45 protein-coding genes (1 of these 45 running past the window's edge) are annotated in these 57671 nt (G+C 58.4%); 18 read left to right on the top strand and 27 right to left on the bottom strand.

All coding sequences use genetic code 11. The features are described 5' to 3' along the window. Together EJA70_RS19880 and EJA70_RS19875 are read right to left on the bottom strand one after the other, a co-directional pair. Positions 1 to 697: the 5' portion of a hypothetical protein gene (locus EJA70_RS19880; protein WP_158832946.1), read on the bottom strand. Its footprint begins 140 nt before the window's first position; 697 of the gene's 837 nt are visible here — the first part of the coding sequence; its start codon is at positions 695 to 697; its stop codon lies off the left edge, out of view. 183 nt (positions 698 to 880) lie between these two features. Then, a complete protein-coding gene (locus tag EJA70_RS19875; protein WP_008079530.1) occupies positions 881 to 2878 on the bottom strand; it encodes a type VI secretion system tip protein VgrG in 1998 nt (665 codons plus the stop codon). A gap of 374 nt (positions 2879 to 3252) precedes the next feature. On the opposite strand from EJA70_RS19875, the gene EJA70_RS19870 reads away from it, so the two are divergent. Beyond that, complete coding sequence (locus tag EJA70_RS19870) at positions 3253 to 4554, top strand: OprD family porin (RefSeq protein ID WP_158832944.1); 1302 nt, start codon at positions 3253 to 3255, stop codon at positions 4552 to 4554. Positions 4555 to 4707: 153 nt separating this feature from the next. Here EJA70_RS19870 and EJA70_RS19865 read toward each other — a convergent pair whose 3' ends face one another. From EJA70_RS19865 to EJA70_RS19805, 13 genes are all read right to left on the bottom strand, one after another. Next, positions 4708 to 5328 (bottom strand): hypothetical protein, encoded by a 621-nt coding sequence (locus EJA70_RS19865; protein WP_008079528.1) that lies wholly within the window; start codon positions 5326 to 5328, stop codon positions 4708 to 4710. Positions 5329 to 5373: 45 nt separating this feature from the next. Next, a complete protein-coding gene (locus EJA70_RS19860) occupies positions 5374 to 6312 on the bottom strand; it encodes a carbohydrate kinase (protein WP_158832942.1) in 939 nt (312 codons plus the stop codon). A 13-nt stretch (positions 6313 to 6325) separates the two neighbouring features. Continuing rightward, positions 6326 to 7822, bottom strand: coding sequence for a xylulokinase (gene xylB / locus EJA70_RS19855; RefSeq protein WP_158832940.1), 1497 nt, complete (start codon positions 7820 to 7822; stop codon positions 6326 to 6328). A 495-nt stretch (positions 7823 to 8317) separates the two neighbouring features. Beyond that, positions 8318 to 9790, bottom strand: coding sequence for a mannitol dehydrogenase family protein (locus EJA70_RS19850; RefSeq protein ID WP_158832938.1), 1473 nt, complete (start codon positions 9788 to 9790; stop codon positions 8318 to 8320). 19 nt (positions 9791 to 9809) lie between these two features. Next, positions 9810 to 10913 (bottom strand): ABC transporter ATP-binding protein, encoded by a 1104-nt coding sequence (locus EJA70_RS19845; protein WP_008079512.1) that lies wholly within the window; start codon positions 10911 to 10913, stop codon positions 9810 to 9812. A gap of 92 nt (positions 10914 to 11005) precedes the next feature. After that, positions 11006 to 11836, bottom strand: coding sequence for a carbohydrate ABC transporter permease (locus EJA70_RS19840; RefSeq protein WP_003225143.1), 831 nt, complete (start codon positions 11834 to 11836; stop codon positions 11006 to 11008). Between the two features lie 8 nt (positions 11837 to 11844). Beyond that, a complete protein-coding gene (locus EJA70_RS19835) occupies positions 11845 to 12771 on the bottom strand; it encodes a carbohydrate ABC transporter permease (RefSeq protein WP_053119886.1) in 927 nt (308 codons plus the stop codon). Positions 12772 to 12944: 173 nt separating this feature from the next. Beyond that, complete coding sequence (locus EJA70_RS19830; protein WP_008079510.1) at positions 12945 to 14255, bottom strand: sugar ABC transporter substrate-binding protein; 1311 nt, start codon at positions 14253 to 14255, stop codon at positions 12945 to 12947. Between the two features lie 330 nt (positions 14256 to 14585). Beyond that, the gene (locus tag EJA70_RS19825) at positions 14586 to 15491 is read right to left on the bottom strand and encodes an AraC family transcriptional regulator (RefSeq protein ID WP_008079509.1); all 906 of its coding nucleotides are present in this window, start codon (positions 15489 to 15491) and stop codon (positions 14586 to 14588) included. A 76-nt stretch (positions 15492 to 15567) separates the two neighbouring features. Then, positions 15568 to 16449 carry a phospholipase gene (locus EJA70_RS19820; protein ID WP_158832936.1) on the bottom strand — a complete coding sequence of 294 codons (882 nt, stop codon included), beginning with the start codon at positions 16447 to 16449 and terminating at the stop codon, positions 15568 to 15570. A 196-nt stretch (positions 16450 to 16645) separates the two neighbouring features. Further along, complete coding sequence (locus EJA70_RS19815) at positions 16646 to 17509, bottom strand: phospholipase (protein WP_158832934.1); 864 nt, start codon at positions 17507 to 17509, stop codon at positions 16646 to 16648. Positions 17510 to 17642: 133 nt separating this feature from the next. Next, complete coding sequence (locus tag EJA70_RS19810) at positions 17643 to 18935, bottom strand: glycosyltransferase (RefSeq protein WP_158832932.1); 1293 nt, start codon at positions 18933 to 18935, stop codon at positions 17643 to 17645. 69 nt (positions 18936 to 19004) lie between these two features. Further along, a complete protein-coding gene (locus EJA70_RS19805) occupies positions 19005 to 19373 on the bottom strand; it encodes a response regulator (RefSeq protein ID WP_008079505.1) in 369 nt (122 codons plus the stop codon). Positions 19374 to 19626: 253 nt separating this feature from the next. Here EJA70_RS19805 and EJA70_RS19800 point away from each other — a divergent pair, with 253 nt between their 5' ends. The 5 genes from EJA70_RS19800 to EJA70_RS19780 are packed head-to-tail and all read left to right on the top strand — an operon-like array spanning position 19627 to position 26171. Then, positions 19627 to 23118, top strand: coding sequence for a response regulator (locus EJA70_RS19800; protein ID WP_158832930.1), 3492 nt, complete (start codon positions 19627 to 19629; stop codon positions 23116 to 23118). Next, on the top strand, positions 23118 to 23951 hold the full coding sequence (locus EJA70_RS19795; RefSeq protein ID WP_008079503.1) for a protein-glutamate O-methyltransferase CheR: 834 nt from the start codon (positions 23118 to 23120) through the stop codon (positions 23949 to 23951). Before EJA70_RS19800 ends, EJA70_RS19795 begins: the two co-directional genes overlap by 1 nt. Further along, positions 23948 to 24541, top strand: coding sequence for a chemotaxis protein CheB (locus tag EJA70_RS19790; protein WP_008079502.1), 594 nt, complete (start codon positions 23948 to 23950; stop codon positions 24539 to 24541). The genes EJA70_RS19795 and EJA70_RS19790 overlap by 4 nt, the downstream gene beginning before the upstream one ends. Continuing rightward, positions 24535 to 25749, top strand: a complete 1215-nt coding sequence (locus EJA70_RS19785) for a hybrid sensor histidine kinase/response regulator (protein WP_008079501.1) — start codon at positions 24535 to 24537, stop codon at positions 25747 to 25749. The genes EJA70_RS19790 and EJA70_RS19785 overlap by 7 nt, the downstream gene beginning before the upstream one ends. A gap of 44 nt (positions 25750 to 25793) precedes the next feature. Beyond that, on the top strand, positions 25794 to 26171 hold the full coding sequence (locus EJA70_RS19780) for a response regulator (RefSeq protein WP_008079490.1): 378 nt from the start codon (positions 25794 to 25796) through the stop codon (positions 26169 to 26171). A gap of 103 nt (positions 26172 to 26274) precedes the next feature. Here the strand turns inward: EJA70_RS19780 and EJA70_RS19775 are convergent, their stop codons facing one another. The 3 genes from EJA70_RS19775 to EJA70_RS19765 form a co-directional block, all read right to left on the bottom strand. Next, a complete protein-coding gene (locus tag EJA70_RS19775) occupies positions 26275 to 27945 on the bottom strand; it encodes a response regulator (protein ID WP_158832928.1) in 1671 nt (556 codons plus the stop codon). Further along, positions 27942 to 29444 carry an ATPase domain-containing protein gene (locus EJA70_RS19770; protein ID WP_158832926.1) on the bottom strand — a complete coding sequence of 501 codons (1503 nt, stop codon included), beginning with the start codon at positions 29442 to 29444 and terminating at the stop codon, positions 27942 to 27944. Before EJA70_RS19770 ends, EJA70_RS19775 begins: the two co-directional genes overlap by 4 nt. Positions 29445 to 29576: 132 nt before the next feature. Further along, the gene (locus EJA70_RS19765; protein WP_158832924.1) at positions 29577 to 30632 is read right to left on the bottom strand and encodes a tetratricopeptide repeat protein; all 1056 of its coding nucleotides are present in this window, start codon (positions 30630 to 30632) and stop codon (positions 29577 to 29579) included. Positions 30633 to 30804: 172 nt separating this feature from the next. Between EJA70_RS19765 and EJA70_RS19760 the strand changes: the two genes are divergently transcribed. The 3 genes from EJA70_RS19760 to EJA70_RS19750 are packed head-to-tail and all read left to right on the top strand — an operon-like array spanning position 30805 to position 34088. Further along, complete coding sequence (locus EJA70_RS19760) at positions 30805 to 32940, top strand: FUSC family protein (protein WP_158832922.1); 2136 nt, start codon at positions 30805 to 30807, stop codon at positions 32938 to 32940. Next, positions 32930 to 33130, top strand: coding sequence for a DUF1656 domain-containing protein (locus tag EJA70_RS19755; protein ID WP_158832920.1), 201 nt, complete (start codon positions 32930 to 32932; stop codon positions 33128 to 33130). The genes EJA70_RS19760 and EJA70_RS19755 overlap by 11 nt, the downstream gene beginning before the upstream one ends. A 4-nt stretch (positions 33131 to 33134) precedes the next feature. Next, a complete protein-coding gene (locus EJA70_RS19750) occupies positions 33135 to 34088 on the top strand; it encodes an HlyD family secretion protein (RefSeq protein WP_158832918.1) in 954 nt (317 codons plus the stop codon). A 193-nt stretch (positions 34089 to 34281) separates the two neighbouring features. On the opposite strand, the gene EJA70_RS19745 is transcribed toward EJA70_RS19750, so the two are convergent. The 7 genes from EJA70_RS19745 to EJA70_RS19715 all read right to left on the bottom strand — a co-directional run bounded on the left by EJA70_RS19745 (position 34282) and on the right by EJA70_RS19715 (position 43112). Next, on the bottom strand, positions 34282 to 35703 hold the full coding sequence (locus EJA70_RS19745; protein ID WP_158832916.1) for an efflux transporter outer membrane subunit: 1422 nt from the start codon (positions 35701 to 35703) through the stop codon (positions 34282 to 34284). After that, positions 35700 to 38891 carry an efflux RND transporter permease subunit gene (locus EJA70_RS19740; RefSeq protein ID WP_008086476.1) on the bottom strand — a complete coding sequence of 1064 codons (3192 nt, stop codon included), beginning with the start codon at positions 38889 to 38891 and terminating at the stop codon, positions 35700 to 35702. Before EJA70_RS19740 ends, EJA70_RS19745 begins: the two co-directional genes overlap by 4 nt. 15 nt (positions 38892 to 38906) lie before the next feature. Continuing rightward, entirely contained in the window at positions 38907 to 40160 is a 1254-nt protein-coding gene (mexE, locus tag EJA70_RS19735; RefSeq protein WP_158832914.1) for a multidrug efflux RND transporter periplasmic adaptor subunit MexE, read from the bottom strand. 267 nt (positions 40161 to 40427) lie between these two features. After that, on the bottom strand, positions 40428 to 40880 hold the full coding sequence (locus tag EJA70_RS19730) for a DUF805 domain-containing protein (protein WP_008086478.1): 453 nt from the start codon (positions 40878 to 40880) through the stop codon (positions 40428 to 40430). 15 nt (positions 40881 to 40895) lie between these two features. Beyond that, on the bottom strand, positions 40896 to 41243 hold the full coding sequence (locus EJA70_RS19725) for a DUF4190 domain-containing protein (protein WP_008086479.1): 348 nt from the start codon (positions 41241 to 41243) through the stop codon (positions 40896 to 40898). A gap of 159 nt (positions 41244 to 41402) precedes the next feature. Further along, positions 41403 to 42056 carry a hypothetical protein gene (locus tag EJA70_RS19720; protein ID WP_158832912.1) on the bottom strand — a complete coding sequence of 218 codons (654 nt, stop codon included), beginning with the start codon at positions 42054 to 42056 and terminating at the stop codon, positions 41403 to 41405. 141 nt (positions 42057 to 42197) lie between these two features. Further along, positions 42198 to 43112 carry a LysR family transcriptional regulator gene (locus tag EJA70_RS19715; RefSeq protein WP_008086482.1) on the bottom strand — a complete coding sequence of 305 codons (915 nt, stop codon included), beginning with the start codon at positions 43110 to 43112 and terminating at the stop codon, positions 42198 to 42200. 269 nt (positions 43113 to 43381) lie between these two features. Here EJA70_RS19715 and EJA70_RS19710 point away from each other — a divergent pair, with 269 nt between their 5' ends. From EJA70_RS19710 to pgm, 4 genes are all read left to right on the top strand, one after another. Continuing rightward, positions 43382 to 44404 (top strand): zinc-dependent alcohol dehydrogenase family protein, encoded by a 1023-nt coding sequence (locus EJA70_RS19710; RefSeq protein ID WP_158832910.1) that lies wholly within the window; start codon positions 43382 to 43384, stop codon positions 44402 to 44404. Positions 44405 to 44952: 548 nt separating this feature from the next. Next, a complete protein-coding gene (locus EJA70_RS19705; RefSeq protein ID WP_158832908.1) occupies positions 44953 to 46419 on the top strand; it encodes a hypothetical protein in 1467 nt (488 codons plus the stop codon). A gap of 49 nt (positions 46420 to 46468) precedes the next feature. Then, complete coding sequence (locus tag EJA70_RS19700; protein ID WP_158832906.1) at positions 46469 to 47869, top strand: PLP-dependent aminotransferase family protein; 1401 nt, start codon at positions 46469 to 46471, stop codon at positions 47867 to 47869. A 106-nt stretch (positions 47870 to 47975) separates the two neighbouring features. Continuing rightward, on the top strand, positions 47976 to 49622 hold the full coding sequence (gene pgm / locus EJA70_RS19695) for a phosphoglucomutase (alpha-D-glucose-1,6-bisphosphate-dependent) (RefSeq protein WP_158832904.1): 1647 nt from the start codon (positions 47976 to 47978) through the stop codon (positions 49620 to 49622). Between the two features lie 143 nt (positions 49623 to 49765). Here the strand turns inward: pgm and EJA70_RS19690 are convergent, their stop codons facing one another. After that, entirely contained in the window at positions 49766 to 50461 is a 696-nt protein-coding gene (locus EJA70_RS19690; RefSeq protein WP_158832902.1) for a pirin family protein, read from the bottom strand. 238 nt (positions 50462 to 50699) lie between these two features. On the opposite strand from EJA70_RS19690, the gene EJA70_RS19685 reads away from it, so the two are divergent. Further along, positions 50700 to 53174, top strand: a complete 2475-nt coding sequence (locus tag EJA70_RS19685) for a UvrD-helicase domain-containing protein (RefSeq protein ID WP_158832900.1) — start codon at positions 50700 to 50702, stop codon at positions 53172 to 53174. A 48-nt stretch (positions 53175 to 53222) separates the two neighbouring features. Here the strand turns inward: EJA70_RS19685 and EJA70_RS19680 are convergent, their stop codons facing one another. Continuing rightward, complete coding sequence (locus EJA70_RS19680; protein WP_158832898.1) at positions 53223 to 53495, bottom strand: DUF1652 domain-containing protein; 273 nt, start codon at positions 53493 to 53495, stop codon at positions 53223 to 53225. A 263-nt stretch (positions 53496 to 53758) separates the two neighbouring features. On the opposite strand from EJA70_RS19680, the gene EJA70_RS19675 reads away from it, so the two are divergent. Genes EJA70_RS19675 through EJA70_RS19660 form a run of 4 tightly spaced genes read left to right on the top strand, consistent with a single transcriptional unit; the run spans position 53759 to position 57548 of the window. Further along, positions 53759 to 54574 carry an AraC family transcriptional regulator gene (locus EJA70_RS19675; protein ID WP_158832896.1) on the top strand — a complete coding sequence of 272 codons (816 nt, stop codon included), beginning with the start codon at positions 53759 to 53761 and terminating at the stop codon, positions 54572 to 54574. 52 nt (positions 54575 to 54626) lie between these two features. Further along, positions 54627 to 56033, top strand: coding sequence for an FAD-binding oxidoreductase (locus EJA70_RS19670; RefSeq protein ID WP_008086501.1), 1407 nt, complete (start codon positions 54627 to 54629; stop codon positions 56031 to 56033). 30 nt (positions 56034 to 56063) lie between these two features. Further along, entirely contained in the window at positions 56064 to 56408 is a 345-nt protein-coding gene (locus tag EJA70_RS19665) for a cupin domain-containing protein (protein ID WP_008086502.1), read from the top strand. Positions 56409 to 56462: 54 nt separating this feature from the next. Then, positions 56463 to 57548: a polyamine ABC transporter substrate-binding protein gene (locus EJA70_RS19660; RefSeq protein ID WP_158832894.1), complete on the top strand. Its 1086-nt coding sequence runs from the start codon at positions 56463 to 56465 to the stop codon at positions 57546 to 57548. Positions 57549 to 57671: the final 123 nt, after the last annotated feature.

The following is a 57671-nucleotide window of genomic DNA, read 5'->3' as shown; positions in this document are numbered from 1 at the left end:
TGTCCATGCTCGGTACTTCATCTTCTGATAGGCGGTAAGTAAAACTGATTTCGCTGTTTTTAAGCGTTGAGCGTTGAACGGCTCCGCCCGGTTTACCGCGTTCGTAATAGTCGGCGGGCACGTTCCAATTTGAATCCGTCGCACTGCACGATAATATTTTTGAAATGCCGTCATCTTCGATTCTTGCAACGCTGAGCTGGAACATCCAGGTGCACAGGCCTCTGAACTCAGCGGTTCCAGGCGCAGAAGGGGTCACACCACCCGACGCTGTGCCCCCTCTGACAGATATTCCGCCGACATCCCCACCGATATCCAGTGAAGATGGGCCATAGCGGCCGTCGATGGCCACGGCTACCCGCGTTAACGCCAGGGTGCATCCAGCGATGTGATAGCTCAAAGGGATTTTGAAACGGGTCGTTTGCGCCCTGTCTTTTACATCCACGCTATCGGTTTTTTGATGCCGTCTTGGTTGTGTGCTGCCCAGGCCTGGCACATAAGCGTCGCAGTTCTGGCCGGACTCCGGCGAATACTGCGATTTGAACGTCAGTTCGAAGTTGGCAGGTGAATTCGCAATCAAGGTGAAAGTGTCGGCCCCGTAGTCGCCGGTCATGCTGTCAGCCGAGCTGCAGGCACCGATCAAAGGGAACGTCAGACACAGTAATGATTTCATCCTGGATGAGCGCGCGAATGTGCGCATTTTTTATTTCCTCGGGAGGCGTTTACCACTGATGGGTGAACGCTTGTGTTGCGGTATGCAAAAGGCCTGGGGAGTCAGCCACGACTCCCCTCTGACGGGTAAACCATTTGCTCTGCCAACGGTTGAGGGCGTGGCCCAAGCTGTGGTCCCCAGCCCGCTTTTGCGACGGGCTTTGCAGATCGGTTAGCGCGCTTTGGCCGGCAGGATTTGCGCGACGGCGGGGACGAGCAGGGCACCGGCCTTGTCTGTTGCCGCGGCCAAGGGGATGACCGGTGGCAGGATGGCAATGCCTGTGCCGGCGCCCGGGCCGCCGCCCGAGTTGACCTTGACCTCGGCGCCGCTGATGGTCACGCCACCGGCATCGACTTTGACAAAACTGCCGCCAGCCTTGGCCGTAAGCTCCATGCCGCCCTCGACCACAACCTTGTCACCCGCGTGGTAGTGAATCTCGGTCCCGGCTTCAACGAATTGCGCAGTCCCGACTTTTACATGCTGGGTCACGCCCACGGTGAGGTGGTCGTCAGCGCGCATTTCACTGATGCGATCCAGGTGCGTAATCCGGTGTTCTTCAACCTTGAATTCGCTCAGGGTGTTGGCTTCGACGGTGTCATGGCGTTCGTTGCCGACGCGGATTTTCTGGTCGTGCTCGATGTTCTCGTCCCAATCGCGCTGGGCGTGGATGTAGATCTGCTCGATGCCTTTCTTGTCTTCGATGCGAAACTCGTTGTAGCCCTTGCCGCCCGGGGAGCTGAGGGTCTTGAAGGTGCTGCGGGTCTTGTTCGCCGGCAAGTCGTAGGGGACGACGTTTTCCTTGTGGTACAGGCAGCCGGTGACCAGCGGTTGATCGGGATCGCCTTCAAGGAAGGTAACGAGGACTTCCATGCCGATGCGCGGGATGGCGATACCGCCGTAAGCGCTGCCGGCCCAACCGCTGGCGACGCGCATCCAGCAGGTGGTCTTGTCGTCGGCCTGGCCGTCGCGGTCCCAGTGGAATTGCACTTTGATGCGGCCGTACTGATCGCAGTGAATTTCTTCGCCGGACGGGCCAGTGACGACGGCGGTCTGGCTACCGAGCACTTTTGGCTTTGGATGCTCAAGGGCCGGGCGGTAGTGCGCGTCCCACGGCGTGGCGAGGAAGCTGTTGCGGTAGCCTTGGTGGAAATCGCTTTTGTTGTCGGTGACGTCGCTGGTGACGTTTTCGCCGAGCACTTGCGGCTGCTTGCCTTCGTGGAAGACTTCCAACAGCAACCACAGCTCATTCCATTCAGCGCGCGGATGTTCGGCCAGCGTGAGGAAATGGCCGCTGGTGAACGTCGGTTCGTCACCTTTGCCCTCGGCGAGTTTGTAGTCGCTGCGATGGCGTTCCAGCGCACGGGTCGAGAGGAACTTGCCGCGCTCGCGGGTGGTGAAGCGGCCGGGGTAGTCGTAGTCCTCCAGGTCCGGGGAGAATTCGGATTTGGCCGCGCCTTCGGGCAGCAGCTTCGGTTTTTCGAAATCATAGTCGCGGCGGCTGACGCGGCTGGTGCGAGTTTCCAGGCGCAGGTTGAAGCGCTTGACCACCGGTTTGTCGGCGCTCATGCCGGAGTCTTGCTGGTAACTGACCGCTTTGAGTTTGCGGAACACCGTCTGGTCGTCGCCGAACACCAGTTTGTGGCCGCTGCTGCTGTGCTGGAAGTGGAAGTGGATACCTTCCTCTTCACACAGGCGCTGGATGAAGTGCAGGTCGGATTCGTCGTATTGCACGCAGTATTCGCGTTCCGGATATTCGGCACTGAGCTGGAAGCTGTAGGCGTCGGCCAGAATGCCGCGATCTTCCAGAACCTGGGCAATGATCTTCGGCACGGTGAGCTGCTGGAAAATCTGCTGATCATGGTTGTGCTGCAGATAGGCCAGTTGCGGCACCAGGCTGATGCTGTAACGGGTCAGGGTCTTGCCGGAATCGCCTTGCTCGATGCGATACACCAAACCGTGGATCTTGCCTTCGCCGGTGGCGCCGAAGGTCAGGAACCCGGGTTTGTGCAGCAGTTCTTCGAGTTTCAGGTCGGGGCGCGCGCTGACCAGTTCGAGGTCGAAACGGAACGGTTCGTTGAGGGCTTCGCGACCGGTGAAGCTGAGGACTTGCAGGTCGGCGTTGGCGCCTTCAAGCGTGAGGGTGATGTGGGTTGCGTTGGCGTCCAGCATGCCTTGAATTCCGTCCATTGAATAAGCAGGGGACGGATGATGGAGGATTAAACCGCCTCGTTCAAGGCGCAAATGCCGTATGCGTGGTCCCTCAAGGTCATAGGGAAAACCCTTAGGTGAGGGTTTTCACCCAATGAAATCGGGCGATTCAAGGTCGTTGTGAGTGATGGCGACGTGGAATTATTCGACCACCCGCTAAAGAATCGTCAGTCAGTTTCAGACTAAAGTCGCCTTTGGCCCGTCAAAGCCATCTGCCATCATTGCCGCTCACCCCTGCGTATTCACTTCTTCCCGGCTCATCCTCGACCCGGGACGGGAGCTATTTTTCTGGCTTATTGCGCCTTTGCGCAAACGCTGCAATGTTGGAGTTTTTCATGCGTCCCCCATTCCCCCTCATCACCCCGCGCCAGTCGTTTGGCTTCGGAGCTGTTGTGCTGTGCGCCGGTTTTGCCGCGCAGGTTCAGGCCAGCGGTTTTCTCGAAGACACCACGGCGAAAATCGAATCGCGCACGGTGTATTTCAACCGCGATTTCCGTGATGGGCACACCTCGAACGACCAAGGCGCGTCCAAGCGTGAAGAGTCGGCTCAGGGTTTTATTCTCAACCTGCAATCGGGCTACACCGAAGGCACGGTCGGTTTTGGTCTCGATGCATTGGGCATGCTCGGTTTTCAGCTCGATTCCAGCCCGGACCGCAGCAACAGCGGCCTGCTGCCCTCCAGCGGCAACGATCCGCGCGGCTCGAAAGGTCAGTACGCAAAAATGGGGTTGACCGCCAAGGTCAAGGTCTCGGACACCGTATTGAAATACGGCGCGCTACTGCCGGACCTGCCGTTGCTGAAGTACAACGACGGTCGTTTGCTGCCGACGATGTTCAACGGCGCCATGCTCACCTCGAAAGAGCTGAAAGACCTGACCTTCATGGCCGCGCGCCTGGACAAGTACACCGCGCGTGACTCCACCGATTCGCAAGACATCCGCGTGCATTGCAAGAACAAGCGCTACGCTTGCAACACCACCGCCGATCATTTCGACATGTACGGTTTCGATTACAAGATCAATGATCGCCTGACCGCGCAGTATCACTACGCCGAACTGGAAGATATTTATCGTCAGCACTTCGTTGGCCTGTTGGGCAATCAAGCGCTGGCTGGTGGTGTGCTGAAAGCGGATCTGCGTGTGCTGAAGAGTGCCGATAGCGGCGATGCCAAGGCGGGGTCCATCGATAACCGTGCATTGAGCGGCATGCTGTCCTACGCGCACAGCGGGCATACCTTCAGCGCCGGTTGGCAGCGCATGAACGGCGACAACTCGATGCCGTACCTCGATGGCAGCAATCCGTATCTGGTCAACTATGTGCAGGTCAATGACTTTGCCGCAGCGCAGGAACGTTCCTGGCAGTTGCGTTACGACTATGACTTCAAGGCCATCGGCATCAATGGCCTGAGCTTCCTGACCCGTTACGTCAACGGTGACCACATCAAGGTGTTGGGCAGCGATCAGGAAGGCAAAGAGTGGGAACGTGACAGCGAGTTGAAATACGTGATTCAGGCCGGCACGTTCAAGGACGTCAGTTTGCGTCTGCGCAATGCGACGTATCGGACCAACTACGAGAAGTTCGCCCGGGATGTCGATGAGACACGGTTGATCGTCAGCTACAACTTTTCGGTGTTGTAAGGTCAGTCATTTCAGCGTCTGCTCGACTGCCATCGCTGGCAAGCCAGCTCCCACAAGGATCTTCAGTGAACGCAGATTCTGTGTACCGCAGAAATCCCTGAGGGAGCGGGCTTGCCCGCGATGGCGTCCCTGAATGGACCGCGGCTGTATGGCTTACAGCCAATGCCAGAAGCGGCTCCAGAACCCTCGGTTCAGGTCATCCTTGCAGCCGGCATATTGCTGGGCGTACAGGTCCGAGCGATTCTGCACTTTGCGCGCCGTTGGCATCAGCCAGGCTTTGCTCGCATAAGTCTTGTTGCGATAACCGCCCCAACCCTCGTGGTAGTTGAGGTACTGGTTGTACGCGTCGTATTTGTAGACGCCATTGATGGTGGTGGTCTTGTCCATGTACCAGCCGACAAAGTCGATGGCGTCATCGAAGTCTTCACGGTCGGCACCATGTCGGCCGGTGCTTTTCTGGTAGTCGGACCAGACTTCGTCCTTGGCCTGAGCGTAACCCGAAGCCGTGGTCACCCGGCCCCATGGAATCACCCAGAGCAAGTATTTACGTGGGGTCTTGGCGTCGTAGCGATAGCCGGACTCTTGATACATGATCGCGAAGGGCACCTGAATCGGCACCCCCCAGCGTTTTTGCGTGACCTGTGCGGCGTCGTACCAATCGCTTTTTTCCCGGAAAATGTCGCAGAGGTTTTCCGGCGAGCGCGGCGGCGAAGTACCGCAACCGGTCAATAGCGTTGCCAGTGTCAAAAGTCCAAGCGTCTGCCTGCAGTTCAAAAGCCGTTATCCCGTCGTGCGCAAAAAGGCCGACAGTCTACGCGCTCAGGACAATTGGTGACGATAGGGCAAATCCGGACCGGTCTTGCTGCAGGTCAGCGCAGCGGCTTGCACGGCGAACTTGAGCATTGTCTCGATCTGCTCGCGAGCCAGTTGCTGCACGCCTTGCACCGAATCCAGACCCTGCTCGGTCAGCCAGGTGATCAGCGCGGCCTGGAAGGTATCGCCGGCGCCGACGGTATCGGCAATCGTCACTGAGCAGGCCGGTACCGACCAGGAACCGTGAGTGCGGCTGAACACCGTTGCGCCTTCAGCGCCACGGGTCAGGAAAACGATCTGGCAGCGATGCTCCAGCCAGCCCTCGATCACGCGCTGCGGATCGGCCTCGGGGTAGAGCAGGCTCAAGTCTTCGTCACTGACTTTGATCAGGTCTGCCAGCTGCACCAGCGTGGCAATGCGCTCGCGCCACAGGTCGATATTCGGCTGCGGGTTGAGGCGCACGTTCGGGTCGAGGCTGATCAGGCGTTTGCCGCTTTCGCGTTGAACCAGAGCCAGTAACGTGTCGCCGATCGGCTGTACCACCAGTGAAAACGAACCGACATGCAGGCCGCGTACTTCAGGGCCGAGGGCAGGCAGATGCGCCATGCTCAACTGCCGATCGGCGCAACCTTCGCCACGGAAACTGTAATGCGGCGAGCCGTTGGCACCCACCGCGACCATCGCCAGCGTGGTCGGCGCGGCGAAATCCACCAGATAGTCAGGCCGTACGCCTTCCTCCTGCAGCACCTGCTGCAAACGGCGGCCGAGGTAGTCCGTCGACAGTCCACCGAACAGCGCTGAGTCCACGCCCAACCGGCGCAGGCCGACGGCGACGTTGAACGGCGAACCGCCAGCTATCGCCTTGAAATTCACTTTCGAGGCCAGACCGCTGGCATCGTCTTCGCTGAAGAAATCAAACAGGGCTTCGCCACACACCAGGTACATAGTTGTTTGCTCTTTATAGGGTTGCGACATGCTGTTGATAGCGTTCATAAGCCTGCTGAAACGCCGCGACATTGGCGGCAATCGGCAGGGTTTCACTGCTCAGGTCGAGTGTCACGCAACGCTGGCACAGATCCGCCAGCGTGTCTTCGTGACCGTTCGACCAGGATTTGCACCACGCGGCCTGAATCGCCGCGCCTAAGGCTGCGGCCTCACTTTGCTCGGTGCAGATGACCGGGGTGTTCATGATGTCGGCGACGATCTGCCGCCACACCGCACTTTTCGAACCGCCGCCAATCAGGCAAATGCTGCGGCTTTGTAAACCATTCTGACGCAGTAAATCCAGCCCGTAGCGCAAACCGAAGGTGGTGCCTTCGACAGCGGCGCGGCACAGATTGGCCTGGGTCAGATTGTTCAGGGTCAGGCCATGCAGGCTGCCGGTGGCGTGGGGCAGGGCGGGAACCCGTTCGCCGTTGAAAAACGGCAATAGACTGACACCGTCCGCGCCAATCGGCGCTTGCGCCACGAGATCGTTGAACTGTTCAAGATCGAGGTCGAACAGCTCGCGAATCGCACCGGTGGCGTTGGTCAGATTCATGGTGCAGATCAGCGGCAACCAGCCACCGCTGGAGGAACAGAACGTCGCAACCGAAGCATCCGGGCTGACTTTCGGTACGTCGGAGTAAGCGTAAACGGTGCCGGAAGATCCGAGGCTCATGGTGATCGCGCCAGGCTGGATATTGCCGGTACCAATGGCGCCCATCATATTGTCGCCGCCGCCGCTGGAGATCAGCGCGTCAGGGTTGATACCGAGGTGTTCGGCAATCGCCGGCAGAATTTTGCCCACGGCTTGATGTGCATCGATCAGCTCAGGCAATGCCGCTTGCAGGCGCCCGCTGGCGTCGATGTCGCGCAGCAATTGCAAGTCCCATTGACGGCTGCGCACGTTGAAGTAGCCGGTGCCGGAGGCGTCACCGTATTCGCTGCAGGCACGGCCGGTCAGCCAGAAATTCAGGTAGTCGTGGGGCAGCAGAATCCGCGCGATGCGCGAAAAAACGGCGGGATGCTGCTCTTTGGTCCACAACAGTTTGGACACGGTATAGCCCGGCGCGATGACCACGCCGAGGCGCTCCAGCGAACCTTTTTCGCCGCCCAGATGTTTGAGCAGACGATCGTTTTCTGCCGTGGTTTCGGTGTCGCACCAGAGTTTCGCCGGGCGCAGCACTTCACCCTGATCGTCGAGCAATACCAGGCCGTGTTGCTGGCCGGAAACGCCGACGCCGAGGATCTCCTCGCCGTCGACGTTGGCGGCGAGTAATGCGCGACGGCTGGCGAGAGCAAAGGCGTCGAGCCATTGCCGGGTGTCCTGCTCGCGACGACCATTGGCGCCGCTGATCATCGTGTGCGCAGCAGCGCCCTGGCCGAGGACTTGCCCGCTGCCGGCGTCAAGGATGATCGCTTTGGTGCCTTGGGTGCCGCAATCGATGCCGAGGAAAAGTTGTCGGGTTGCCACAGTGAGTACCTCAGGGTGTCAGGTATGTCTTGGTGAAGCCAATCGCTGGCAAGCCAGCTCCCACAGGCTCTCGGGTGTACTTAAAACTCATGAACGATCAAGTACCCTGTGGGAGTGAGTACCTCAGGGTGTCAGGTATGTCTTGGTGAAGCCAATCGCTGGCAAGCCAGCTCCCACAGGCTTTCGGGTGTACTTAAAACTCATGAACGATCAAGTACCCTGTGGGAGTGAGTACCTCAGGGTGTCAGGTATGTCTTGGTGAAGCCAATCGCTGGCAAGCCAGCTCCCACAGGCTCTCGGGTGCACTTAAAACTCATGAACGATCAAGTACCCTGTGGGAGTGAGTACCTCAGGGTGTCAGGTATGTCTTGGTGAAGCCAATCGCTGGCAAGCCAGCTCCCACAGGCGCTCGGGTGTACTTAAAACTCACGAACGATCAAGTACCCTGTGGGAGCTGGCTTGCCAGCGATGAGGTCCGTAGACCCACCGCGTCACTCAGGCGAGGACACGCTCCAGCGTTCGCGTCACACCCTCTTCGCGCAAGCTGTTGCAGCACCACTCAAACGCCGCCACAAACGCCGCCGATCGCGGGATCGCTGTGCCGAATATCTCCTCAACCGCCAACAACCGTTCAGTGATCAACGCATCATCCGCCACCAGCGCCTGGCAAAACGTCGCCCGTGGATCAGGAATCGAATAGGTATCACCGTTCTCATCCACACCCTTCAAATACAACGCCCATGCCGCGACCACCAGCGCCGCACGCTTGGTTTCCTGGCCATCGGCAATCAACCGGTTGATTGTCGGAATGGTGAACTTGGGAAACTTCGACGAGCCATCCGAACACACCCGCTCCAGCTGGTCGGCAATCGCCTGATTGGAAAAACGCGCGACCAACGTGTCCTTGTACTCGGTCAAATCAATGCCCGGCACCGGCGCCAGTTGCGGGGTCACGTCCAGGTCCATGTAGGCACGCATATACCGTACAAACAGCGGGTCGTTCATGGTCTCGTGAACAAACCGGTAACCCTTCAAAAAGCCCAGATACGTCAGTGCCAGATGACTGCCGTTGAGCAGTTTGATTTTCATCTCCTCGTACGGAGAGACGTCGTCGGTGAACTGCACGCCAACCTTTTCCCAGGCGGGCCGGCCGTTGACGAATTTATCCTCCAGCACCCATTGCACAAACGGCTCGCAGACCACCGGCCAGGCATCGTCGACCCCGTGTTTGTCGGCCAGTTGCAGGCGATGTGCGGTGCTGGTCATCGGCGTGATGCGGTCGACCATGGCGTTGGGGAAACTGACGTTGGCGTCGATCCAGCTGCACAGATTGCTATTGCGCAGCGTGGCAAATGCCAGCAACGCCTTGCGGGTCACCGCGCCGTTGTGCGGCAAGTTATCGCAAGACATCACGGTAAAGGCCTGGATGCCCGCCGCGCGGCGTTTTTCCAGGGCGGCACACAAAAAGCCGAACACGGTTTTCGGCGCGTCAGGGTGGGCGAGGTCATGCTGAATCTGCGGCAGGTGCGCCATGAATTCGCCGTTGCTGTCATCGATGCAGTAACCGCCCTCGGTGATGGTCAGCGAGACAATGCGGATCTGCGGGTCGGCGAGTTTGTCGATCAGTGCCTGAGCACCGTCTTCGGCCAGCAACATGTCGCGAATCGCGCCGATCACGCGCACTTCGGTGTCGTCGCTGTCACCCAGTTCGAACAGGGTGAACAGGTAGTCCTGTTCCTTGAGATCGTCGCGGGCGCGGCGATCTTCTGCGCGCAGGCCAACGCCGCAGATCGCCCAGTCCAGCGCTTCGCCGGTGTTCATCAGCGCATCGGTGTAATACGCCTGATGCGCGCGGTGAAAACCGCCGACGCCGATGTGCGCGATGCCCTGACGAGTGTCGCCGAGGCGGTAAGCCGGCAGCTTTACTTCGCTCGCCAGGCCGTGGAGATTCTGTTGATTGAGTTTCATTGGGCAAGTCTCTCGAAAATCAGGCCGCAGCACGCAGCGGGCGGGTCAGCGCTACGCCATCGGCATCGAATAAATGGCAGTGGGCCGCGTCCAGATGCAGGCTCAGTTGCTCGCCGTAACGGCTGGCCAGATCACCGCGCACGCGCATGGTCAGCGCTTCGCCGGCAGTGGTGATGACGTGGCAAAAGGTGTCGCTGCCGAGGCGCTCACTGACATCGGCGGTGACTTGCAGGGTGCAGTCGCCGGCTTGCGCCAATTCCAGATGCTCGGGGCGAATGCCAAGGGTCACGGCGCTGCCGACACTGAGATTGGCGGCGTTGAAGGGCAGGGTGACGCGCGTGCCGGCGTCCAGCGAGACTTCGCAGCTCTGGGCATCGACGCGGGCAATCTTGCCTTTGAGGAAGCCCATTTTCGGTGTGCCGAGAAACCCGGCGACGAACAGATTGGCCGGTTGGTGATACAGATCCAGCGGCGAGCCGACCTGCTCGATTTTTCCGCCATTGAGTACCACGACTTTGTCGGCCATGGTCATCGCTTCGACCTGATCGTGGGTCACGTAAATCATCGTCGCTTGCAGGTCTTTGTGCAGACGCAGCAGTTCCAGACGCATCTGCACGCGCAGCGCCGCGTCGAGGTTGGACAGCGGCTCGTCGAACAGGAAGATTTTCGGATTGCGCACGATGGCGCGGCCGATGGCCACACGCTGGCGCTGGCCACCGGAGAGCTGTTTCGGTTTGCGTTCAAGCATTGGGCCGAGTTCAAGAATGCGCGCGGCTTCGCCGACTTTTTTCTCGACTTCGGCTTTCGGTACGCCGGCCAGGTCGAGGGCAAACGACATGTTCTTTTTCACGGTCATGTGCGGGTACAGCGCGTAAGTCTGGAACACCATCGCCAGGTCACGCTTGGCCGGGCTGACTTCGGTGATGTCGCGGCCATCGAGTTCGATGGTGCCGCCGCTGACTTCTTCAAGGCCGGCGATCAGTCGCAGCAGGGTGGACTTGCCGCAGCCGGACGGGCCGACGAAGACCACGAATTCCTTGTCGTTCACTTCCAGGTCGATGCCTTTGATGATGGAGAAGCCTTCGAAGCCTTTTTGCAGATTCTTGATTTTCAGGTTGGCCATGATGATGGGCCTCCGCGTTGTTGTTTTTTAAGATCAAAAGATCGCAGCCTGCGGCAGCTCCTACATGGGCGGTATCTTTTGCTTGGCAATATTCATTTCACGGCGCCGAAGGACAGGCCTCGCACCAGTTGTTTCTGGCTGATCCAGCCGAAGATCAGGATCGGCGCGCAGGCCAGGGTCGACACCGCCGACAACTTGGCCCAGAACAACCCTTCGGGGCTCGAATACGAGGCGATCAGCGCGGTCAGTGGCGCGGCTTTCGAGGAGGTCAGGTTCAGCGACCAGAACGCCTCGTTCCAGCACAGAATCAGCGACAGCAGCACGGTCGAGGCGAGGCCGCCCTTGGCGATCGGCAGCAGCACGCGAACCATTTCCTGCCACAACGTGGCGCCGTCGAGGCGGGCGGCTTCGAGGATGTCTTTGGGAATGTCCTTGAAGTAGGTGTAAATCATCCAGACCACGATCGGCAGGTTGATCAGCGTGTAAATCACGATCAGCGCGATGCGTGTGTCGAGCAGACCGAAGCTCTTGGCCAGCAGGTAGATCGGCATCAGCACGCCCACCGGCGGCAGCATTTTGGTCGAGAGCATCCACAGCAGCGTGCCTTTGGTGCGCTGGGTTTCATAGAACGCCATCGAGTAAGCCGCCGGCACCGCGATCAACAGGCACAACGCGGTGGCGCTGAAGGAAATCACCACCGAGTTCCAGGCGAAACTGAAGTAGTCGCTGCGCTCGTTGATGTGCAGGTAGTTCTCCAGCGTCGGCGTGAAGATGAACTGCGGCGGCGTGGCGAACGCGTCGATTTCGGTCTTGAAACTGGTCATCACCATCCAGAAGATCGGGAAGAAAATCACGATCGCGATGGCCCAGGCCAGGGTGCCGAGCAGCAGGCTTTGCAGCCGGCGGGATTGTTGGAGAGTCATGGCAGGCCTCAGGCTTTGTCAGTCAGGTTTTTGCCGATCATCCGCACCAGAATGATCGCGGCGATGTTGGCGATGACCACGGCAATCAAGCCGCCCGCCGAGGCCATGCCGACATCGAACTGCACCAGCGCCTGGTTGTAGATGAGGTAGGCGAGGTTGGTCGAGGCGTAGCCGGGGCCGCCGTTGGTGGTGGTGAAAATCTCGGCGAACACCGACAGCAGGAAGATCGTTTCGATCATCACTACCACGGCAATCGGTCGTGCCAGATGCGGCAGGGTCAGGTGCCAGAAAATCGCGATCGGCCCGGCACCGTCGAGGCGCGCGGCCTCTTTCTGTTCCTGGTCCAGCGACTGCATGGCGGTCATCAGAATCAGGATCGCGAAGGGCAGCCATTGCCACGAGACAATGATGATGATCGACAGCAACGGGTAGTGGGCGAGCCAGTCCACCGGTTGCGCGCCGAACAGTTTCCATATGTAGGCGAGGATCCCCGAGACCGGATGGAAGATCAGGTTCTTCCAGATCAGCGCACCGACCGTGGGCATGATGAAGAACGGCGAAATCAGCATGACCCGCACGATGCCGCGACCGAGGAATTCGCTCGCTTCAAGCAGCGCACTGATGAGCACGCCGAGCACCACGCTGATCAGCAGCACGCTGCCGACCAGCAGCAGAGTGTTGGTCGCACCGGGCATGAAACCCGAATCCGTCAGGAAGTAAGTGAAATTCTCGAGCCCGACGAATTCGTTTTCACCGGGGTAGAGCAGGTTGTAGCGGATCAGCGAGAAGTAAATGGTCATGCCCAGCGGCACGATCATCCACAGCAGCAACAGGGCCACCGAGGGGCTGACCAGAAACCAGCCGGGATTGCGTACGCGGACCTTGCGCTGCGGCTGGGACAAGTCGATGTGGGCTTTGGCAGTAGAAGTATTCATGGCGATCACAACCGATTGGGTGCAGATACATGTTCAGGCAAGACAGCATTCCTGACATCGACGCGAACCCTGTGGGAGCGGGCTTGCCCGCGATGGCGATGGCGCAGCCGACATCGAAGTTGAATGTGCCGGCGTCATCGCTGGCAAGCCAGCTCCCACAGGTTTAGAAGCGGTTACTTGGGATAACCGGCGCGCTTCATCTCGCGTTCGGTGGTCTGCTGGGCGGCGGCCAAGGCTTGATCCACCGTGGTCTGGCCGATCAGCGCCGCCGAGAACAGCTTGCCGACCTGGGTGCCCACTGCCTGGAACTCAGGAATGGTCACCAGTTGAATGCCGATGTACGGCACCGGTTTCAGCGTCGGTTTGCTTGGGTCAGCAACCTTCAGCGATTCCAGCGTGACTTTGGCGAACGGAGCGGCGCTCATGTACGCATCGCTGTAGGTCGAGGCGCGGGTGCCTGGCGGGACGTTGGCGATGCCGTCGGTCTTGGCGACCAGTTCGCCGTACTCTTTGGAAGTGGCCCAGGCGCTGAATTCTTTCGCAGCATCCTTGGCCTTGGAGCTGGTCGGAATTGCCAGTGCCCACGAATACAGCCAGGCCGAACCTTTGTCGGTGACCTGGTGCGGAGCAAACGTGAAGCCGACGTGATCAGCGACTTTGCTCTGGGTTTTGTCGGTGACGAACGAACCGGCGACGCTGGCGTCGACCCAGATCGCGCACTTGCCGCTGTTGAACAGGGCGAGGTTTTCGTTGAAGCCGTTGCTCGATGCCCCCGGTGGGCCGGATTTCTTCATGGTGTCGACGTAGAAGTTCAGCGCGTTCTTCCACTCGGGGCCGTTGAATTCCGGCTGCCATTTTTCATCGAACCAGCGCGCGCCGTAGGCGTTGGCAACGGTGCTGATCAGCGCCATGTTCTCGCCCCAGCCAGCCTTGCCACGCAGACAGATGCCGTACTGTTCTTTGTCCTTGTTGGTGAGTTTCTCGGCGAACCCGGCGATCTCTTCCCAAGTTGGGCGCTCCGGCATGCTCAGCCCGGCGTCCTTGAACAGATCGGTGCGATAGTAAGTGATCGAGCTTTCTGCGTAGAACGGCAGGGCGTACAGCGAGCCCTTGACCGAGAGGCCTTCACGCACCGACGGGAAGACATCGTCGAGGGCATAACTGGCCGGCAGATCTTTCATCGGTTCAAGCCAACCTTTAGCGCCCCACAGTGCCGCTTCGTACATGCCGATGGTCAATACATCGAACTGGCCGCCCTGGGTGGCAATGTCGGTGGTCAGGCGCTGGCGCAGGACGTTTTCTTCCAGTACCACCCAATTGAGCTTGATGTCCGGATGCTCGGTCTCGAAGGTTTTCGAGAGCTTTTGCATGCGGATCATGTCGCTGTTGTTGACGGTGGCGATGGTCAGGGTCTGGGCGCCAAGGCTGACGCTGCTGAGGGTCATGCAGGTGAGGGCAAGCAGAGCTTTTGCAGTGGGTTGCATCGTGCACTCCTTTTCTGCACCCGGCGGGGCAGAAGGACAGTTATTGTTTTTGTGTCTTCCAGTGCAGGAAGAATGTGCACTGATTACAGCCTTCAATTGCAGGGCTGACAAATCATCCCTAGCACTTTTATCGATACTTTTTTGCACTGGGGTTTGGCGATGGAAACGCAGGGAAGGGGTTTGTAGCGGTGCGGGGCTATCGAATGTGTACAGGTTTCACACGGAACTGTAGGAGTGAGCCTGCTCGCGATAGCGATGTGTCAGTCACCATCCGCGGCGCTGACACGGCGCCATCGCGAGCAGGCTCACTCCTACAAGGGAATGGTGGTGTCAGCCGTGGTTTTGTTCGGTCAGGCGCTGCACCGCCAGGCGGCGGTAATGCGACGGCGTCATGCCCTTTAGCTGTTGAAAGCGCCGATTGAAATTGGAAATATTGTTGAAGCCGGATTCGAAACACACCTCGGTCACCGGTTTATCGCCATCGGCCAGCAGCTCGCAGGATTTGCTGATGCGCAGGCGATTGACGAACTCGATGAAATTGCGCCCTGTGGCCTGTTTGAATACGCGGCTGAAATAAGTCGGCGTCATCCCCAGATGCTCGGCGACTTCCTCCAGCGATATGTCCCGAGCGTAATGGCTGAAAATGTAATCGACCGCGCGGTTGGTCCGATCAATGTTGTGCTCATCAGCCAGCTGCGGCGTTGTGGCGCCGGACAACAACTGGAAATCATCACTGGCAGCGAGCAGTTCCATCAGGATAAAAAAGTGCCCAAGCCGGGTAATTCCCTTGGAGTCGGCGATCCGTTGCATCAAGGTCATCGCTTGGCGAATGGTGCGTTTGCAGCGGAATTCGATGCCGTACTGCGCGCGCTCAAGCAAAGGCGCCAGGCTTTTCAGTTCGGCAAATACCTGATGACCCGTCTCGAACAGCTCATCGGTGAAATTGACCAGCATGTCGCGTTTTTCCACGATTTCATCTTCCGCCACCTGGCTGATCCAGTTGTGCGGCAGATTCGGGCCGGTGAGAAACAACGTCTCCGGATAGAAGTTGCCGATGTAGTCACCGATAAAAACCTTGCCGGAGCTGGCGACGATCAGGTGCAGCTCGTATTCCTTGTGAAAATGCCAGCGCACCAGCGGGCAGGGAAAGCCATGCTGGCGATAGATGATGGACAACCCGTTATGGTCATCCATCAACTCGTAGGAAGGGTCGGTCACGCGGGTTGTTCGAGTCATGGCTGGGCGCTTTTTTTATTATCGCCCGCCAATCATGCCCCTTTCATGCCGGGTTTCACCACCCACATCGAATGGCTCAGCCCCTTGTCAGTAGCGAGTCGCCGTAAACTGCCTTCATGCTGGTGGCGCTCCAGCACAGGCGGACGATATCCGATTCCTCGAAAAAATCGGTGTTGATGATGCTGCAGCGGGTCACCCAGTCTCGTGTGGTGTCGAACCAGTCATTGATCTGGTTCTTGATGTGTTGCGGCCCGCCCAGTAACGAATAGCTGGTCGCCGACAGCGACCAGAGCACACGCGGATAACCTGTTCGTTCAAGGGTTGTCTTGACGTGCGAGTGCAAGTCATCGGTATCTGCGAAACGCTTGCCGCTCCACTTGTGCCAAATGAACGGCCAGAACACATCCTCGTCCAGTTCGCGCTTGGCGGCCGCCGCCATCACCACTCGGCGGCGCGGGCTTTTACGTTTGAGTTGCTCGACGGTCAGGTGGGCATCCGTGGACGGTATGACATGGTCGCCCAAACGTTCGATCAGCACGTCATTGAGGCGCTGGTAATCAAACGGTTTTTCGCCATCGGCCAACTCGTGGAAATCGAGCACGATGAATTCGTGCGGATGGTTCGCGAGGAAGCTGATAACAGCGCTGATCAGCTCCTCAAGCGTGCGCCCGGATTGATAGCCGTTGTGATGGAAGTAGAACGCTGATGATTGCGCAGTATTGGAGTACCCGAGGCGAATATCGAAGGCTCTGGCGCCGTTGGCCAACTGCCAGGCAAATGAATCGTTCTGGCAGGTGGTCCAGTTGCCGCGCAACGCATCGTGGTGGGCGGCTTTTTTGTCCATGCCGCAGTTATGCGTGCCGGGCCAAATGACATCGGTCAGTTTCAGTCGACCGATGTCCAATACTTTGCTCATCCAGTTCTGTTTATCGAGTTCGCCGGAAATAGTGCTGTTCATGACAAGTCCTTGTCGTGATCTTCGTACCCGTCCATGGTGCGAAGTGATTACATGAAGTGGGAGTGACGGCTTGCCGCTTCCCGAGTTTGCCGTTGAGCAATGGCTTTCATGTCACAGCGTAGAACTGAATGGCGGTATCGCCAGCGTTTGAAATGTCTGCACAAACATAGCGATTTGATGGCTATCCAAATCGGGATCAGCGTGCCTTGAGCAAGTTGGCTGCACGACAGAAATCAACGATTTTCGATTCCTCAATGAAATCGACGTTAATGATGTTGCACTTGCGTGCCCAGTCGCTGTTTTTCGGGTCGAACATGGCATTCAGTTCGTCGTGTATATCAGTTGGGCCGCCGGTGGCGCTGTAACACGTCGCGGACAGTGTCCAGTTATACCAACTGCTGGGTGGTGCGCTTACGACTGTCGTAATAAAGGCCCGTAACTGGGCAATGTTAGCCGTGGCAATACCTGACCATTTGCTTACTACCTCATCATGAAACAGTTTGGCGTCCAGTTCGCTGTGCCGTGGGGCGCACACCAGTACCCTTTGCAGCGGACTGACGCGTTTGAGTTCTGCCAATGTCAGACGCTTGTTTGCCGCAGGAATCATCCGTGGTTCCAGCGCCTGTACAACCAGCGCGTTGAACAGTTTGAAATCAAATGCGCCCTTTAAGCTTTTGAAATTTTTAAAGTCGAGAACAATGAACTCATCGGGGTTGACGCTGAGAAAATCCCAGACATCAACGAGCAAGTCTTTCAGCGTGCGCGAAGACAGATATTCGTTATGGTGAAAGCGAAACCTGTCGGTGCCGCTTTTGCCACTGGGATCATGAATCAAGCGCACATCGAGGGCCCGGGAACCGTTGTCCAGTTGACTTCTGAACGATTGATGCTGGCACGCCAGCCAGTGTTTGCCCGGTATCAGTGCGTAAGAGGCCTGCCAGTCACAACCGGCATTGTGGGTGCCCGGCAATGTCAATTCACTGAGCGTCAAACATTCTATTTGTGGTGTTGCCGCCATCCAGTTTCTGGTCGATTGGTTATTCGAAGTGTCGATAGCCATTAATACATCCCTGCAAGGTTTAAAGAGTTGTGCCGCACTCATTGTCAAGTTGAGCGGTGCGGCGAATGCAGGGTTGTTATAATGCCTGGCATAAACTTGGCCAAGTGCAAGTTTGATGCTTGTTGTGTGTTGTTTACGGTTTCTGGTTCTTTGCTTCAATCCATTGCGACATGTATTGAGTGCTCTTGTGCATGTGGTGACGCAACATGCTGCCAGTAAAGTTGTTGCTTCTAAGTGTCTGTAAGTTGTTTTGGCAGTGCAATAACATGTTGATTAATGCCGGCCCGTGTACCGATTGTTGATAGCGATCGGTCAACAATTGATACCCCGCAGTTTGCGCCTGTTGCCAGTGCACTGGGTCGTTGTATAACCGGACAGCTTCATCGGCCAACGCCTGCGCCGACACGTTCACCGCCCCGGGCCACGGATGATCGCCGTGCATGGCTTCGGCGCCGATCGGCGTGGTCACACTCGGCGTGCCGCAGAGCATGGCATCGACCAGTTTGCCCTTGATGCCGGCGCCGAACCGCAAGGGTGCCAGGCAAATCCTTGCAGCCGACATCACTTGCAACGCATCTTCAGCCCAGTTCATCACATGAAAGCCTTGCGCAGGGTTGTGCAGGGCAGTGGCTTTCGGTGGGGTGTAAGCGCCGTAAAGGTGCAGTTGCGCCTTGGGCAGTTTTGCCCGGATCAGTGGCCATACCGTGGATTTCATCCAGAGCACGGCATCCCAGTTCGGTGCATGGCGGAAGTTGCCGATGCTCAGGAAGTGTTCACGTTCGTCGAATGCGCGCGGTGTGATCGTGGGTGGATCGATCATCAGCGGACACCAGTGCAGCAACTCGCCCGGCAGGCCGAACTGCTCACGCAGCAGCTCAATCTCGACCTCGGAGATCATCAGGTTGAGGTCGCAGCGATAGAGTGCGGCGATCTCGCGTTTAGCCAGATCGGTGTCGGCCATCAACTGGAACTCTTCGCGCAGGGCCGGGGCGAACAATTCGCTGAAGTCATTTTCATCGGCGCTGGCCTTCAAGCGGTCCTTGAGCCGCTGATGACGGGCATGCCGCAGGCTTTGCAGGTCGGACGTCTCCAATACGCGCAAGGCATCGGGGCAATGTTTTTCGACGCGCCAACCGAACTGCTCTTCCATCATGAACTGGTCGAACAGCACGATATCCGGCGCCAATTCTGCAATGAAAGTATCGAAAGAGCTGCTGTTGAGCTCGATCGGCACTTCGCGAATGCCCAGTTCAGCCAGGTCAGCCTTGTGCTCGCCGGGACCGGCGGGGCTGCTGAACGTGATCTCCCAGCCTTGCTGCAAAAATGTTTCAAGGATCTGCATGACATGCCCGCTGGCAGCCGAAGAGCGTGGTTCCGGCCAGACGTAGCCAATAACCAGGACTTTGGTGGCGGGGGCTTGATTCATGCGCGGGTATTCCTTGAGGCGGGCTGTGGCAAAAAACGGGGCGCAATTAAACCACAGCCAGCGCGGCTCTTAGTTGCCCTGTTTGAGCACAGCCTTGACCTTGTCGCGCAGCTGATCAATAGAGAACGGCTTGCCAATGACGTGCATGTCCGCCGGCACATCAATCGTTTCTGCGTAACCACTGGCGAACAGGATCGGCAGAGCAGGACGCAGCTTGCGCGCTTCGGTGGCCAGTTCGCGGCCGTCCATGCCGGGCAGGCCGACGTCGGTCATCATCAGGTCGATGTGTCGGGACGCGTCCCCGAGAACCTCCAGCGCCTGCTCGCTGCCGTCCGCCTCCAGCACCTTGAACTCCAGTTCCTCCAACACATCGACAATGAGCATGCGCACGATGTCGTCGTCTTCTACGACAAGGATGGTGGACAGGGTGGCGGACATAATAAAGGCTCTCAAGGGGTGAAATTCAGGGGCGCCGGTCGATCAGAAATGCCGGGCTCTTGCATGAGTAAGTGGCGCATAGCCACAAGTTCCCGTGCGGATACAAAAAAGAATAGTGGCAAGGATAACTGCTGGCTGCAGTGCAAGCGCGGGCAAATCGGCAAATTTGCTGCTAAATCGATCAGAAAAATGGATCCACGCCGCCGTTTTGGGGCAAACTCTCTGGTTTTCAACAGTTCGACAAGGCTGCCCCATGTCCTCTCCGTCTTCGGTTGATGAGCAACGGTTTCGCAAACTTCTGAGTCGCAACATCGGCCTGCCTTTAGGCGTCGGTCTGCTCAGTGCCGTGTTCTTCGTGTCGCTGATCACTTATCTGCTGTCGGTCATTCAATGGGTGGAGCACACCGACCGGGTGATCAATAACGCCAACGAAGCGGTGAAGCTCACCGTGGACCTGGAAACCGGCATGCGCGGCTTCTTGCTCAGCGGCGACGAGCACTTCCTCGATCCGTACGAGACGGCCCGGCCGCGGATCGCCGTCGCGCTCAAGACGCTGACCGAGTTGACGATCGACAACCCGGTGCAAACCGATCGCTTGCGTCGCCTTGAGGCGTTGCAGACCGAGTGGGCCAATTACGCGCAATCGATGATCGATCTGCAGCGAGCCAGCGGCGATTATCGCGGCGCGGTGAAGGCTGGGCGGGGCAAGCGCCTGACGGACGAGATTCGTAAACAATTCGAGGACGTGATTGAAACCGAGCAGGTCTTGCGCACTTCGCGCAATGAAGACGTGCGCCGCACCACGGTCTGGAGCATCAGCCTGTACCTGCTGTTTATCGCCGGTATCAGCGGTCTGCTGGCGTACATTGGCCGTCGTGATCTGATGACGCTGTCGCAAAATTACAGCGCCAACCTCGCTGCACAACAGGCCAGCGCCGGGCGTCTGGAACAGCAGGCATGGTTGCGCAACGGTCAGACCGAACTGGCCGAACAGGTTCTGGGGCAACTGAGCCTCAATCTGCTGGGCCGCAATATCCTGCAATTCTGTGCGCAATACCTCGGCACTGCGGTGGCAGCGTTGTATGTGCGTGAAGAACATGGCGGCCTGAAACGCGTCGCGACTTATGGCTTCTCCCGCGAACAGGAAGCGCAGGATCAGTCGATCTACAGCGGCGAAGGCATCGTCGGTCAGGTGGCCCAACAGGCGCGTCTGATCCGTCTGGATTCGGTGCCGGTGGACTATTTCAAGGTCAGCTCAGGGCTGGGTGAAGGCCTGCCGCACAGCGTGCTGGTGGTGCCGACCAGCGATGACGACCGAGTTAATGGCGTGATCGAACTGGGCTTCCTCCGTCCTTTGAATGACCGTGACATCGAATTGCTGGAACTGATTGCCGGCAATGTCGGCACGTCCATCGAAGCCGCGCGTTACCGTCAGCGCTTGCAAGAAGTGCTGGCCGAAACCCAGCAGCTCAACGAAGAGTTGCAGGTGCAGCAGGAAGAACTGAAAACCGCTAACGAAGAACTCGAAGAGCAGTCGCGGATTCTCAAGGAATCCCAGGCGCATCTGGAAACCCAGCAAGTCGAGCTGGAGCAGACCAACGAGCAGCTTGCCGAACAAGCGGAAACGCTGGCGTCGCAGCGCGACGCCATGGACCTGAAAAACACCGAACTGAATCAGGCGCAGGTGCAACTGGAAGAACGCGCGAAAGAGTTGCAGCGTTCGAGCAAGTACAAGTCCGAGTTCCTCGCCAACATGTCTCACGAACTGCGCACGCCGCTGAACAGTTCGCTGATCCTCGCCAAGTTGCTGGCGGAAAACCCGCAGGACAACCTCAGCGCCGAACAGGTCAAGTTTGCCGAGTCGATCTATTCGGCCGGTAATGATTTGCTGAACCTGATCAACGACATTCTGGATATATCCAAGGTCGAAGCTGGCAAGCTTGAAGTGCTTCCGGAGAACACCAGCGTTGCGCGTCTGGCCGATAGCCTGCGCGGCGTATTCGAGCCGATGGCCAAAGACAAACAGCTGACCTTCACTGTCGACCTGCAGCCGGGCACACCGGGGATGCTGTTCACCGACCGTCAGCGTCTGGAGCAAGTGATCAAGAACCTGCTGTCCAATGCGGTGAAATTCACTGAAAAAGGTACGGTCAGCCTGACCATCGCCGGCCAGCCGGATGATCGTATTGCCTTTATCGTGCGCGATTCCGGGATCGGCATTGCCCCGGATCAGCAGGAAAGCATTTTCGAAGCGTTCCGTCAGGCGGACGGTACCACCAACCGCAAGTACGGCGGCACCGGCCTTGGCCTGTCGATCTCGCGCGATCTGGCGACGCTGCTTGGCGGCTCGATCAGTGTCAGCAGCACGCCGGGGCAGGGCAGTGTGTTCACTCTGTTGTTGCCCCAGCAATACAGCGAGGACGGTGAAATATCCAAAGCGCCGTCGACCTTCACCCCGCCAGCACCGAGCGCGCCAGCAGCCGTGGCCCCCGTCGTTTCGCCGTTAGCCCCGGTGCATATTCCGCGTTTTGCCGATGACCGCGACAAGGCCCCGTTTGCCACGCGCTGCATTCTGGTGGTGGAAGACGAGCCGAATTTCGCTCATATCCTGTACGACCTGGCCCACGAACTGGGTTATCAGTGCCTGGTGGCGCACGGTGCAGACGAAGGCTACGACCTGGCTAAAGAGTTCATTCCAGACGCCATCTTGCTCGACATGCGCTTGCCCGATCACTCCGGCCTCACCGTGCTGCAACGCCTCAAGGAACACGCGGAAACCCGCCACATCCCGGTCCACGTGATTTCGGTCGAAGACCGCGTTGAAGCGGCCATGCACATGGGCGCGATCGGTTATGCGGTGAAACCGACCACCCGCGAAGAGCTCAAGGACGTGTTCGCCCGTCTTGAGGCCAAGCTGACGCAGAAGGTCAAACGCGTGCTGCTGGTCGAGGACGATGACCTGCAACGCGAGAGCATCGCGCGATTGATTGGCGACGAGGACATTGAAATCACTGCCGTCGGCCTCGCACAAGATGCGCTGGAGCTGCTGCGCACGACGATCTACGACTGCATGGTCATCGACCTGAAGCTGCCGGACATGCTCGGCAACGATTTGCTCAAGCGCATGTCCACGGAAGACATCTGCTCGTTCCCGCCAGTCATCGTCTACACCGGGCGTAATCTGACCCGCGATGAAGAGGCCGAACTGCGCAAGTATTCACGCTCGATCATCATCAAGGGCGCGCGTTCGCCGGAGCGTTTGCTCGACGAAGTCACACTCTTTTTGCACAAAGTCGAATCGCAGTTGTCCCATGAACGGCAGAAGATGCTCAAGACCGCGCGCAGTCGCGACAAGGTCTTCGAGGGTCGCAAGGTGCTGTTGGTGGACGACGATGTGCGTAACATTTTCGCCCTGACCAGCGCCCTGGAACACAAAGGCGCAGTCGTGGTGATCGGCCGTAACGGCCGTGAAGCGATTGAAAAATTGAATGAAGTCGAGGACATCGACCTGGTGCTGATGGATGTGATGATGCCGGAAATGGATGGTTTCGAAGCCACCATTGAAATCCGCAAGGATCCGCGCTGGCGCAAGCTGCCGATCATCGCGGTGACGGCCAAGGCCATGAAGGATGATCAGGAGCGCTGCCTGCAGGCGGGCGCCAACGATTACCTGGCCAAGCCCATCGACCTGGATCGCCTGTTCTCGCTGATTCGCGTGTGGTTACCGAAGATGGAACGCATTTAGTGGAACGCAGTACACCCGCCGAACGAAACAGCGAGATCGAATTACGCTTGTTGATCGAGGCTATTTACCTCAAATACAGCTACGATTTTCGCGATTACTCCGGCGCTTCGATCAAGCGCCGGGTGCAACACGCGCTGAGTCAGTTCGAGTGCGCGACCATTTCGGCGCTGCAGGAAAAAGTCCTGCACGATCCGACGGCGTTCATGCAATTGCTGCAGTTGCTGACGATTCCGGTCAGCGAGATGTTCCGCGATCCGTCGCACTTTCTGGCGATTCGCAGGGAAGTGGTGCCGCTGTTGCGCACCTATCCATCGATCAAGATCTGGATCGCTGGTTGCAGCACGGGCGAGGAAGTCTATTCGATGGCGATCCTGCTGCGTGAAGAGGGTTTGCTGGATCGCACGATCATCTACGCCACCGATATCAATCCGCGCTCGCTGGACAAGGCCAAGCAGGGCATTTTCTCGATGGAAAATGTTCGCGCCTACACCGCCAACTACCAGCAGGCCGGGGGGCAGTGCTCTTTTGCCGACTACTACACAGCGGCGTACGGCTACGCGATTTTCGACAAGAGCCTGTGCGAGAACGTGACCTTCGCCGATCACAGTCTGGCGACCGACAGTGTGTTCTCTGAAACCCAATTGATTTCCTGCCGCAACGTGTTGATCTATTTCAACAAGAAACTGCAGGATCGCGCGTTCGGGCTGTTCCATGAATCGCTGTGCCATCGCGGTTTCCTGGTGCTCGGCAGCAAGGAAACGCTGGATTTTTCCAACTACGCCAATCAGTTCGAACCCTTGGTCAAGCAAGAACGGATCTACCGCAAATCATGAACGAGGCCGTGGACTTACCTCGAATCGAGGCAATTGTGGTCGGTGCTTCCGCCGGTGGCGTCGAGGCCCTGTTGAGCCTGCTGGGGCCGCTTCGGCAGGGCTTCGTCCTGCCGATCATTGTGGTGTTGCACTTGCCGGAAGAGCGCCGCAGCCAGCTGGCTGAAGTGTTCTCCAGGCGGATTGATATGCCGGTACACGAGGCGATCGACAAACAGGACATTGTCGCCGGCACCGTGTACTTCGCCACGCCCGGTTATCACCTGTCGGTGGAGCAGGATCGCAGCCTGTCCTTGAGCCTTGAAGACCGTGTGCATTATTCCCGGCCCTCGATCGATTACCTGTTCGAGTCGGCCGCTGATGCCTATGGTCCGGCACTGGCCGCTGTGTTGTTGACCGGCGCCAATCATGACGGCGCGCGCGGTCTGGCTGAAGTCAAACGGCGGGGCGGACTGACCATCGTCCAGGACCCGCAAGAAGCGCAGGTCGCCACCATGCCTCAGGCTGCACTGAACGTTCAGCAGCCGGATCATGTCCTACCCATTCACGGCATCGGCCGTCTGCTTGTCGAGCTGGAACGAATCGCATGCTGAGTAATATCCAAGCCAAGTTGCTGATCGTCGACGATCTGCCGGAAAACCTCCTGGCCCTCGAAGCGCTGATCAAACGTGAAGACCGCACCGTCTATAAGGCGTTGTCGGCGGACGAAGCGTTGTCGCTGCTGTTGCAGCACGAATTCGCCATGGCCATCCTCGATGTGCAGATGCCCGGCATGAACGGCTTCGAACTCGCCGAGTTGATGCGCGGCACCGAAAAAACCAAGAACATCCCGATCATTTTCGTCAGCGCCGCCGGCCGTGAACTGAACTACGCGTTCAAGGGCTATGAGAGCGGGGCGGTGGATTTCCTGCACAAGCCGCTGGATATTCACGCGGTGAAAAGCAAGGTCAATGTCTTCGTCGACCTGTACCGCCAGAGCAAGGCGATGAAGCAGCAGGTCGAAGCGCTGGAGCAGGCCCGCCGTGAGCAAGAGGCGCTGCTGGAGCAATTGCAAAGCACGCAACTGGAGCTGGAGCAGGCGGTGCGGATGCGCGACGACTTCATGTCAATCGTCGCCCATGAAGTGCGCACACCGCTCAATGGCCTGATACTCGAAACCCAATTGCGCAAGATGCACCTGGCGCGCGACAACGCTGCGGCCTTCACCCTCGACAAGATGCACGCCATGGTCGACCGCGATGAGCGGCAGATCAAAAGCCTGATCCGCTTGATCGAAGACATGCTCGACGTGTCGCGTATTCGCACTGGCAAATTGTCGATTCGGCCAAACCGTTTTGATCTGGTGCAGCTGGTCAGCAACCTGTTGCAGAACTTTGCGCAGCAGATCGAGGCGGCGGAAACCGAAGTGTCCTTTACCGCGACAGAACCGGTTGAGGGGCATTGGGACGAGTTCCGCATCGAGCAGGTGGTTTCCAACCTGATCACCAATGCTTTGCGTTACGGCGGGCGCAGCCTGGTTCAGGTGCGTGTGTACCGTGAGGGCAATGAAGCGCGGGTCGAGGTTCAGGATCGCGGCATCGGTATCAGTCCCGAAAACCAGAAACGCATTTTTCAACAGTTCGAACGGGTTTCCGCCAAGACGGTAGTCGCCGGGCTCGGATTGGGTCTGTTCATTTCCGAGCAGATCGTCGCCGCCCATGGCGGCTCCATCGTCGTCGAGAGTGAAATCAACGAGGGCGCCCTGTTTCGCGTTTGTCTGCCGATCGAGGAAAACGGCAAATCCGACGCAACCTCTGAGTGACCACACGGTCGTATCAGCAGCTATTGACCGAACAAAGGCTTCCCATGAGCGTAGATGCACAAGATGTAGTACTCGTCGTCGAGGACGAACCGGTTATCTTGATGATCCTGACCGATTATTTGTCAGGGCAGGGATATCGCGTGCTGCAAGCCGAAAACGGCGAGCAGGCGTTCGAGATTCTCGCGAGCAAACCGCATCTGGACATGTTGATTACCGACTTCCGCCTGCCTGGCGGCATTTCCGGCGTGCAGATCGCCGAACCTGCCGTGAAGCTGCGCCCCGACCTTAAAGTGATCTTCATCAGCGGTTATCCGCAGGAGATTCGCGAGACCGGCAGCCCGATCACGCGCCGGGCGCCGATTCTGGAAAAGCCGTTCGACCTGGACGTGCTGCAGGAAAAAATCCAGGAATTGCTGGCGTGATACCTTTGTAGGAGCTGCCGAAGGCTGCGATCTTTTGATCCTGTTTTTTACAAGACAAGTCAAAAGATCGCAGCCTTCGGCAGCTCCTACAGTGCTTGGGTCATCAGCTTTTGATCATTTCACGCACCTTGGCCGTGAGCAGGTCAAAGGTAAACGGCTTGGTGATCATCTGCATGCCCGAGTCGAGAAACCCGCCACGCACGGCCGCATGTTCGGCATAACCAGTGATGAACAGTACTTTCAGGCCGGGACGGTACTGACGGCCCATTTCTGCCAATTGCCGACCATTCATGCCCGGCAAACCGACATCACTGATCAGCAGATCGATACGCTGTGCCGAATTGAGAATCGGCACGGCGCCATCGGCGTCGCTGGCCTCCACAAACGCATAACCCAACTCACTGAGCACTGCGCTGACCAGCACACGCACAGCCGGGTCGTCTTCGACGATCAATACGGTTTCGCCATCCAGCGCGTCCGGCGCTTGCTGGATAGCGGTGGCAGACTGTTCAAGCTCTTCGCCACGGAAGCGCGGCAGATACAGTTTGACCGTGGTGCCTTGGTCAATTTCGCTGTCAATCGAGACATGGCCACGGGACTGTTTGCTAAAGCCGTAAATCATCGACAGCCCCAACCCGGTGCCCTGGCCGATCGGCTTGGTGGTGAAAAATGGGTCAAAGGCTCGATTGATCACGCTCTGGGGCATGCCGCTGCCGTTGTCGGTGACGCTGAGCATCACGTAATCGCCGGGTGCCAGATTGCTGTAGGCTTCGGTGAATTGAGGGTGCAGCACTTGGTTGCTGGTTTCGACCACCAGTTTGCCGCCATCCGGCATGGCGTCGCGAGCGTTGATCACGAGGTTGAGCAGGGCGCTTTCCAGTTGATTGGGATCGGCTTCGGCGACCCACAAATTGTCGTCCAGACGCATGTCCAGCTGGATGCTTTCGTTGAGGCTGCGCTGCAGCAGTTCACCCATCGACATGACCAGGCTGTTCATCTGCACTGCTTTTGAGTCGAGTGACTGGCGCCGCGAGAATGCCAGCAGACGATGGGTGAGGCCGGCGGCACGGTTAGCTGAGGTGACACCCAGATCAATCAGGCTGTCCAGATCTTCCGTGCGGCCACGGGCCAAACGCCTGCGCAACAGCTCCAGGCTGCCGATGATGCCGGTCAGCATGTTGTTGAAGTCGTGCGCGATGCCGCCGGTCAACTGGCCGACCGCTTCCATTTTCTGCGACTGACGCAGCGCTTCTTCATTGTGGCGCAGTTGCGCGGTGCGTTCCTCGACCTGCTGCTCAAGGGTCTCCATTGTTGATTGCAGGCGCCGTTCGCTTTCACTCAGGTCGATCAGTCGATCACGGGCTTCGTACTGTCGTCGTCGCCCGCGCAGTGCGGCGGATACCAGGCTGACCAAGGTTGCCGGGTGAAACGGACGTTCAAGGAATGTCACGTTGCCTAACAGTTTGCTGAGTTGCGAGGAGGGGCCTTGTTCCTGACCGCCATGATGGGTCAATAGCACGATCGGCAAGTCTGACCACGCCGGTTGTTGCTCAAGGTGCTCGAACAACGCTTCCAGTTCCGGGCCGCGCAACGCTTCAGCGGCAATCACCAGCAGGCCGGCGCCAAGCTCAAGCTCCGTGCACAGCGAGCCAAGTCCTGCCGTGACCAGACCGCAAAGACCGGCCTCGTTGAGGATCATCAATGCAATTTGGCTGTCGCGACCCACGGGCGCCAGAATCAGCGCCCGTTCGGCCAGTGGCACCGACACTGTCACGAGCTTTCTTCCTGAAGCAGCGGTTTGCTCGCACCGAGGTAAGTCGGTACACCGCGCAGTACGCCCTGAAAGGCTTCCAGCGGTTCACCGATGGTCATGCCTTGTGCCGAAATACGGTATTCACGAATGGTCGATTCGTGGCTGCCGGTGCGTTTCTTGATGATCGAAATGGCCCGACGGACTTTGCCGATGGCTTCAAAGTAACGCAACAGAATCACCGTGTCGGCAAGATAAGTAATGTCGACCGGTGCCTGCATGTCGCCGACCAGACCGTGTTGCGCGACTGTCATGAACGTCGCTGCACCTTTGCGATTGAGGTACAGCAGCAGTTCGTGCATGTGCAGCACCAGAGCGTTTTCTTCCGGCATCGCGGCCTGGTAACCGTTGATGCTATCGATCACCACGGTTTTGATCTGGCCTTCATCGACGCAACGTCGCACGCGATGGGAGAACTCGCCGGGGGATAGCTCCGCCGCATCTACCTGTTCGATCAGCAGATTGCCGGTGGCCTGCAGCGCCTTGAGGTCGATACCAATGTTGTTCATGCGCTCGAAGAGCAATCCCAGCTCTTCGTCGAAGATGAACAACGCGGCTTTCTCACCACGACGCACGGCGGCTGCGGCAAAAATCATCGAGATCAGCGATTTACCGGTACCGGCCGGGCCGAGGATCAGCGTGCTGGAACCGGTTTCGATACCACCGCCGAGCAACGCGTCCATTTCCTTGATGCCACTGGTCAACTGCAGGCGGGCGTAATCGCCGCGATGCTCCGCCGCCACCAGCCTGGGGAACACATGTACGCCGTCGCCCATGATGGTGAAGTCATGGAAACCACCACGGTATTTCTGTCCCCGGTATTTGACCACTCGAACGCGCCGGCGCTCGGCGCCATAGTTGGGGGTCAATTCTTCAAGGCGAATCACCCCGTGCGCCACGCTGTGTACGGTTTTGTCGAGGGATTCGGTGGTCAGGTCGTCCAGCAGCAGCACTGTGGCGTCGTAGCGCACGAAGTAATGCTTGATCGCGAGGATCTGGCGGCGATAACGCAATGAACTCTGCGCCAGCAGGCGAATCTCCGAGAGGCTGTCGAGTACCACGCGAGTGGGTTTGAAACGTTCGACCACTTCGAAGATCTGCTTGGTTGCTTCGCCCAGTTCCAGGTCGGAGGAATACAGCAGGCTTTGCTGATGCTCGGCGTTGAGCAGACTTTCCGGGGGCGTCAGCTCGAAAATCTCAATGTTATCGCCCAACTCCCAGCCATGGGACAGTGCCCCTTGGCGCAACTCACGCTCGGTTTCCGACAACGTGATGTACAACGAGCGTTCGCCGGCTCGTGCGCCGGCCAGTAGGAAATGCAAAGCGACCGTGGTTTTGCCGGTGCCGGGCTCACCCTCCAGCAAGAAAACATGACCGCGAGACAAGCCACCGGCAAGGATGTCATCCAGACCGACAATGCCGGTAGCGGCTTTCGCACTGATCAACTCGTTAGATGTAGACAAAAAATGCCCTCTCATGACTAGGGGAATCGAGGCGGCTGACTGAAACAGACGGCCTGATTACTTGACCCGCAGGCGTGATGGCAGTTCCACATATTCTTGCAGGATGTGACGAAGAATAGCGTCTATTGCAGCTCAAAGGCCTTGTTGCAGGGCCGGATCGTCCGGATTGAGCTGTTCCAGTTGCGCCAGTAAAACTTGCACATTCTGCAACTGGCCACTCTCTTTCCAGTAATTGATCAGCAGCACCCGGGCCTTACGGTCGGAGGGGTGACGCTGGACGATGTCCTGCAATTGCTTTTGCGCGGCTTCCAGCTCTTCGGCGCTGTGCAGGGTGGTCGCCAGGTCGTAGCGATAATCCTTGTTGTCAGGGTCCAGTTCGACGGCCTTGGATAAACCCAGCAGGGCGAACTCGCGCTGGCCGTGGTGCAGCAACCACAGGCCCAGAGCATGTTGCAGATAGGCCGAATCAGGCTGAGCTTTCAATTGTCGGGCGAGTAATTGCCGCGCGGCGTCGCTCTGGCCCAGGCGATCCAGCACATCGATCTGCATGACCAGCGCCGGCAGGTTGCCTGGCTCCAGTTGCAGGGTATTTTCCAGTGCTTGCTGTGCCTCTTTGAGTTCGGCGTTGTGCAAATGCAGGCGTGCCAATTGCGCATAGGTTTCAGCGCTTGGTGCCTGGGCCTTGAGGGCTTGCTCCCAGCTATCGATGCCTTGCTGCAGGGGCGCGAAATACAGGCCCAGCTCATCCGGCGTCAAACCGAGCAACGCGTTGATCGCGGCGAAACGCACAGTTTGATCTTCATCATCGAGCAACGGCCCAAGCAACAGGCTGCGTTGGCCGCCGGGCACCAGACCAACCACACTTTTGATCGCGGCCAGGCGTACTTCGGGCGCTTCGCTCTGCAAGTCGGCGTCGGCCAGTTTCAACGCCTGTGGGCTCGGGTAGTTGGGCAATTCGGCATGCAGCCAGACACGGCGTTTGACCGACAGATCCGGGCGCCCCAATTGCTGGTACAACTGACGCGCCGCACCCGGCTGGCCGGCACGTGCCGCGGCCAACGCCTCGCTGTATCCATGTTTGATCGCTTCGGGCACCACAGGGGCGCTGGTGCGCAGGGACAGCCAGCCGACGAGAATGACGAGTACGAGGCCAAGGCTGATAAACAGATAGCGGCGGGACTGATGCATGCAGGTTTCCGAAAGCAGGCGTACTTGAGCAGAGCGGCAAGCTTCGGTCAGCGCGCGCCGTGAGTCAAACCCATTGCCAGCGAATCGCCCTACAACTCGCGTCGACTTTGTGAACCGTCAGGCTTGCGATGCAGTGTCTACGCTTGCAGGAGTTGCTTCGACGAGTGCGCCCATGCAAGCCCTGTTCAATTACTTCAAAGCGGTCATCCATCCCGGTCAGGCGGTACTGCTGTTTGCCTTGCGCACTGTTGTGGCGGGCTTGCTGACGCTGTATCTGGCATTTCTGTTTGATCTTGACCAGCCCAAGTGGTCGATCATGGCGGTGGTGATTGTCAGCCAGCCGCTGGCTGGAATGGCGCTTGCGCGCAGTTTTGGCCAAGTGATCGGCACCACACTCGGGGCCGCAGTGGCCGTGCTGATCATGGCGATTTTCCCGCAGGCGCCACTGCCATTTATCACGACCCTGGCATTGTGGCTGGCGCTGTGCACCGCCGGCGGGACGCTGCTGCGCTATACCAGCTCCCAGGCGTTCGTGCTCAGTGGCTACACCGCAGTCGTGGTCGCTTTGCTGGCGATTCCGGATCAGGACGGCACCTTTTTGCTGGCCGTCACGCGCGTCACCGAAACATTGCTGGCGGTGGCCTGCGTCTGTGTGGTGAGCCTGCTCACGGCCCGGCCGGAAGCGGTGGCAAAGGGGTACTTCGCCAAGGTCGATCAAGTCATCAAGCTGGTTGCTGTTCATGCGGCTGCGGTGATTCGCACGGAAGAAAGCGAGGCTGACTTCCAGCGCCGACAAATGCAATTGCTGACCGAGATCAGTGCGCTGGAGGGGTTGCGCCGGCACCTGTATTTCGACGCTCCACGCTTGCGCAGTGCCAATAATCTGGTGCTGCTGTTGGGCAATCAATTGATGTTGCTGACTTCCAGATTGACCGCGTTGCGTCATCAGCGGCAATTGCTCACCGAGCGCTGGGAAGGCGACTTGCCTGAGGATGTCCAGCGTCTGCGTGCCGAGGAACTGGCATTTCTCGATCAACTGGCGGAGCAGGGGCGTTCGCTCTCTGCCGAAACGCGGCACGGCTTTGTCACGCTGCAGCATCAGTTCGATCAATTGGCCTACAAAGCCGAGCAACTGACCGAAGACATGAGTGCCACCTTGCGCTCGCTGGCGTGGGCGTTGCGCTGGGAGCAGGCGCGGCTACTGCAACAACTGGAGCAGATTCTCGAATTGAGCGATGCCATTCAGGAAGGACGCGAAGCCAGTTGCCTCTATCGGGGGCAGGCCAGCCCGCTGCATCTGGATTTCACTCTGGCCTCGATGAATGCCATCCGTGCCTTTACCGCGTTGCTGGTGGCGGGGCTGATCTGGATCGAGACAGCCTGGGACGGCGCGCGCGGCGGGATGATTCTGGTGGGAATCCTCTGTTCGCTGATGGCGACGTTTCCGCGACCACTGCTGGCTGCGCAGAGTTATGCGCGCGGGTTGGGGCTGGCCCTGCTGGTGTCAGCGCTCTACCAATTCATGCTGGTGCCGGCGGTCAGTGATTTCGAGTGGCTGGCCTTGTTGCTCGCACCATTGCTCTACGTCATTGCGGTTGGCCTCGCGAGCCCGGCGACGGCGGGGATCGGCATGGGCCTGGGTTTGTCGAGTTTCCTGATGCTCGGCCCGCAGAATATCGGCACCGGGCAGAACAGCGCGATTCAATGGTTCGAATTTGCCGGGGCTTACGTCAGTGCGGCGATGCTGGCGCTGATTGTCTACGCGTGGATTTTTCCGTTTCGCCCGGCGTGGCGTATTCGCCGCTTGTATAAAGAGGCGCGCGAGCAGGTGTATGAGCTGACCAAAAGCCCGGCCACCGATGAGCAACAGTTCGCATTCGAGAGCCGTATGGTCGATCGCCTGACCAGCATGCTCGGCCTGCTGCCTGCGGTAAATGATCGGGCGATGCAGCGACTCTATGAAATCAGCCTCGCCTGTGTCGCGCTGGGGGTGGCGATGCATCAGCTACGCCAGCAGGCGCAGAACAATCAGTTACTGTCGGACCCGTTCAGCCGCCGGCTGTCCTCGGCATTACGCAAGACCGGGCGCTTTGTTGCCCGACGTGCAGAAGTGCAACTGACGCCACTGTTGGCAACCTTGCACGACTTGGGCGATGAACTGGACGATCTGCATGTCGCCAGTCACGAGCATTTATGGTCGGTGTTTCGCATGCGCGTAGCCCTGCTGATCGTGGTGTCGTTCCTGGAGCGCCATGGTGACGAGTTGCAAAATTCCACCCCGGAAGGAGCGCCAGCCCTTGCCCATTGATTTCGAGATCGGCGGCGTTTATCTGCCGCCCATTGCGCAGGCCTTGTTACTGGCAATCCCCCTGTTCATGTTGCTCGACTGGCTCTTGCGCCGCCTGGGCGTACTGCGTCTGGTCTGGCATGAAGCCCTGTTCGAAGGCGCCTTGTATGCCTGCGTGTGTGCCGTGCTGATTCTGCTGATGGGAGCCTGATGCCTTGAAAGTGTTATTTGCAAGATTGCTGACACTGGCCGTGGTGGTTCTTGCCATCGTGCTTGGCTGGTTCGCCTGGGAGCATTACACCCGCGCGCCGTGGACCCGCGATGCCCGGGTGAGGGCTGATGTGGTGACGTTGTCGGCCGATGTTTCAGGGCGCATCGTCAGCCTCGCCGTGCAAGACAACCAGCATGTCGAAAAGGGTCAATTGCTGCTGGAAATCGACCCGGCACGTTACACATTGGCGGTCGAGCATGCGCGCCGCTCAGTCGAAGTGGCCAAGGCCACCCTGGGGCAGTCGCAAGCAGCGATCGTTGCCAGTGAAGCATTGCTCAAACAGCGTCAAAGCGAAGAACGTCGGCGACGTACGCTCAAGCAAGGGTTCGCAATCTCGGGCGAGGAATGGGAAAAATCCAGCACCGACGTGGCCGTGGCACAGGCCGATCTGTTGCGCAGTCAGGCCAACCTCGGGCTGGCCGAAGCCAACGTGCAATTGGCAATTGCCGCGCAGACCCAGGCTGAACTGGATTTGCAGCGTACCCGCGTTGAATCCCCGGTCAGCGGCTACGTGACCAACCTGTTGACCCGTGAGGGCGATTACGCCGTGAGCGGTGGCGCCTTGTTGGCATTGGTGGATAGCGATTCGTTCTACGTCAGCGGTTATTTTGAAGAAACCAAACTGCCGCGCATCGAGGAGGGCGATCGGGTACGGATTCAATTGATGAGCGGAGAAACCTTCGGCGGCACCGTGCAGAGCATCGCTTTCGCCATCGCCGATCGGGAAAACGCACCGGGCAGTCGTCTGCTGGCCAACATCAACCCGAGTTATACCTGGGTCAAACTGGCCCAGCGCGTGCCCGTGCGGATCGGCATCGATAGCGACTACGCCGGCAAAAACCGCCTGCGCGCCGGCACCACCGCAACCGTCACCGTCCTGGAATCAAGAAACCCCTAACCCTCCTTGTAGGAGCTGCCGCAGGCTGCGATCTCTTGATCTTGGTTTTTAACGATCAAGATCAAAAGATCGCAGCCTGCGGCAGCTCCTACAGGGGGGATTTGGGGGCACAAAAAAGCCCCGCGACCGAATGATACGCGGGGCAAAGAATTTGGTTGGTTGCGGCCAACCAAAGGAGCTCTTTAACAATCGATTACTGGCTGGCGACGGTCTCCGGTTGCCAGCCGCCGCCAAGGGCTTTGTAAATCGCGACAATGCCGCGATACAGATCGACTTCAGCCTGGGCCTGAGTGTCTTCAGCGTTCAGACGTTCACGTTGCGCGTCGAGCAGCACGAGGAAGTCCGTAGTGCCTTCGCGGTAGCGAATCTCGGCCAGGTCAGCTGCCTTGCGGCTCGACTCACTCTGGCGAATCAGCGAGATCAAGCGCTGCTGACGTTTGCCGTAATCACTGAAGGCGTTTTCCGATTCTTCCAGGGCCAGCAGGACTTGCTGCTCGTAGGTCGCCAGTGCGCCTTCGGCCTCGGCATCGGCGCCGCGCAAACGCGCTCGCACACTGCCAAGGTCGAACGCTGCCCAAGTGATGCTCGGGCCAAGTGCCCAGGCGTTGGCCGCCGAGGAACCGATTTGCGAACCGCGCCCGGCTGTCCAGCCGAGGAAGCCGCTGAGACTGACCCGTGGGAACAGATCGGCTTTCGCCACGCCAATTCGCGCCGTGGCCGAGGCCAGTTGGCGTTCGGCGCTGAGGATGTCCGGACGGCGTTGCAGCAGCTCGCCCGGATTGCCAATTGGCAAGGCTTTGGCAATCGCCGGCAAGTCTTTTGGACTGAGGTCGACGGTCAGCTTGTCCGGACGCTCACCCAACAGGGTAGCGATTCGGTTTTTCTGCCGAACCTGTTCTGCCTGCAGTTGCGGCACGCTGGCTTCGACCGAGGCCAGACGCGCATCGGCACGTTCGACATCAAGCTGATCGCCGACACCGGCGTCACGCAGGCTGATGGTGATCTTGCGCGACTCCTGCTGGTTGTTCAGGTTGGCCACGGCGATCTTTTCGCGCAATTGCGCACCGCGCAGTTGACCGTAGGCGTCGACCAGTTCGGCAATCATGGTGACTTGCAGTTGGTACAGATCGGCTTCGGCAGCCTGCTGATCGGCGTCGCTGGCTTCCAGGTTGCGTTGGATGCGGCCGAACAGGTCCAGCTCCCACGCCATGTCGAGGCCCAGGTCATAGCGTTCGCTGTTGACTCGATTAGTGGTCTGGCCCGGGATTTGTCCCTTGGCCAGATCACTGCTGGCACGGCTGGTGATGGTCGGCATTGCGTCGTTGCTGGCGTCGTCGCGGATCGCCCGAGCGGCTTTCCAGCGAGCGAATGCCACGCGCAGATCACGGTTGCCTTGCAGCGATTGCGTCACCAACTGGTTGAGGGTCGGATCATCGAACTGCTGCCACCAAATGCCTTCGAATTTCGAACGGTCGAAGTTCTTTTGCCCGGCGGCGCCGTCAGTGGCGGCCGTGATGTTGGCCGCCTCCGTGGATGGGGTCTTGTAGTCGGGGCCGACGGCGCAGGCGCTGAGGGCCAGCACCAGCAGACTCGGCAGGAAGACTTTCAGACTCATTGTTGCGCCTCCAGTGGCTTTTGAAGATTGAGCGCCTTGGCCGCTTTGCGCTGCTCGCCGCGTTCGACAAAGTTGCGGATCAATACGTAGAACACTGGCGTCAGCAACAGACCGAAGAAGGTCACCCCGAGCATCCCGGAGAACACCGCCACACCCATGGCGTGACGCATTTCGGCACCGGCACCGCTGGAGAACACCAGTGGCACCACACCCATGATGAACGCGAAGGAGGTCATCAGGATCGGGCGCAGACGCAGGCGGCAAGCTTCCAGTACCGCCGCGAGCGGGTTGAGGCCTTCTTCCTGTTTATCCTTGGCGAACTCGACGATCAGAATCGCGTTCTTACACGCCAGTCCCACCAGTACGATCAAGCCGATCTGGGTGAAGATGTTATTGTCACCGCCGGAGATGATCACGCCGGTGATGGCCGACAGCAGGGTCATCGGTACGATCAGAATCACCGCCAGTGGCAGGCTCCAGCTTTCGTATTGAGCGGCGAGCACCAGGAACGCCAGCAATACGCAGAGCGGGAACACGAACAGCGCGGTGTTGCCGGACAGAATCTGCTGGTAGGTCAGGTCGGTCCACTCGTAGGTCATGCCGTTCGGAAGTTCTTCCTTGAGCAGTTTCTCGATGGCTTTTTCGGCCTGGCCGGAGCTGTAGCCTGGTGCTGCGGCACCGTTGATTTCAGCAGTGATGAAGCCGTTGTAGTGCATCACGCGATCAGGGCCCGAGGTGTCGCTGACCTTGATGAAGGTCGCCAGCGGGATCATTTCGCCTTTGTTGTTGCGCACTTTCAGCTGACCGATCTGATCGGATTCGAGGCGGAACTGCTGTTCGGCCTGAACGTTGACCTGATAGGTGCGCCCGAAACGGTTGAAGTCGTTGGCATACAGCGAACCCAGATAGATCTGCAGGGTGTCGAAGATGTCGCTGACGGCCACGCCGTGGGTCTTGGCTTTTTCACGGTCGATGGCGGCATCGACCTGCGGCACGTTCACGGTGTAACTGGTGAACAGGCCTGCCAGTTCCGGCACGTTGTGGCTCTTGTTGATGATGTTCATGGTTTCTTTGTACAACTCGTCGTAGCCGAGGTTGCCCCGGTCTTCGATTTGCAGACGGAAACCACCAATGGTGCCCAGACCTTGTACCGGCGGTGGCGGGAAGATCGCCATGTACGCTTCCTGAATGTTGGCGAACTGGCCGTTCAAGGCACCGGCAATTGCACCGGCAGACATGCTCGGGTCTTTACGCTCGTCGAACGGTTTCAGGGTCACGAACACGATGCCGGCGTTCGGGCTGTTGGTGAAGCCGTTGATCGACAGGCCCGGGAAGGCAACGGCGCTTTCCACGCCTGGCTGTTTCAGCGCCAGGTCGGACATGCGCTTGATCACGTCTTCGGTGCGATCCAGGCTCGAAGCGTCCGGCAGTTGCGCGAAGGCCACCAGGTATTGCTTGTCCTGGCCCGGTACGAAACCGGTCGGGGTGCTGGAGAAACCGAAGAAGGTCAGCACCATCAAGCCTGCGTACAGGAGGAGGGCGATGCCGCTGCTGCGGATAACCCGACCAACCGTGCCGACGTAGCCATGGCTGGCACGATCAAAGAAACGGTTGAACGGACGGAACAACCAGCCACCGAAGATTTTGTCGAGCACTTTCGAGAAACGGTCTTTCGGTGCGTCGTGGCTCCTCAGCAACACAGCGGCCAGCGCTGGCGACAGAGTCAGCGAGTTGAACGCCGAGATCACCGTCGAGATCGCGATGGTCAGTGCGAACTGCTTATAGAACTGCCCGGTGAGGCCGGAGATGAAAGCCGCCGGAATGAACACTGCACACAGCACCAGCGCCGTGGCAACGATCGGACCGGTCACTTCACGCATGGCGCGCTTGGTGGCTTCCACCGGGTTCAATCCGAGTTCGATGTTTCGTTCGACGTTCTCCACCACCACGATGGCGTCGTCGACCACGATACCGATGGCCAGTACCAGGCCGAATAGCGACAGCGCGTTGAGCGAGAAGCCGAACAGGTGCATCACCGCAAACGTACCGATCAACGATACCGGCACCGCCACCAATGGAATGATCGAGGCGCGCCAGGTTTGCAGGAACAGGATCACCACCAATACCACAAGGATCAGTGCTTCGAAGAGGGTGTGAACCACCGCTTCGATCGAGCCGCGCACGAAGATCGTCGGGTCATAGACGATGCTGTAGTCCATGCCTTGCGGGAAGCCTTTCTTCAACTCGTCCATTTTCGCCCGAACGTCGTTCGAGATGTCGATGGCATTGGAGCCTGGACGCTGAAAGATCGGGATGGCTACGGCAGGCTGGTTGTCCAGCAACGAACGCAGCGCATATTGGCTGGAACCCAGCTCAACGCGAGCGATGTCTTTGAGGCGAGTGATTTCACCGTCGTCGCCTGCACGAATGATGATGTTCTCGAACTCTTCCTCGGAGACCAGACGGCCCTGAGTGTTGACCGACAGCTGGAAGCTCTGGGCATTCGGGGCAGGGGGCGCACCCAATTGACCGGCGGCCACCTGGCGGTTTTGCTCACGAATCGCGGTGACCACATCGGTCGCGGTCAGGTTGCGCGAAGCGGTCTTGTTCGGATCGAGCCAGACACGCAGCGAGTAGTCACCCATACCGAACAGTTGCACGTCACCGACACCGTTCAGACGCGCCAGCTCATCCTTGATGTTGAGGATCGCGTAGTTCGACAGATAAAGCATGTCGTAGCGTTTGTCCGGCGAGGTCAAGTGCACAACCATGGTCAGATCGGGCGAAGCCTTGTCGACGGTGATACCGATGCGCGTCACTTCCTCGGGAAGTTTCGGTTCGGTTCGGGTCACCCGGTTTTGCACCTGCACCTGCGCATTGTCCAGGTCAGTGCCCAGGGCGAAGGTGATGGTCAGGGTGATCTTGCCGTCGGCAGTCGACTGCGAGGACATATACAGCATGTTCTCGACGCCGGTGATGGCCTGCTCCAGCGGAGCCGCCACGGTTTCACCGATGACTTTAGGGTTGGCGCCCGGGAAGTTCGCACGTACGACCACGGTCGGTGGCACGACTTCCGGGTATTCACTGATCGGCAACTGGAACAGCGAAATCGCACCGGCGATCAGGATCAGCAGCGACAGCACCGCTGCGAAGATCGGCCGTGAAATGAAGAATTGGGAAAAATTCATCGGAGTTGTCGTCCCTTAACCGCGTGGGGTCGTGGCGGCCAGCTTCACAACCGCACCGGACGCACCCTTGGCAGGGGCGACTTTGGGCAGGTTGCTGGCTTCCAGCGCTTGACGTTGTTGAGCGAGTGCCGCAATGGTTTGTTCGCTGGCCATCGGCACCACTTCTGGGGTGACCGGCGAGCCAGGGCGAACCCGTTGCAGGCCCTTGACGATGATTGTGTCGTCCTTGTTCAGGCCGGTACGGACGATGCGCAGGCCTTCGATTTTCGGACCGAGTTCGACGGCGCGGTACGCGGTTTTGTTGTCCGCATCCATCACCAGCACGAACTTCTTGCCGAGGTCGGTGCCGACGGCTTCGTCGTTGATCAGCATGGCGTTGTAGGTGCCGCTGCCGACCAGTTTCAGTCGTGCGTACAGGCCCGGGGTGTAGGTGCCGTCGCTGTTATCGAACACCGCGCGACCACGGATGGTGCCGGTTTTCGGATTGACCTGATTGTCGACGAAGTTCATCTGGCCCAGGTGCGGGTTGCCGTCTTCGTTGGACAGGCCCATGTACACCGGGGTGGTGGCGCCGCGCTGACCGTTACGGGCAAGTTGGGTGTACTTGAGGAACACACGCTCATCGGCGTCGAAGTAGGCGTAGACGCGGTCGGTGGAAACGACGCTGGTCAGTGGCGTTGTGTCGGCGGTCACCAGGTTACCGGCGGTGATCTCGGCACGGCTGACGCGGCCACTGATCGGCGCGGTGACGCGGGTGAAGCTGAGGTTCAGTTTGGCCAGATCCAGTTGCGCTTGCAGTGCGCCAACGGCGGCGCGGGCTTCTTGGGCAGCGCTGGTGCGCGAGTCGGCCAGTTCAGCGGAAATCGCGTTGCTGGCACGCAGACGCTCACCACGGCCGGCTTCGTTTTCACTGCGGGTGGCATTGGCACGGGATTGGGCGACAAGGGCTTCGAGGCGGCGTACCTCGGCCTGGAACGGGCGCGGATCGATCTGGAACAGCAGGTCGCCTTTCTTGACCAGGGCGCCTTCAGTGAAAGCGACATCGTCGATCTGGCCGGAGACCCGTGGACGGATTTCAACGGTTTCCGGTGCTTCGAGGCGCCCGGTGAATTCGTCCCATTCGTTGACCGGTTGTTCGATCACCTTGGCCACGCTGACTTTGGCAGCAGGTGCGGTGGCGGCAGTCTCCGGAGTCTTGCCGCAGGCGCTCATCACCAGTACGGCCAACAAGGCCAACGGGAAGCGCAAATGTTTGAGTGACTGTTCCATGGATGCATCCGCCAATGTATTGAAGATGGGCGGATGATGCTCGGCGGGGTGTGATGGCACGAATCGAATGAAGCAAAGGTAACTATCATTCGGAATGATATAAGGCCGAAGCGAGCCCTCTAGCATGCACCTTTCGTTAGGGGGCTATCAATATCTGTGATGAAAGTTTCATGATGGGTTACCTGGCAAGTCACGTTGAGTTTGCGGATGCCAGAAACAAAGAGACGGCCATGAAGGCCGTCTCGATCAGCCAGAGGCTGGTGTGTATCAGTTGATGCCTTTGCGGTTCGGACCGAAACGGTTCGGGCCCGGCTGGCTGTCTTGCGCCAGGAACACCAGGTTGACGATTGGCAGCAGCATCCACCAGCCGCTGCGATCGGTATCGTGCATACGGCGTACACCAACGGCAATGCTCGGCAGGAACGCCACCAGGCTGTACAGGTTGTACAGAATGCCGCCGGTCTGAAGCAGGGCATCGACAACGCCGAAACCAATGGAGACGCACAGGCTGATCAGAAAGAACATCCAGTATTCACGGCGAGTCGCCCGGCCCTGAAACACGACGTAATTCTTGAACGCTTCCACATAAGGATTACCCGTCGCAATGGCGGGGCCCTGTGCATAGGACTGTTGGGTTGCTTGCGGCGCCCCACATTGTGGGCAAGCCACGGCCAGAGTGCTTATTTCCTTGGCGCAACCGCGGCAGAAAACCATGCTCATATTTTTTCCCTAAAATTAATCAATCGACAGCCCTAAAAACACAAGCCCAGCCAAGCCCGACAAGACAACGCCGGCGATTGCGAGATTGTGTCCAGGGTTTCTTTTGTTGATGCTGATGATGCCGCAGATGAGACCGGCAACAGCGAAAGCGCCCAAACCGGTGAGCGTATCTCTGTCCCATTCGGAATCATCAAACAGGCTGAGTACACAGAGGATGCCTAAAACCAACGAAACGATGGCCAGCCATGGCGTACCGACTGCGTGAGGCGGCACGACGGCCTGTTGGCTCGCCCCGCATTGGGGGCAGGAGGGCGCCGTTTCGTGAAGCTCCTTGGCGCAAGCACGACAATAGACCATTGCCATCGTTTTCCTTAACTGAGTGCGAAATCCCCGACCTTCCATAGGCCGAGGCGGCGCTAAGTTAATCTTTATTACCAAATTTGTCATCAGGCACTGTGCCATTAATGGCATTTTTGCCAAAAGCGAGGCTTGGTAGTGCATTTACGGGCTCGATTAAGTGCGTCAAGTCTGCGGAGTTTCATCCACCACGCTGACTTGCAATCGCAAGGTCAGGCCCTGCAGTTGCCTGTTTTTCAGAACGCCCAATAGTGGTCCTTTGCGTTCCTTGCCGTTGGCATCCACCCCGACGCAACGGAGATCATGCATCTTTGAACCTTCACGCTCGGGGTCTTTCCAGCGACAGCGCACTGCAAGCACTTGCTCGTCAAGACGAATCGCAGGCTCTTCGTCTTCTCTCAGGAACGTCTCGACCTCCACCTCGACAGTGGACACGCCAAACTCTTCCGGGTCGGTACCGGGTTGCCCCTGAATCCGGAAGCTGAAACCGCTGAGTACGGCCAAGCAATCGGCGACGGTGTAACTCACTCTGACCTCGAACTCAGTAGTGAACGGTTCGGCATGCGCGGGGCTGTAGAAGTCTTTTCTATCAGGGTCGGGGTCGCCGGCGTAATCCTCGGGCAACAGACATACACCGCCGAACAACGGACTGTAATGCGCGGTTGTATCGACACTGAACTGAGCCGGCATCTGCGTTTTAAGCGTGGTGTAATTCGACATCATTGCGCAACCACTGCCGAGCATTGCCAGGCTGATCAATAGCAGCGTGCGCAGGGCGCGCACTACGGGAGTTGCGTAGACGTGTTGCAGAAAAAGCATTGAGTCCGTCCTTGTGACTTCATATGAGGGTATCGATTGCGGGGGGCGTATCTTAAGTGATTCCTGCGGCGCCATGCGCATGATTGTTCAGATGCAACAAAGCCCCTGGAACGGGGCTTTGACGGTGTTTTGCAGTTTGCTTCAGAGACTGTCCGGGTCGCCAAAGAACATCTGAATCCGCGACCTCAACCAACGCTCCCCCGGATCATTATCCTGCGACCCACGCCACGCCATGTGCAGCTCGAACGTGCGCGTCGGCAACGGCGGATCTTCCGCCCGAACCCCGCCAGCCGCGGTCAACGCTTCCGCCGTGTAATCCGGCACGGTGGCAACAATGTCAGTGCCGGCAAGCAGCGTACTCAAACCGTTGAACTGCGGCACGGCCAGCACCACGTGCCGTTTGCGGCCGAGCTTCTCCAGTTCTTCATCAATAAACCCGCTGAGGTCGCCCGCAAACGACACCAGCGCATGCGGCCGCGCGCAGTAATCATCCAGGCTCAACGGCCCCGGCACGGTGTCGGCGCGCAGCAGTTTCGGCTGGCTGCGGCGCAAGACTTTGCGTTTGGCGTTGGCCGGCAGGTCGGTGGTGTAGCTGACGCCGATGGAGATTTCGCCTGAGGCCAGCAGGCCCGGCATCAAGATGTAGTTGACGCGGCGCACCACCAGCACGATTCCCGGCGACTCGGCGCGCAGGCGTTTGAGCAACATCGGCAGCAACGCAAACTCGACGTCATCGGACAAACCGATGCGAAACACCGAGGTGCTGGTCGCCGGGTCGAATTCCGATGCACGGCTGACAGCCGTGGAAATCGAATCGAGGGCAGGCGAGAGCAGGGCGAAGATTTCCACCGCCCGGGCGGACGGTTCCATGCTGCGCCCGGTGCGTACAAATAGCGGGTCATCGAACAGGCTACGCAGGCGCGAGAGCGCCGCACTGATCGCTGGCTGACCGAGAAACAGCTTTTCCGCCGCCCGGGTCACGCTGCGTTCGTGCATCAATGTTTCGAATACGATCAACAGGTTCAGGTCGACACGACGCAGGTCATTACGATTCATCTGGAGTCCTGGCAGAGTCATCAAGCTTGACGAGAGCGGCCATATGAGAACAATGGCCGGCATGAATCTTACGGGGAAAGGCTGGTACTCTGCACCGGAAAATTCAGCTTTACTGAAACGGTGACAGCAGTTTTTCATGGATTTTGCCAATGCCGCCCCTGCTGCGGAATCAATGACAGGCATGTCGACTATTAATAGCCACTGATAGTCTTGGGTCAAAAGCCCAGATAGAGTTCATGGCATTAGAGGTTACTTTGACGAGGTTTGCGATGTCCCGCACGATCCGTTTTCACAAGTTTGGTCCCGCCGAGGTGCTCAAATGCGAAGAGCATGCGGCCGCTCAGCCAGGTCCTGGCGAAGTGCAGGTGCGTGTCGAAGCGATCGGCATCAGCTGGTATGACACGCTCTGGCGTCAGAACCTGGCTTCGTCTCAGGCACGCTTGCCTGCAGGCCTTGGTCACGAGATGGCAGGTGTGGTCACTGCAGTCGGCGACGGCGTTGAAAATCTAGCGGTGGGCGACAAGGTTGCCAGCTTTCCGGCCGAGAGCGCGAATGATTATCCGGTCTACGGCGAGCAGATCGTGTTGCCGCGTACCGCGCTGACCCGTTATCCGGACGTCCTCAGCCCGATCGAAGCCAGCGTGCATTACACGCCGCTGCTGATTGCCTATTTTGCTTACGCCGATCTGGCGCGGGTCAAACCGGGGCAATTCGCCTTGGTCACTGACGCCAGCCATTGTGCCGGACCGTCCTTTGTACAGCTGGGCAAAGCGTTGGGTGTCCGCGTGATTGCCGCCACCAAAACGGCGGAAGAGCGTGAGTACCTGCTGTCTCTTGGCGCCGAGAAAGTCATCGTCACCGAGGAAGAAGATCTGCTGATGCGGATCAACAAGATCACCGACAACCGCGGCGTTGATGTGGTGTTCGATGGCCTTGGTGGCCCGCAGATGTCGTTGCTGGGTGACGTGCTTGCACCGCGCGGCAGCCTGGTGTTGTACGGTCTGCAAGGTGGTAACCAGACGCCGTTTCCGGCCTGTGCAGCGTTCCAGAAGAACATTCAGTTCTTTGTCCACTGCATCGGCAACTTCACCGGCAAGCCGGAACTGGGCATCACTCAGGATCACGTCGCATTGCAACGTGCCTTGCGTGACATTAACCAGTTGACAGCCGATCGTGTGCTACTGCCGCTCAAGACTCGAGTGTTCCCGTTCAACGAGTTCGTCGAGGCGCACCGCTACATGGACGAATGCCCATGCCGTGAACGGGTCGCTTTGCAAGTCGAACCGGCGTAATACCTCAGATCAGAGTCCGTGGCCCCACGGACTCTTTGTGTTTATCCCGCCCCAGCCCCGAGACTGCCTGCGCCACAGCCGCGCGGGGCAGTTCAGCAACTGAACTGCTTTTTGCTCTCGATCTGTATCTTCTAATCATCATATAAGCCCTGATAATTGAATGATTACTTTCATCTCAAGGAATGAGCCATGTCTGTGCATTCTATTTGTCCTGCGCGCTATCAAGCGTCTACTTATTTCCGTCACGTCAATTTCTGTTTAATAGTTGTAGGGCGATTCCGAAGCTGCGTCTTTTTTTCTTGTGCTCAATTGTCGTGGGACGTTGTGGGAAGTTTCCTAGGGCATTTTATAAGAAAAAAAACACCAGCAATAACAATGGGTTGAATCCACTGTTTAAAACAGCGCAAACCTTTAACAGCTCAAGTGTTTCCAATAACTACGATTGCGTAAGTGTTAGCATCTGAGCGTCTATTACTTATTGATGAATTGTCACGCGGCCGCCTTTTCCGTCCGTGCGACATGAAACTATTGATACCGGGTACATACCGATGAGCACGATCCATGACCAGGCAATGAATTACGTCTACCAGCAAGTATTGCAGCGTTTGCTGAGTTTCTTCTCGCGTGCGGAGCGTACAGCCCTGCAGTTGCTGATCCAGCGATTGTCTGTGGCAGCGGGTGGCATGGAACACATCGGTAATTTCAAGGTATTGGTGGTTCAGTCCGGGTCACGCGACAGTTGTTACACGCTGGCGTTGCTGCGAGCCGCACAACTGAGCATCGCCGGGAGAGCCCCCGCGACCTTCCAGCTGCGTGTGGCCACTTTGCGCTGGAGCGGCAGCGGTCAATCAGCCCTGCAAAACATGCATCGCAGCTTCAGCGCCCTGTTTCTCTATGACGATCCACGGGTCGAGTTGTTAATGGTGGATCATCGAGAGGTGATGCCCTTTGATCACCAGGCGCCTATTGGCGAGAACGGTCGTGATGCGCATCGCAGCAATCTACTGATGGTAGGGCATTGCCGCACCTGGAATGAGCCGCTGGATTTATGGGATGACGCCTACCTGGCAACGGCCGAGTTTTATGGGCAGATTGCACGCTGGAATAACGGCGTGGATGCGATGATCGGCAGTGAAACACCGCGCCGGCAGACATTATTTCTCGAAGGCCTCAATCGTGCCGCCCAGAAGGCTGGAATCGGCGGGCTTGCGGAGAACCGCGGTGGTTTTGAGATGCTGTTTCCACTGCTTGATCAATTGGGAGGCGATTACTACCGGCACTTCTATACCGATGACGAAACAACCCCATGGCGCCCGGAAGGGCAATTTGAAGCCTGCCGTCGCACCAGCTACATCGATATCAACGACATGATTGTCGGCAAGCTGGAGGAGCGCTGGCCATTGCTCAGTGAATTCCTCGGCGTGCAGGCCGACGATCTGTCGTTGTATCAGGGCGATAACGAATTCGCCGATCCATTGCTGGCTGCTCATTTACAGGGATTACAGGCCAGCCTTGTCGAGGCGCGAACGTACGAGGCGGGCGTTTCCGAATTTCTTCAGGACACGTTGCTCGGCATGCGCCGCAAGCAAGTGCCGGAGCCGGTGTGCGAGCAGTTGATTGCCGCGTTCGGAAATTTGTCAGACCTTGATCAACTGCGTTCAAAGGCTTCAAAACAGCTGCAGGAAACGTTTGAACTGGGCGAAATCCAGGTGGCGTGCCTGATGTTTGCGCCGTTTATAAACAAAGGGTCGGGGCTTGAACGATTCTTGCGTCATTGCCATCCCGGCATGTTGGTGGCCCTGCCGGACCTGCATCGTGCGATGCAAGGTTTGCATGCCTCCGAGCAAGTGATGAAGTGGATGGTTGATGTCAGCGGATTGCCGGTCAAACTGATTGCCCGCCTGTATGCCATGGGGCCTGTGTGCGTGGCGCAGGCGTGCGACAACGCTGCGCAGGGCACGGGGCTGGATACGGGATCGAGCCTTTCAGCCGTCGACCGGACGGCGGAAGGTTAAGCGTGAGTCGTCAACTGGCAATGGCAGCAATAACCAGGGATTTTGGGTCATGAAGGCCCTGCGGCAGAACGGTTTCGCGTATCAGGCGGTTTACCGTTATTTGAATCTGCTGATTGATGAGTCTGACTGTGATCGCACGGTGCGCTTGCCTTCTTTGCGGCATCTGGCGGATCGGTTGAATGTATCGATTTCGACCATCCAGTACGCTTATTCATTGCTGGAAAAGGAAGGGCGCGTTTTTTCAGTGGCCAAATCGGGCTATTACGCGCAAACCGCGCCGTCGTTGATTTCGACGGGCAGTGCTGATGATCTGCTTGAAGCGGTATACGTCAATGCCAGGCGTGCGGGCATGTGCGTATTGAGCGCCGATGATCCGGCTTCGCTGCAACCACTGGACAGTCCCTTGTTGATGCTGGAGCGGGAGTTGTTGCGTCAATATCCGCGTCAGCCACTGCTACAGATGCAACCCTGCGGCGAGCTTGAGTTGCGCACGGTCCTTGCCGCGCGCTACACCACCTGCGCTGTGAATGGCTGGCAGGCAGATGATGTGTATATCGGGGCGGATCTGCGCGGTGTGTTGGAGATACTGATCTCCGTTCTCCAGTTGCGAGGCGCAACCGTACTGATCGAATCGCCGTGTGACTGGATGATCCTGCGGCTGTTTCAAGCGTTCGAGGTACAGGTCATCGAGTTGCCCTTGCAGGCCGATGGCGGGCTTGACCCACAACGTCTGGCATCCTTGCTCGCCAGTGAACGTGTTGGCCTGGTTGTGCTGTCGTCGGTCCTGAACATGCCCCACGGCAGTATCAGCCCGCAAGCCAACCGGCAAGTCATTGCACAACTGCTCGCAAACCATGGCACGTGGGTCCTGGAGAATGACAGTTGCAGTGAACTGGCGGACGCTCCACATGTGCAGCGCTTGCGCGAATGGGTCGACCCTGATCGGTTGCTGATCTTTTCTGCCTTCGACAGGATCATCGGTGCCGAGGCGCCTTACGGTTTTGTCTTGTCTCGGCAATGGCGCAGTGAGTTGCAACGGTATTTTCTGCTGCGATCCTTCCGTTTGTCTGCCGCTCGCCAGAAAGCGATCGCGCGGCTGTTGGCTAGTGGGCGCGTCGATCAGCATCTGCAGGTATTGCGGCGGTTGCTCAAAGAGCGCCGAACGCAACTGATTCAACTGCTGCGCGAACGTTTGGGGGAGGCCGTGCAGATCATCGAGCCGCAGGGTGGGGCCACGGTCTGGATGCATTCGGTGAGACCTGTGGACATGAGCGAAGTGTTCCATGGTTTGCTCAAGCAGCAGGTAGTCATCGCACCTGGCGAGCTGTTCAGTCTCAATGGTCACTACGCTCATCACTTGCGACTGAGCCCGATCTGTCACAGCGAACACGATCTGGCGACTGTGGTCGGGCTGGTCGGGGATGCCCTGCGTCTCGCGCCCGGAGGCTGATGTTAAAAAACTTCCGGGATGCGCCGGATACATCCCATCGCACTGCGGTCAAACTGCCAGTAAACTGCGCTGTATTTCCTGAACCACTCTATCTCAGAGGTTTTGCATGACACTCAGTCCTTTTGCGGGCAAACCGGCACCGGCAGAATTGTTGGTCGACATCCCGCGACTGGTAACGGCCTATTACACCGGCCAACCTGATGCATCGGTTTCCACCCAGCGTGTAGCGTTCGGTACGTCCGGACACCGGGGCAGTTCCTTCGACCTGAGTTTCAATGAGTGGCACGTTCTGGCGATCAGCCAAGCCATCTGCCTGTACCGCGAGGCCCAGAGCATCACCGGCCCGCTGTTCGTTGGCATCGATACCCACGCCTTGTCGACTCCGGCCGGCGCGAGCGCTCTGGAAGTGCTGGCAGCCAACGGCGTGACCGTGATGATTGCCGAGGGTGACGAGTACACCCCGACGCCAGCGATCTCCCACGCCATTCTCTGCTACAACCGCGGCCGCACCTCGGGCCTCGCCGACGGCATCGTCATCACGCCGTCGCACAACCCGCCACAAAGCGGCGGCTACAAATACAACCCAACCAACGGCGGCCCGGCCGACACCCACATCACCAAGTGGATCGAAGCCAAGGCCAACGAACTGCTGGCCAATAAACTGGCGGGCGTGAAGCGCATCAGTTACCAGCAGGCACTCAAGGCCAGCACGACTCATCGTCACGACTACCTGAACAGCTACGTTGCCGACCTGATCAACGTGATCGACTTCGACGCCATCCGTGACGCCAAATTGCGTCTGGGCGTTGATCCGTTGGGCGGAGCAGGGGTGCGCTACTGGTCGGCCATTGCCGAGCACTACCGCCTGGATCTGCAAGTGGTGAACAAGGAGGTCGATGCGACTTTCCGCTTCATGACCGTCGACTGGGACGGCCAGATTCGCATGGACCCATCGTCCAGCCACGCCATGCAAGGCCTGATCGGCCTGAAAGAGCGTTTCGACGTAGCATTCGCCTGTGACCCGGACCACGACCGCCATGGCATCGTGACGCCATCGGGTGGCTTGTTGGCGCCAAACAACTATCTGGCAGTTTCCATCGATTACTTGTTCCAGAACCGTCCGCAATGGCGCGCCGATGCCGCCGTGGGTAAAACCGTGGTCAGCAGCGGTCTGATCGATCGTGTCGCCAAGCGCCTGGGCCGTCGCCTGTACGAAGTGCCGGTCGGATTCAAATGGTTCGCCGATGGCTTGTTCGACGGCTCGTTGGGTTTCGGTGGCGAGGAGAGCGCCGGCGCTTCGTTCCTGCGTAAGGACGGAGGTGTGTGGAGCACCGACAAGGACGGTCTGATCCCGGCCTTGCTGGCTGCCGAAATGACCGCTCGCACGGGCCGCGACCCGAGCCAGGCGTATCGCGCGCTGACCGATGAGCTGGGCGAGCCGTTCTCGGTACGTGTAGACGCCAAGGCCAACCCGGAGCAGAAGGCGTTGCTGAGCAAGTTGTCGCCAGCACAGGTGACGTCGACCGAACTGGCCGGCGAGAAGATCCAGAGCATCCTCAGCCACGCGCCGGGCAACGACCAAGCCATTGGTGGCCTGAAAGTGATGACCGAAAATGGATGGTTTGCGGCACGTCCGTCGGGCACCGAGGACATCTACAAGATCTACGCCGAAAGCTTCATCAGTGACGACCACCTCAAGCAATTGGTGGTTGAAGCGCAGAACTTGGTGGATGGGGCGATTTCCACTAAGTAACCTGGGCCTGCACACTTTGTAGGTGATGCATCTGAGGTGAGGGGATAAATCCCCTCACCACAAAGACACTCAGCCACAGGGCCGTATGTCAGATGCAAAAAAGGGGTGACCAAAATGGTCACCCCTTTTTTCATTTCTGCCACTCAAGCCAGATCGACCAGCACGATCTCACTGTCTTCAATCGCCGTGACCGTCAGCACCTGCTCATTGGCAACCGCCACACCGTCTCGAGCTTGTGCACGCAAACCATTGACCTCAATCACACCGGTCGCCGGCACCAGATAGGCCCGACGTCCTTCATCGAGTCGGTATTCGGCCGTTTCCCCAGCCTTGATATTCGCTGCGACCAAACGTGCATCGGCACGAATGCGCAAACTCTGGTCATCACCGTCCTTGCCACTCGCCAGCGTCACGAAGCCTTCACGCTGACCTTTCGGAAATGGTTTCGCGCCCCACGACGGCGGTGCACCGGTTTCAGTCGGCAGGATCCAGATCTGAAAGATCTTCGTGTCTTTGGCTTCCAGGTTGTATTCGCTGTGCGCAATACCGGTGCCAGCACTCATTACTTGGACGTCGCCGGCTTCGGTGCGGCCCTTGTTGCCAAGGTTATCCTGGTGAGTAATTGCGCCTTCACGCACATAGGTGATGATTTCCATGTCGCGGTGCGGGTGCTGCGGGAAGCCCGTACCGGCGGCAATGATGTCGTCATTCCACACCCGCAGGTTGCCCCAGCTCATACGGTGCGGATCGTAATACTCGGCGAACGAAAAGTGATGGTGGGCATCCAGCCAGCCATGATGGGCACCGCCCAGCGAGCTGAAAGGTCTGAGTTCAAGCATGATCGTCTCCTGAAACCGGTGGTTAATGGCGCTGATCATCTATCAGGAAAGCATCGATAAAAAGCGTAAAAAGTGCGGCATCAGGATCGAATTTATCGATTGAATGAAGGTTCTAAATTGCTTCAACTCACCTTCAATTCATCGGCTAAACCAATGACATGAAAGCATTTCGCTAGAACTGCGCGGCAAATACAGACACCATAGCCCTCGACAGCCTCACACCCTGGAGCCCCTCAGCGTGGTGCAACACATCCCCGATCTTCCTCCCGAACTTCGTCCACTGGCTGAAATGCCGTGGTTCAAACGCCTGGCCGCGCGGTTCTTCGGCCATGGCCTGACGCGCCTGCGTGCGCAGCATCGCGCGTCATGGTTGCATGGCCAGGCTGATGGTTTTCGCAGTGGTCACACCGCAGGCGTTGAGTACGGTTTTAATGAAGGCAAACTCGAAGGCCTGGAAGAAGGGCGGCAAGTCCTGCTGATCCGCGACAGCCGCAGCACCGAGCATCGTCCACCGAGTGTCGATAATCATTTGTTTGACGACTGGCGGCTGCCGCTGACCGCTGAACTCAAGAAGCGCATCAAGGCTGACGTCGCCCGTTTGCTACCCGAGCACGCGCAGCCTAGCGCCGCGCAATGGAAGATGATTTTCAGCGACACGCCATCGACGTCAGTGGTTGCTGGCGCAGGCGCCGGCAAGTCGACCACGCTGGTCTTGCGCATTCTGTTACTGAACCACTATCTGGGTTTTGAACTCGATTCGCTCACCGTGGTGACGTTCACCCGCGAATCGCGCAAGGATTTCATCAATAAACTGATCGAACTGTTCACGCTCTGGGGGCAACCATTGGGCCTTAAGCAGGCGCGGGAACTGGTGCGCACGTTCCATTCGCGCATCCTGCCGATGGTGCGCAGCCTGCCGGGATTCGAACGTTTGCAGGCGTTTGAAAACCTCAGTCACCGCGTGCAGGGCAGTGATGAAGACGTCGACAGCAATCCGTTTGACCTGCGCATCAACGACGCCCAACGTCAGCAGCTCAACGCCTGTTATCACCGCTTGTTCAACGAGGACGAGCGTTTCCGCCAGTTGATTCAGCCGTTGTCGCGCGCAGGCTTGCAACTCAAGGAACTTGAGCGCGAGCATCCCGACGTGCAGAAGCGCATGGCCGTGACCGAACTGGCGGCCAAGCGTGATGAAGAATTGTGCGACGCCATTGAAGACCTGTGGTTGCGTGCCGGTGCCTGGCCGATCAAGGGCATCGAGTCCAAGCGCCAGACTTTCGACATCAATGGCTCGACATTCCACAGCCATGGCTATATTCCAAGTCTGGATGCCTGGGTGGTACTCGGTTTTGATTCGCAGGAAAGCCCGCAAATCTGTCGCCCCAACGCCAAACTTTCAGTGCGCGCGGAGTGGGCTGTAAAACGCACCCTGTTTCAAGCTTTCTGTCGTAAGCCATTGATATGGCTGGATTCCTACGAATCTTCCAAGCGCGTATTGGCGACGCTGGCAGGTGACGCGACTGCAGGGCCCGGCTTTGATTACAAGGTCAAAGGCGAGTTGGCGTCTGCGCCGTTACTCGACTGTTTTGTCGCTGCGGCAGGCTTTATCGAGAACCTGGGGCTGGACGTTCCGGACGCCGTCGGGCGAATGAGCTTTGCCAAGGACGATCCGGATCGGTTCTTCTTTGAAGCGCTGAGCCTGTTCTGGCGTGCGTTTGAAGATCATTTGCTCGACCAGAAGCCCCCCGTGATGACCTACAACCGAATGTTCGCGCTGTTCAGCGAACATTCGCCAGAGAACCTCAAGCTGATCAGCGATGAGTTGCTGCGGTCGATGTCGCATCTGATGATCGATGAATTTCAGGACGTTTCGCCGCAGATCGTCTCGTGGATTCGCGCCAGCCTCACTGAAATCCGCAGTCGCGGGCCGGCCATGCATGTCGGCCGGGGCGCTCAGCGCTCGTCATTGCTTTGCGTGGGAGATGACTGGCAGTCGATTTACGGCTGGCGTGGCAGTTCGCCCAGTTACTTCATGGAATTCAACAAGGAATTCCCTTCGCCAAGCACCACGCGGGTGATGCTCAGCGACAACTACCGCAGCCATCAGCACATCATTGACGCCGCTGAGCATATCGTTCGCGCCGCACCGGCAATTGCTGGCAAAAAAGCCAAGGCCAGTGGCGAGCCGAAGCCTTTGCAGCCCGTCAAGGTACTGGAACGCGACGATCGGGCTTTGGGCGAGCGCCTTGCCGAGCACTATCGTCAGGGTGATTCAATCTTGATGCTGTATCGAAAAAGTAGCGATAAGTTATTGATTGAGCAGTATATTCAGTCAGTAGTTAATGTAGATTCGAGCTTGCCTTATGAGGCCCGGCGACTGAAGCAACTGACGTATCACAGTGCCAAGGGCCTGCAGGCCGATGCGGTGTTCCTGCTCGGCGATTGCCAGCACCTGACCAGCTCGCCGTACAAGAATCAGGTCTATCGCATGGCCGGCTTGGGCAAAAGTGGCGACAGCGAGCCGTACGACAGCGCACAAAAGGACGAAATCCTGCGCCTGGCGTACGTTGGCATTACCCGGGCGGTCAGCCATTGCTACTGGTACGTCGAGCCGCAGGAAAATCAGGCAGTGAACATGCCTCGGGCATCCGATCGTGTCGCTGCGGGCAAGGCATTTTTTGCCGATCACCGGCCAGCGAAGAAAATCGCATAAGCAAAAAAAGCCCGCATCGCTGCGGGCTTTTCTTTTTAAATCATGATGTTATGCATAACTCCTGAGCAGCTCTGGAGGTACGAAAGCCTCCAGCTCATCCTCCACCGCCTCGATAATTCGCTCGACATCCGCCGCATTCATCACCGTGGCACACGGGATGCCGGCGATAGCGATCATGGTTTCGCCACTGACGCGATCGAACAGTCGGGCGATCATGCTGCCCGGTGCATCCATCGTCGCCTCGAAACCCATGGGATGAAAATGCCAGCGCATCAACTGGCAGGCGTTGGGAAACGTGACTTTGCTTGACCCTTTGTTCATGTGTTGCCCGCCTTCTTCATCGAGCGATTCCTTTTGCTCATGTTAGGTGGGAAGAGCCTTCATTGGCTCAACCGGTGACTGACATTAAAAGTAGCATCCGCGTGTGAATTTCCTGTGAGATTTTTCAGTTCATTTTGCGATTGCTTCGCATTTTTTGATGTAAGTCACGGCCTACGCAATCATCGCCAAAGTGCCACTACGGATTAGTCATTGAAGCCTGTGCCGAACTTGGGCAAGCTCGATTCTTTTTCGCCGAGCCTTTTATGCACGCCGACGACGACGGCCCGGAACAGACCCAGGCAACGGCCGCCACGGTCATGCGCTATCACCTGAGCTGGAAACACCGCGATCTGGACGCCGTGATGGCGCTGTATCACCCGGACATTCAATACAACGATTTCTTTCAGAATCGGGTGCTCGGCCTCGACGAGTTGCGCGAGTACGTGCGCGTCAGCATGCCGCGTGAATCCGACGAACTGCTTGAGCATTGCGACCGCATTCGCGTCGACGGCAGCACCGCGTTCATTCAATACGAAGTGACTCTGCGCGGTGGCGACGGCCTGGTGTCGTTTCGCTCCAGCGAAGCGATCACGGTCAAGGACGGGCTGATCTGGCGCGTCAACGAATACGCCTCGCTGGTGCGCACGCAATCCAGTGGCGCCACCTCATCAAGCCAGCGCCCAGCGGTGAGTCGCCTGGGCTTGTCGCCCCGGCAATTGAGCTTCATGGCCGACGACTTGCAGCAGTACTTCGAAAAACAGCAGCCCTATCTGGACCCCGAGCTCGACCTGCAACGGGTGGCGAAGGAGTGCGGGTACAGTCGCAATCAGATTTCCTACCTGCTCAACCAAGTGCTCGGGCAAAGCTTCTATCGCTACGTCAATCAGGCACGCTTGCAGCATTTGCTGCGTTCACTGGAACACGCCGCGCCGCCAGTGCGCATCGATGAACTGGCGTTCGCCGCCGGGTTCAATTCGCTGTCGGCGTTTTACAGTTGCTTCCGCCAACACACCGGGCAATCGCCGAAGGCTTACGCGAAACAAATTTCTTTGCGGACACGCGCGCAAGACTTGTCCTGAGGACAGCCACTAGGATCGACGCCATCGAAGGTTTTCAGTGGCGGAGTCTTGCATGCCGGCGTGGCGCACTATCAGTTTGTGGATGGATCAACTCGACGAGCCGCTGACCGCGCGGCCCGAGCTTGAGCGGGACCTGGATGTCGACGTGGCGATTATCGGCGCCGGGTACACCGGGTTGTGGACGGCCTACTACCTGAAGAAGCTGGCGCCAGGCCTGGACATCGCCATCGTCGAGGCGCAAACCGCCGGGTTTGGTGCGTCCGGCCGCAATGGCGGTTGGCTGATGGGCAACCTGCTCGGTGAAGATCGTCTGCTGGCCGGTCTGTCGCCGCAACAGCGCCGCGCTTCATTCGACCTGCTGCACAGCATCCCTGATGAAGTAGAAGTTGTCCTCGAACGCGAAGGGATCGACTGCGATTTCCGCAAGGGCGGGGTGCTTTACTGCGCAGCACGCTACCCCGAGCAAGAGGCGACGTTGCGTGAATACCTGGCCAAGTTGCACAGCCAGGGCCTGACCGACAACGATTACCGCTGGCTCAGCCCTGAGCAACTCGCGCAGCAGATCCGTATCGCCAAACCCTACGGCGGCATCTTCGCGCCGCACGTGGCGACCATTCACCCGGCCAAACTGGTGCGCGGCTTGGCGCGTACCGTGCAGAACATGGGCGTGAAGATCTACGAGAACAGTCCGGTCACCCACTGGCAATCCGGCAGTTTGCGCACGGCCAAGGCCAGCGTGCGCAGCCGCTGGATCGTGCCGGCGGTGGAAGGCTATTCGGTGACGTTGCCGCCGCTGGGTCGCTATCAGTTACCGGTGCAGAGCCTGATCGTCGCCACCGAACCGTTGTCCGCCGCCACTTGGGATGAAATCGGCCTCAATCGTGGCCAGGCCTTCAGCGAATTCAGCCGTCAGGTCACTTATGGCCAGCGCAGCGCCGACAACCGCCTGATCTTTGGCGCCCGTGGCGGTTATCAGTTCGCCGGCAAGCTGCGCCACAACTTTGATCTGACCCGCGATGAGGTCGAACTGCGGCGCTACCTGTTCGGCGAACTGTTCCCGCAACTGAAAAACGTGCAGATCACCCACGCCTGGGGCGGCAACCTCGGTATGTCGCGCCATTTCAAGCCGCACATGCTCTGCGATCGCGCCAATGGCATCGCGCTGTCCGGCGGTTATGGCGGGGAGGGCGTCGGCGCCAGCAACCTCGGCGGTCGAACCTTGGCCGATCTGATTCTTGAGCGCGATACCGAACTGGTACATCAACCGTGGGTACTGCCGGACGGCGGCATTCATGCACTGCGCGCCTGGGAGCCGGAGCCGTGTCGCTGGCTCGGTTACAACGCAATCATCAAAAGTTTTGTCCATGAAGACCAGACCCTGGCCAACCCGGCGACGGCGCCATGGCGGCGCAAGCTCGCCAGCCAGGTCGCGGGTTTCATGGAAGGTTTCATGCACTAACGCCGTTCTCTTCAAAAGACAGGTCAGACCATGAGCATTACCCAGTTCAAGAACACCGCAACCTTGCAACTCGACGAATCCAACCCGGTCGCCGTGCCGCTCGGCGAGCCGGTCGCGATCGCCTCGACCACCAGCGTCGAGCGCGATGACGGCGTCGAAACCGGCGTCTGGGAATGCACCCCGGGGCGCTGGCGCCGGCAGATCACCGCGCAGGAGTTCTGCCACTTCATCTCCGGGCGCTGCACGTTCACCCCGGATGGCGGTGGCGAAACCCTGCACATACAAGGCGGCGACGCACTGATGTTGCCAGCCAACACGCTCGGTATCTGGGATATCCAGGAGACCGTGCGCAAGACCTACGTGCTGATTTTCTGATTATTTGATCCTTTGATTGCCTGCCAACAAAAAAACCTACACAGGAATCGATCCATGATCCGCAAAACCCTCGCTCTGGCACCGCTGATGCTCGCCGTTTCCTTCGCCCAAGCGGCGGAAACGGTCAAGGTTTACAACTGGTCCGATTACATCGCACCGGACACCACCAAGAATTTCGAGAAGGACACCGGCTTCGGCGTCACCTATGACGTCTACGACAGCAACGAAACCCTCGACGGCAAGCTGATGACCGGCAAATCCGGTTACGACGTAGTTTTCCCGTCCAACCACTTCATGGCCCGGCAGATCCAGGGCGGGGCGCTGAAGAAGCTCGACAAGAGCCAGTTGCCGAACTGGAAGAACCTCAACCCGGTATTGCTCAAGGCCTTGCAGGTCAATGATCCGAACAACGAACACGGTTTCCCGTACCTGTGGGGCAGCACCGGCATCGGCTACAACATTGCCAAGGTCAAAGCCGTACTGGGCGATGACGCGCCGGTGGATTCCTGGGACTTGATCTTCAAGCCCGAGAACATGGAAAAGCTGCAGAAGTGCGGGGTGGCGATCCTCGATAACGGCCCGGAATTGCTTCCGGCGGCGCTCAACTATCTGGGCTTGCCGCACCACAGCAAAAATCCCGAGGACTATAAGAAGGCCGAAGCGCTGCTGATGAAAGTGCGGCCGTACGTCAGCTACTTCCACTCCTCGAAATACACCAGCGACCTGGCCAATGGCGACATCTGCGTGGCAGTCGGTTTCTCCGGTGACATCCTGCAAGCGGAAAACCGCGCCAAGGAAGCCAAGAACGGTGTCGACATCGGTTACAACATTCCCAAGGAAGGTGCCGCCATCTGGTTCGACATGGTCGCCATGCCGGTCGACGCCCCGGACGAGAAGGCCGGTTACGCGTTCATGAACTACTTGCTGCGCCCGGACGTCATGGCCGGCATCAGCAACTACGTGCACTACGCCAACGGCAACGAACAGGCCGACAGCCTGATCGACCCGGCGATCAAGAACGACACCAAGGTGTACCCGAGCCCGGAAATGATGGGCAAGTTGTTCGCACTGGAGGCGATGCCGCTGAACATCGACCGCATCCGGACGCGGGTGTGGAACAAAATCCGCACCGGCAGCTGAGCATTCCCGGGTAGACCCTGAAATTCTGCAACCCTGCAACCCTGAAATTCTGAAATTCTGTAGGAGCTGACGAGTGAAACGAGGCTGCGATCTTTTGATTTTAAAATTTCAAGATCAAAAGAT

It is taken from the genome of Pseudomonas sp. PB103 (genome assembly GCF_009764635.1).
Lineage (GTDB): Bacteria > Pseudomonadota > Gammaproteobacteria > Pseudomonadales > Pseudomonadaceae > Aquipseudomonas.
Note: the sequence above shows the minus strand (reverse complement) of the source record. Positions and strands in the feature narration are given on the sequence as shown.

Coding starts and splice junctions, on each gene's coding strand:
- EJA70_RS19690 (WP_158832902.1), bottom strand. CDS start 50,461: ATGCTTGAACTCAGACCTTTCAGCTCGCTGGGCGGTGCCCATCATGGC.
- EJA70_RS19665 (WP_008086502.1), top strand. CDS start 56,064: ATGAGCATTACCCAGTTCAAGAACACCGCAACCTTGCAACTCGACGAA.
- EJA70_RS19870 (WP_158832944.1), top strand. CDS start 3,253: ATGCGTCCCCCATTCCCCCTCATCACCCCGCGCCAGTCGTTTGGCTTC.
- EJA70_RS19705 (WP_158832908.1), top strand. CDS start 44,953: ATGAGCACGATCCATGACCAGGCAATGAATTACGTCTACCAGCAAGTA.
- EJA70_RS19830 (WP_008079510.1), bottom strand. CDS start 14,255: ATGCAACCCACTGCAAAAGCTCTGCTTGCCCTCACCTGCATGACCCTC.
- EJA70_RS19790 (WP_008079502.1), top strand. CDS start 23,948: ATGAACGAGGCCGTGGACTTACCTCGAATCGAGGCAATTGTGGTCGGT.
- EJA70_RS19785 (WP_008079501.1), top strand. CDS start 24,535: ATGCTGAGTAATATCCAAGCCAAGTTGCTGATCGTCGACGATCTGCCG.
- EJA70_RS19835 (WP_053119886.1), bottom strand. CDS start 12,771: ATGAATACTTCTACTGCCAAAGCCCACATCGACTTGTCCCAGCCGCAG.
- EJA70_RS19660 (WP_158832894.1), top strand. CDS start 56,463: ATGATCCGCAAAACCCTCGCTCTGGCACCGCTGATGCTCGCCGTTTCC.
- EJA70_RS19670 (WP_008086501.1), top strand. CDS start 54,627: ATGCCGGCGTGGCGCACTATCAGTTTGTGGATGGATCAACTCGACGAG.
- EJA70_RS19850 (WP_158832938.1), bottom strand. CDS start 9,790: ATGAAACTCAATCAACAGAATCTCCACGGCCTGGCGAGCGAAGTAAAG.
- EJA70_RS19715 (WP_008086482.1), bottom strand. CDS start 43,112: ATGAATCGTAATGACCTGCGTCGTGTCGACCTGAACCTGTTGATCGTA.
- EJA70_RS19805 (WP_008079505.1), bottom strand. CDS start 19,373: ATGTCCGCCACCCTGTCCACCATCCTTGTCGTAGAAGACGACGACATC.
- pgm (WP_158832904.1), top strand. CDS start 47,976: ATGACACTCAGTCCTTTTGCGGGCAAACCGGCACCGGCAGAATTGTTG.
- EJA70_RS19780 (WP_008079490.1), top strand. CDS start 25,794: ATGAGCGTAGATGCACAAGATGTAGTACTCGTCGTCGAGGACGAACCG.
- EJA70_RS19840 (WP_003225143.1), bottom strand. CDS start 11,836: ATGACTCTCCAACAATCCCGCCGGCTGCAAAGCCTGCTGCTCGGCACC.
- EJA70_RS19860 (WP_158832942.1), bottom strand. CDS start 6,312: ATGTACCTGGTGTGTGGCGAAGCCCTGTTTGATTTCTTCAGCGAAGAC.
- EJA70_RS19680 (WP_158832898.1), bottom strand. CDS start 53,495: ATGAACAAAGGGTCAAGCAAAGTCACGTTTCCCAACGCCTGCCAGTTG.
- EJA70_RS19700 (WP_158832906.1), top strand. CDS start 46,469: ATGAAGGCCCTGCGGCAGAACGGTTTCGCGTATCAGGCGGTTTACCGT.
- mexE (WP_158832914.1), bottom strand. CDS start 40,160: ATGGAACAGTCACTCAAACATTTGCGCTTCCCGTTGGCCTTGTTGGCC.
- EJA70_RS19720 (WP_158832912.1), bottom strand. CDS start 42,056: ATGCTTTTTCTGCAACACGTCTACGCAACTCCCGTAGTGCGCGCCCTG.
- EJA70_RS19725 (WP_008086479.1), bottom strand. CDS start 41,243: ATGGCAATGGTCTATTGTCGTGCTTGCGCCAAGGAGCTTCACGAAACG.
- EJA70_RS19800 (WP_158832930.1), top strand. CDS start 19,627: ATGTCCTCTCCGTCTTCGGTTGATGAGCAACGGTTTCGCAAACTTCTG.
- EJA70_RS19820 (WP_158832936.1), bottom strand. CDS start 16,449: ATGAACAGCACTATTTCCGGCGAACTCGATAAACAGAACTGGATGAGC.
- EJA70_RS19675 (WP_158832896.1), top strand. CDS start 53,759: ATGCACGCCGACGACGACGGCCCGGAACAGACCCAGGCAACGGCCGCC.
- EJA70_RS19815 (WP_158832934.1), bottom strand. CDS start 17,509: ATGGCTATCGACACTTCGAATAACCAATCGACCAGAAACTGGATGGCG.
- EJA70_RS19765 (WP_158832924.1), bottom strand. CDS start 30,632: ATGCATCAGTCCCGCCGCTATCTGTTTATCAGCCTTGGCCTCGTACTC.
- EJA70_RS19740 (WP_008086476.1), bottom strand. CDS start 38,891: ATGAATTTTTCCCAATTCTTCATTTCACGGCCGATCTTCGCAGCGGTG.
- EJA70_RS19730 (WP_008086478.1), bottom strand. CDS start 40,880: ATGAGCATGGTTTTCTGCCGCGGTTGCGCCAAGGAAATAAGCACTCTG.
- EJA70_RS19745 (WP_158832916.1), bottom strand. CDS start 35,703: ATGAGTCTGAAAGTCTTCCTGCCGAGTCTGCTGGTGCTGGCCCTCAGC.
- EJA70_RS19845 (WP_008079512.1), bottom strand. CDS start 10,913: ATGGCCAACCTGAAAATCAAGAATCTGCAAAAAGGCTTCGAAGGCTTC.
- EJA70_RS19710 (WP_158832910.1), top strand. CDS start 43,382: ATGTCCCGCACGATCCGTTTTCACAAGTTTGGTCCCGCCGAGGTGCTC.
- EJA70_RS19825 (WP_008079509.1), bottom strand. CDS start 15,491: ATGACTCGAACAACCCGCGTGACCGACCCTTCCTACGAGTTGATGGAT.
- EJA70_RS19810 (WP_158832932.1), bottom strand. CDS start 18,935: ATGAATCAAGCCCCCGCCACCAAAGTCCTGGTTATTGGCTACGTCTGG.
- EJA70_RS19875 (WP_008079530.1), bottom strand. CDS start 2,878: ATGCTGGACGCCAACGCAACCCACATCACCCTCACGCTTGAAGGCGCC.
- EJA70_RS19760 (WP_158832922.1), top strand. CDS start 30,805: ATGCAAGCCCTGTTCAATTACTTCAAAGCGGTCATCCATCCCGGTCAG.